Source organism: Kocuria himachalensis, assembly GCF_054784195.1.
Window position 1 is genome coordinate 63,378 of record NZ_BAAGPL010000006.1, and the last position, 49,540, is coordinate 112,917.

The 49,540-nt window shown below is 73.5% G+C and carries 46 protein-coding genes and 1 pseudogene (1 of these 47 running past the window's edge); 19 read left to right on the forward strand and 28 right to left on the reverse strand.

Annotated features, from left to right (window positions below; genetic code table 11):
• The 3 genes from ACYVM4_RS04730 to ACYVM4_RS04740 form a co-directional block, all read right to left on the reverse strand.
• Positions 1 to 1,909, reverse strand: the 5' portion of a protein-coding gene (locus ACYVM4_RS04730; protein WP_460667797.1) for a proline dehydrogenase family protein. Its footprint begins 1,652 nt before the window's first position; only the first 1,909 of its 3,561 coding nucleotides appear in the window; its start codon is at positions 1,907 to 1,909; its stop codon lies beyond the left edge, outside the window.
• Between the two features lie 131 nt (positions 1,910 to 2,040).
• On the reverse strand, positions 2,041 to 2,514 hold the full coding sequence (locus tag ACYVM4_RS04735) for a DUF2867 domain-containing protein (protein ID WP_368822408.1): 474 nt from the start codon (positions 2,512 to 2,514) through the stop codon (positions 2,041 to 2,043).
• A 155-nt stretch (positions 2,515 to 2,669) separates the two neighbouring features.
• A complete protein-coding gene (locus tag ACYVM4_RS04740) occupies positions 2,670 to 3,068 on the reverse strand; it encodes an NUDIX hydrolase (protein ID WP_368822407.1) in 399 nt (132 codons plus the stop codon).
• Positions 3,069 to 3,235: 167 nt separating this feature from the next.
• Between ACYVM4_RS04740 and ACYVM4_RS04745 the strand changes: the two genes are divergently transcribed.
• The gene (locus ACYVM4_RS04745) at positions 3,236 to 4,309 is read left to right on the forward strand and encodes a threonine aldolase family protein (protein WP_368822405.1); all 1,074 of its coding nucleotides are present in this window, start codon (positions 3,236 to 3,238) and stop codon (positions 4,307 to 4,309) included.
• A 79-nt stretch (positions 4,310 to 4,388) separates the two neighbouring features.
• On the opposite strand, the gene ACYVM4_RS04750 is transcribed toward ACYVM4_RS04745, so the two are convergent.
• Positions 4,389 to 5,012, reverse strand: a complete 624-nt coding sequence (locus ACYVM4_RS04750) for a TetR/AcrR family transcriptional regulator (RefSeq protein ID WP_460667798.1) — start codon at positions 5,010 to 5,012, stop codon at positions 4,389 to 4,391.
• 106 nt (positions 5,013 to 5,118) lie between these two features.
• Between ACYVM4_RS04750 and ACYVM4_RS04755 the strand changes: the two genes are divergently transcribed.
• Positions 5,119 to 5,691, forward strand: a complete 573-nt coding sequence (locus ACYVM4_RS04755) for a dihydrofolate reductase family protein (RefSeq protein ID WP_460667799.1) — start codon at positions 5,119 to 5,121, stop codon at positions 5,689 to 5,691.
• Complete coding sequence (locus tag ACYVM4_RS04760) at positions 5,688 to 6,374, forward strand: DUF899 domain-containing protein (RefSeq protein ID WP_460667800.1); 687 nt, start codon at positions 5,688 to 5,690, stop codon at positions 6,372 to 6,374. The genes ACYVM4_RS04755 and ACYVM4_RS04760 overlap by 4 nt, the downstream gene beginning before the upstream one ends.
• A gap of 49 nt (positions 6,375 to 6,423) precedes the next feature.
• Here ACYVM4_RS04760 and ACYVM4_RS04765 read toward each other — a convergent pair whose 3' ends face one another.
• The 5 genes and pseudogenes from ACYVM4_RS04765 to eat form a co-directional block, all read right to left on the reverse strand.
• Complete coding sequence (locus tag ACYVM4_RS04765; RefSeq protein WP_368822399.1) at positions 6,424 to 7,200, reverse strand: 3-oxoacyl-ACP reductase; 777 nt, start codon at positions 7,198 to 7,200, stop codon at positions 6,424 to 6,426.
• Between the two features lie 84 nt (positions 7,201 to 7,284).
• Positions 7,285 to 8,643 (reverse strand): aldehyde dehydrogenase family protein, encoded by a 1,359-nt coding sequence (locus ACYVM4_RS04770; protein WP_460667801.1) that lies wholly within the window; start codon positions 8,641 to 8,643, stop codon positions 7,285 to 7,287.
• Complete coding sequence (locus ACYVM4_RS04775; protein ID WP_460667802.1) at positions 8,640 to 9,449, reverse strand: gamma-glutamyl-gamma-aminobutyrate hydrolase family protein; 810 nt, start codon at positions 9,447 to 9,449, stop codon at positions 8,640 to 8,642. The genes ACYVM4_RS04770 and ACYVM4_RS04775 overlap by 4 nt, the downstream gene beginning before the upstream one ends.
• A pseudogene (locus ACYVM4_RS04780) lies at positions 9,430 to 10,811 on the reverse strand (glutamine synthetase family protein). The gene ACYVM4_RS04775 and the pseudogene ACYVM4_RS04780 overlap by 20 nt, the downstream one beginning before the upstream one ends.
• A gap of 65 nt (positions 10,812 to 10,876) precedes the next feature.
• The gene (gene eat, locus ACYVM4_RS04785; protein ID WP_460667803.1) at positions 10,877 to 12,307 is read right to left on the reverse strand and encodes an ethanolamine permease; all 1,431 of its coding nucleotides are present in this window, start codon (positions 12,305 to 12,307) and stop codon (positions 10,877 to 10,879) included.
• A 171-nt stretch (positions 12,308 to 12,478) separates the two neighbouring features.
• Between eat and ACYVM4_RS04790 the strand changes: the two genes are divergently transcribed.
• Both ACYVM4_RS04790 and ACYVM4_RS04795 read left to right on the forward strand, forming a co-directional pair.
• The gene (locus ACYVM4_RS04790) at positions 12,479 to 12,634 is read left to right on the forward strand and encodes a hypothetical protein (RefSeq protein ID WP_460667804.1); all 156 of its coding nucleotides are present in this window, start codon (positions 12,479 to 12,481) and stop codon (positions 12,632 to 12,634) included.
• A gap of 38 nt (positions 12,635 to 12,672) precedes the next feature.
• Entirely contained in the window at positions 12,673 to 13,431 is a 759-nt protein-coding gene (locus ACYVM4_RS04795) for a FadR/GntR family transcriptional regulator (RefSeq protein ID WP_368822392.1), read from the forward strand.
• A 494-nt stretch (positions 13,432 to 13,925) separates the two neighbouring features.
• Here ACYVM4_RS04795 and ACYVM4_RS04800 read toward each other — a convergent pair whose 3' ends face one another.
• The 3 genes from ACYVM4_RS04800 to ACYVM4_RS04810 all read right to left on the reverse strand — a co-directional run bounded on the left by ACYVM4_RS04800 (position 13,926) and on the right by ACYVM4_RS04810 (position 17,886).
• A complete protein-coding gene (locus tag ACYVM4_RS04800) occupies positions 13,926 to 14,027 on the reverse strand; it encodes an MFS transporter small subunit (RefSeq protein WP_438612837.1) in 102 nt (33 codons plus the stop codon).
• Between the two features lies 1 nt (position 14,028).
• Positions 14,029 to 15,429 carry an OFA family MFS transporter gene (locus ACYVM4_RS04805; RefSeq protein ID WP_368822391.1) on the reverse strand — a complete coding sequence of 467 codons (1,401 nt, stop codon included), beginning with the start codon at positions 15,427 to 15,429 and terminating at the stop codon, positions 14,029 to 14,031.
• Between the two features lie 150 nt (positions 15,430 to 15,579).
• Positions 15,580 to 17,886: a glycosyltransferase gene (locus ACYVM4_RS04810; protein WP_460667805.1), complete on the reverse strand. Its 2,307-nt coding sequence runs from the start codon at positions 17,884 to 17,886 to the stop codon at positions 15,580 to 15,582.
• 447 nt (positions 17,887 to 18,333) lie between these two features.
• On the opposite strand from ACYVM4_RS04810, the gene ACYVM4_RS04815 reads away from it, so the two are divergent.
• Both ACYVM4_RS04815 and ACYVM4_RS04820 read left to right on the forward strand, forming a co-directional pair.
• Positions 18,334 to 18,984 carry a helix-turn-helix transcriptional regulator gene (locus tag ACYVM4_RS04815; RefSeq protein ID WP_368822389.1) on the forward strand — a complete coding sequence of 217 codons (651 nt, stop codon included), beginning with the start codon at positions 18,334 to 18,336 and terminating at the stop codon, positions 18,982 to 18,984.
• Positions 18,985 to 19,292: 308 nt separating this feature from the next.
• Entirely contained in the window at positions 19,293 to 20,714 is a 1,422-nt protein-coding gene (locus ACYVM4_RS04820) for an FAD-binding oxidoreductase (protein ID WP_460667806.1), read from the forward strand.
• Between the two features lie 89 nt (positions 20,715 to 20,803).
• Here ACYVM4_RS04820 and ACYVM4_RS04825 read toward each other — a convergent pair whose 3' ends face one another.
• Genes ACYVM4_RS04825 through ACYVM4_RS04835 form a run of 3 tightly spaced genes read right to left on the reverse strand, consistent with a single transcriptional unit; the run spans position 20,804 to position 23,957 of the window.
• A complete protein-coding gene (locus ACYVM4_RS04825) occupies positions 20,804 to 21,115 on the reverse strand; it encodes an AzlD domain-containing protein (RefSeq protein WP_368822387.1) in 312 nt (103 codons plus the stop codon).
• Positions 21,112 to 21,876 (reverse strand): AzlC family ABC transporter permease, encoded by a 765-nt coding sequence (locus tag ACYVM4_RS04830; RefSeq protein WP_368822386.1) that lies wholly within the window; start codon positions 21,874 to 21,876, stop codon positions 21,112 to 21,114. Before ACYVM4_RS04830 ends, ACYVM4_RS04825 begins: the two co-directional genes overlap by 4 nt.
• Positions 21,873 to 23,957 (reverse strand): glycoside hydrolase family 15 protein, encoded by a 2,085-nt coding sequence (locus ACYVM4_RS04835; RefSeq protein WP_460667807.1) that lies wholly within the window; start codon positions 23,955 to 23,957, stop codon positions 21,873 to 21,875. Before ACYVM4_RS04835 ends, ACYVM4_RS04830 begins: the two co-directional genes overlap by 4 nt.
• A 98-nt stretch (positions 23,958 to 24,055) precedes the next feature.
• Between ACYVM4_RS04835 and ACYVM4_RS04840 the strand changes: the two genes are divergently transcribed.
• The 3 genes from ACYVM4_RS04840 (at position 24,056) to ACYVM4_RS04850 (ending at position 26,950) form a co-directional block, all read left to right on the forward strand.
• Positions 24,056 to 24,370 carry a metal-sensitive transcriptional regulator gene (locus tag ACYVM4_RS04840; RefSeq protein WP_156269099.1) on the forward strand — a complete coding sequence of 105 codons (315 nt, stop codon included), beginning with the start codon at positions 24,056 to 24,058 and terminating at the stop codon, positions 24,368 to 24,370.
• 80 nt (positions 24,371 to 24,450) lie between these two features.
• Positions 24,451 to 24,660, forward strand: a complete 210-nt coding sequence (locus ACYVM4_RS04845) for a heavy-metal-associated domain-containing protein (RefSeq protein WP_368822383.1) — start codon at positions 24,451 to 24,453, stop codon at positions 24,658 to 24,660.
• 67 nt (positions 24,661 to 24,727) lie between these two features.
• Entirely contained in the window at positions 24,728 to 26,950 is a 2,223-nt protein-coding gene (locus ACYVM4_RS04850; protein WP_368822457.1) for a heavy metal translocating P-type ATPase, read from the forward strand.
• A gap of 75 nt (positions 26,951 to 27,025) precedes the next feature.
• Here the strand turns inward: ACYVM4_RS04850 and ACYVM4_RS04855 are convergent, their stop codons facing one another.
• From ACYVM4_RS04855 to pdxR, 4 genes are all read right to left on the reverse strand, one after another.
• Complete coding sequence (locus ACYVM4_RS04855) at positions 27,026 to 27,223, reverse strand: hypothetical protein (RefSeq protein WP_368822382.1); 198 nt, start codon at positions 27,221 to 27,223, stop codon at positions 27,026 to 27,028.
• Positions 27,224 to 27,424: 201 nt separating this feature from the next.
• Positions 27,425 to 27,874: a hypothetical protein gene (locus ACYVM4_RS04860; RefSeq protein WP_368822381.1), complete on the reverse strand. Its 450-nt coding sequence runs from the start codon at positions 27,872 to 27,874 to the stop codon at positions 27,425 to 27,427.
• A gap of 60 nt (positions 27,875 to 27,934) precedes the next feature.
• On the reverse strand, positions 27,935 to 28,525 hold the full coding sequence (locus ACYVM4_RS04865) for a DUF308 domain-containing protein (RefSeq protein WP_368822380.1): 591 nt from the start codon (positions 28,523 to 28,525) through the stop codon (positions 27,935 to 27,937).
• 54 nt (positions 28,526 to 28,579) lie between these two features.
• Entirely contained in the window at positions 28,580 to 30,130 is a 1,551-nt protein-coding gene (gene pdxR, locus ACYVM4_RS04870; RefSeq protein WP_460667808.1) for a MocR-like pyridoxine biosynthesis transcription factor PdxR, read from the reverse strand.
• Between the two features lie 96 nt (positions 30,131 to 30,226).
• Between pdxR and pdxS the strand changes: the two genes are divergently transcribed.
• Both pdxS and pdxT read left to right on the forward strand, forming a co-directional pair.
• Entirely contained in the window at positions 30,227 to 31,180 is a 954-nt protein-coding gene (gene pdxS / locus ACYVM4_RS04875) for a pyridoxal 5'-phosphate synthase lyase subunit PdxS (RefSeq protein ID WP_368822377.1), read from the forward strand.
• Positions 31,177 to 31,779, forward strand: a complete 603-nt coding sequence (gene pdxT, locus ACYVM4_RS04880) for a pyridoxal 5'-phosphate synthase glutaminase subunit PdxT (RefSeq protein ID WP_460667809.1) — start codon at positions 31,177 to 31,179, stop codon at positions 31,777 to 31,779. Before pdxS ends, pdxT begins: the two co-directional genes overlap by 4 nt.
• 99 nt (positions 31,780 to 31,878) lie before the next feature.
• On the opposite strand, the gene ACYVM4_RS04885 is transcribed toward pdxT, so the two are convergent.
• From ACYVM4_RS04885 to ACYVM4_RS04910, 6 genes are all read right to left on the reverse strand, one after another.
• On the reverse strand, positions 31,879 to 32,751 hold the full coding sequence (locus tag ACYVM4_RS04885) for a TPM domain-containing protein (RefSeq protein WP_460667810.1): 873 nt from the start codon (positions 32,749 to 32,751) through the stop codon (positions 31,879 to 31,881).
• Between the two features lie 135 nt (positions 32,752 to 32,886).
• On the reverse strand, positions 32,887 to 33,780 hold the full coding sequence (locus tag ACYVM4_RS04890) for a universal stress protein (RefSeq protein WP_368822374.1): 894 nt from the start codon (positions 33,778 to 33,780) through the stop codon (positions 32,887 to 32,889).
• Between the two features lie 52 nt (positions 33,781 to 33,832).
• Entirely contained in the window at positions 33,833 to 34,813 is a 981-nt protein-coding gene (locus tag ACYVM4_RS04895) for a universal stress protein (RefSeq protein ID WP_368822373.1), read from the reverse strand.
• 50 nt (positions 34,814 to 34,863) lie between these two features.
• Complete coding sequence (locus ACYVM4_RS04900; RefSeq protein WP_460667811.1) at positions 34,864 to 36,216, reverse strand: MATE family efflux transporter; 1,353 nt, start codon at positions 36,214 to 36,216, stop codon at positions 34,864 to 34,866.
• Between the two features lie 74 nt (positions 36,217 to 36,290).
• On the reverse strand, positions 36,291 to 37,748 hold the full coding sequence (locus ACYVM4_RS04905) for a benzaldehyde dehydrogenase (RefSeq protein ID WP_368822370.1): 1,458 nt from the start codon (positions 37,746 to 37,748) through the stop codon (positions 36,291 to 36,293).
• A gap of 130 nt (positions 37,749 to 37,878) precedes the next feature.
• Positions 37,879 to 38,256: an RNA-binding S4 domain-containing protein gene (locus ACYVM4_RS04910; protein ID WP_460667812.1), complete on the reverse strand. Its 378-nt coding sequence runs from the start codon at positions 38,254 to 38,256 to the stop codon at positions 37,879 to 37,881.
• 380 nt (positions 38,257 to 38,636) lie between these two features.
• Between ACYVM4_RS04910 and ACYVM4_RS04915 the strand changes: the two genes are divergently transcribed.
• Entirely contained in the window at positions 38,637 to 39,485 is an 849-nt protein-coding gene (locus ACYVM4_RS04915; RefSeq protein ID WP_368822367.1) for an ABC transporter substrate-binding protein, read from the forward strand.
• Positions 39,486 to 39,638: 153 nt separating this feature from the next.
• A complete protein-coding gene (locus ACYVM4_RS04920; RefSeq protein WP_460667813.1) occupies positions 39,639 to 41,618 on the forward strand; it encodes a M13 family metallopeptidase in 1,980 nt (659 codons plus the stop codon).
• A 63-nt stretch (positions 41,619 to 41,681) separates the two neighbouring features.
• On the opposite strand, the gene ACYVM4_RS04925 is transcribed toward ACYVM4_RS04920, so the two are convergent.
• On the reverse strand, positions 41,682 to 42,629 hold the full coding sequence (locus ACYVM4_RS04925) for a TauD/TfdA dioxygenase family protein (protein ID WP_460667814.1): 948 nt from the start codon (positions 42,627 to 42,629) through the stop codon (positions 41,682 to 41,684).
• Positions 42,630 to 43,028: 399 nt separating this feature from the next.
• Here ACYVM4_RS04925 and ACYVM4_RS04930 point away from each other — a divergent pair, with 399 nt between their 5' ends.
• Genes ACYVM4_RS04930 through ACYVM4_RS04940 form a run of 3 tightly spaced genes read left to right on the forward strand, consistent with a single transcriptional unit; the run spans position 43,029 to position 45,900 of the window.
• Positions 43,029 to 44,003, forward strand: a complete 975-nt coding sequence (locus ACYVM4_RS04930; RefSeq protein WP_460667815.1) for a glycine betaine ABC transporter substrate-binding protein — start codon at positions 43,029 to 43,031, stop codon at positions 44,001 to 44,003.
• The gene (locus tag ACYVM4_RS04935; RefSeq protein WP_460667816.1) at positions 43,991 to 44,995 is read left to right on the forward strand and encodes a betaine/proline/choline family ABC transporter ATP-binding protein; all 1,005 of its coding nucleotides are present in this window, start codon (positions 43,991 to 43,993) and stop codon (positions 44,993 to 44,995) included. Before ACYVM4_RS04930 ends, ACYVM4_RS04935 begins: the two co-directional genes overlap by 13 nt.
• Positions 44,992 to 45,900: an ABC transporter permease gene (locus ACYVM4_RS04940; RefSeq protein ID WP_368823351.1), complete on the forward strand. Its 909-nt coding sequence runs from the start codon at positions 44,992 to 44,994 to the stop codon at positions 45,898 to 45,900. Before ACYVM4_RS04935 ends, ACYVM4_RS04940 begins: the two co-directional genes overlap by 4 nt.
• Before the next feature lie 62 nt (positions 45,901 to 45,962).
• Here ACYVM4_RS04940 and chrA read toward each other — a convergent pair whose 3' ends face one another.
• Positions 45,963 to 47,390, reverse strand: coding sequence for a chromate efflux transporter (gene chrA, locus ACYVM4_RS04945; RefSeq protein ID WP_460667817.1), 1,428 nt, complete (start codon positions 47,388 to 47,390; stop codon positions 45,963 to 45,965).
• Complete coding sequence (locus ACYVM4_RS04950; protein WP_460667818.1) at positions 47,387 to 47,518, reverse strand: hypothetical protein; 132 nt, start codon at positions 47,516 to 47,518, stop codon at positions 47,387 to 47,389. The genes chrA and ACYVM4_RS04950 overlap by 4 nt, the downstream gene beginning before the upstream one ends.
• A gap of 719 nt (positions 47,519 to 48,237) precedes the next feature.
• Here ACYVM4_RS04950 and ACYVM4_RS04955 point away from each other — a divergent pair.
• A complete protein-coding gene (locus ACYVM4_RS04955) occupies positions 48,238 to 48,762 on the forward strand; it encodes a sulfite exporter TauE/SafE family protein (RefSeq protein ID WP_460667832.1) in 525 nt (174 codons plus the stop codon).
• Positions 48,763 to 49,173: 411 nt separating this feature from the next.
• The coding region (locus ACYVM4_RS04960) for a hypothetical protein (protein WP_460667819.1) at positions 49,174 to 49,540 on the forward strand (367 nt) is incomplete at its 3' end.

Consider the following 49,540-nt stretch of genomic DNA (forward strand, 5'->3'; position numbering starts at 1 on the left):
CCGTGGAGCCGGTGGGGATCGCCAGCGGGAAGTTCCACGGCGGGGTGACCAGCACGAGCCGGTCCGGGACGAACCGGGCGCCGTCCACCGTCTCGAGCTCGAGGGCGCGGCGGGCGTACCAGCGGCAGAAGTCGATCGCCTCCGAGACCTCCGGGTCCGTCTGGCCCAGGGTCTTGCCCGCCTCCGCGCCGGCCACGGCCAGCAGGTGCCCCCGGCGGGCGGCCAGGACGTCGGCCGCCCGGTTGAGGATCTCCGCGCGCTCGCGGGCGCCGCGGGCGTGCCACCCCTCGGCGGCGTCCCGTCCCGTGCGCACGAGCCGCTCGACGTCCTCCGCGTCGACGGGATCGGGCACGGGCAGGGCCTCGTACCACTGCCGGTCCGTGATCCGGGCCGCGATCCGGTCGGCCCAGGCCTGGTTCGCGGGCACGGAGACGTCGGTGTCCGGCTCGTTGCGGAACGGCTCCTCCAGCGGCAGGTGCGCGGACCCGGCGTCGGGGGCGGTGCGGTCCTGGACCCGGGCGGGGGACGGGGCGGCGTCGGCCCGCGGCTCCAGCGCCTCGAGGGCGGCGCGGAAGCGCTGCTCCTCCCGCGCGAAGACGTCGTTGTCCGGGGCCAGTTCGAAGATCCCCGACATGAAGTTCTCGTGCGAGGCGTTCTCCTCGAGCCGGCGCACGAGGTAGGACACGGCCACGTCGAACTCGGCGGGTCGCACGGCGGGCACGTAGAGCAGCAGCTGCCCGACGTCGGCGCTCACGGCCCGCGCCTGCTCGACCGCCATGCCCTGGAGCATCTCGAACTCGATCCGGTCCGTCACGCCGCGGCGCTCGGCGAGCAGGTGGGCGAAGGCGATGTCGAAGAGGTTGTGCCCGGCGACCCCCAGCCGCAGCCCCGTCATCCGCCCGGGCACGAACAGCCAGTCGAGGACCCGCTTGTAGTTGGTGTCGGTCTCCTGCTTGCTGCTCCACGTGGCCAGGGGCCAGCCGTGCAGCTCGGCGTCCACGCGCTCCATGGGGAGGTTCGCGCCCTTCACGAGCCGCACCTTGATCCCCGCGCCGCCGGCCTCGACCCGCGCCGCGGACCACACCGAGAGGCGCCGGACCACCGCGAGCGCGTCCGGCAGATAGGCCTGGACCACGATCCCCGCCTCGAGGCCCCGCAGCTCCGGGTGCTCCAGGACGCGGGTGAACACCTCGGTGGTCAGGTGCAGGTCGGAGTAGACCTCCATGTCGAGGTTGATGAACTTGCTCCCGGCAGGGGCCTCGGCCGCGGCCCGGTAGACCGGCAGCAGCCGCTCGACGACCTTCGCCACGGTCCCCTCGAAGCCCCAGTGGGACAGCTGCGGGACCACGGAGGACACCTTGACGGACACGTAGTCGACGTCCTCCCGGTCCAGCAGCGCCGCGGCGTCGGCGAGGTGCTTGTCCGCCTCCTCCCGGCCGAGGACCTCCTCGCCCAGCAGGTTGATGTTGAGCCGGTGGCCCTGGGCCGTCAGCCGCTTCACGGCCTGCCCGAACGGCTTGGGGCGGGCGTCGACGATCATGTGGCCCACGAGCTGGCGGAGCCTGGTCCGGGCGGCGGGGACGACCACCTGGGGCGCCGAGGCGGAGAGGGCGGCCCCGAGCCGGATCTGGGCGCGGTCCGCCGCGGGCATGGTGCGGGGCACGATCTCGGCGAGCGCGTGGAGGGCCCGCCCGGCGGCCCGCACGTCCTCGGTGCGCACCACCCGGTCCACGAAGCCGACGGTGAACTCGAGCCCGTGGGGGTCCTGCAGGACGGTGGCGAGCCGGTCGGCGGCGCCGCCGCGGCGCCGGCGGCCCTCGGCGGCGCGCACGAGCCACTCGCGGACCAGGGCGACGGCCTCGTCGGCCAGGGCGCGGGAATCGGGGACGGACGGGGCGTCGGCGGTCATGGCGGCACTCTCCTGGAGGCTCCGCCCGGCAGCGGTGCCGAGGCACTCCCTCGGCCGCCGGCCGTGTCCACCGGGCGTCACGGTGGCCGGTGAGTCCACGCTACGGCGGGAGCGGCCGGGGCGGAAGAGCCCTATCCGCCCGCCTGCCGCAGGATGTCCGTGGCGAGCCGGCCGAGGACGGCCTTGTGCGGGGCGAGCATGGCGTACCAGTAGGCGCGGCCGGCCGCGCCCGCCGGGCGGAACACCGTGGTCTGGCGGTAGACGAGCGTGCCGCCCGGCCCCGGTTCCAGGCAGATGTCCAGCCAGGCGTCCCCCGGCATCCGCACGACGGACCGCAGCCTGAGCCGCCGCGGCGGCTCGATGGCCTCGACCGTCCACCAGTCCAGGCGTTCCCCGGCCGACAGGTGGTCCGGGTCCTCGCGGTGGCGCAGCCGCCCGGGCGGGAGGCCCAGGCGGTTGGCCGTGGCGCGGGCGGCCCAGACGCGGTCGGTGCTGTACCAGCCGCGCTCACCGCCGATGCCCTCGACGACCGCCCACACGGCGTGCTGGTCCGCCGTGGTCGTGCGCTCCACGGTGTCGACGTAGAAACCCCGCGTCTGTGCCATGCCCCTATCCAAGCACGCGCTCCGGGCCCGGACGGGGATCCGGGCGGGAAGGGTCCCCGGTCCGGCGCGGGCGGGGCAGGGCGCGGCCGGGCGCGGCGCAGGGCGATCCTGCCCGGACGGACTCGAGGGTCCGGCCCGGACGGGTCCGGGGGGGCTCAGGCCGGGTGGATCCCGAACCGTGCCAGGTGCTCCAGCAGGCCGTCGGTGGTCTCGAGCCCCGGCAGCTCCTCAGGGGTCACCCAGCGCACGGCGTCGGCGTCGTCGCCGGGGCGCAGCGTTCCGCCGAGGAAAGTGGCCGCGACGTCGTGCACCTCGTACTCGAGGTCCGGACCGGCGGGAACGCGCACCACCCCCAGCTCGCGCTCCGCGCGCACCCGGGCCCCGGTCTCCTCGAAGGCCTCCCGGACGGCGGCCTCGGCCACGGTCTCGCCGGGCTCCACCCGGCCGCCCGGCACGCTCCAGCGCCCGCGCTGGGGCTCCCTGCCCCGGCGGATCAGCAGCAGCCGGCCGTCCTCCCCGACGACCACCGCGGCGGCGGCCCGGACGATGCGCATGCCCCGACCCTACCGAGCGCCGCGTCGGCCCGGGGTGGAGCCCTGAACAGCTCGCCCTGGGGCGCCGTGGCCGCCCTGGTCCGCCGTGGCCCCGGCGAGGCGCACGGGGGCGCGAGTAGAGTGCGAGTGCCGCCCAGCACACCGTCGTCCCACCGGAAGGGCCCTCCGTGACCGACTCCGTCCTGTCCCGCCTGCACGACCCCGCCCGGAAGGGCTTCGCCAGCGACAACCACGCCGGCGTCCACCCCGAGGTGCTCCAGGCCCTCGCGACCGCCAACGGCGGCCACGTGGGCGCCTACGGCGCGGACCCCTACACCGAGGCGCTCCAGGACGTGGTCCGCCGGCACTTCGGGGAGCAGGCGGAGTGCTACCCCCTGTTCAACGGCACCGGGGCGAACGTCGTCGCGCTCGCGGCGATGACCGACCGCTGGGACGCGGCGATCTGCACGGCCACGGCCCACGCGCACGTGGACGAGTGCGGGGCCCCCGAGAAGGTCGCGGGCGTGAAGATGCTGGCCGTGCCCACGCCGGACGGAAAGCTGACCCCCGAGCTGATCGACCGGGAGGCGCACGGCTTCGGCTTTGAGCACCACGCCCAGCCGCGCGTCGTCACCGTCACCCAGTCCACGGAGCTCGGCACGGTCTACACGCCCGAGGAGCTGCGCGCGGTCTGCGAGCACGCGCACGGACTGGGCCTGACGGTCCACCTGGACGGCGCCCGGCTCGCCAACGCCGCCGCGGCCCTGGACGTCCCGCTGCGGGCCCTGACCACCGACGCGGGCGTGGACGTGGTCTCGTGGGGCGGGACGAAGAACGGGCTGATGGGCGCGGAGGCGGTCGTGGTGCTCACCCCGGACGCCGTGCGCCAGCCCCGGTTCGTGCGCAAGCTCTCGACCCAGCTGGCCTCGAAGATGCGCTTCGTGTCCGCGCAGCTGCTGGCCCTGCACACCGGTGACCTGTGGCTCGAGGCGGCCCGCCGGGCCAACGCCATGGCCCGGCGGCTGGCGGCCGGGATCGCGGAGGTCCCCGGCGCCCGCGTGACGCAGACCCCCGAGGCCAACGCGGTCTTCGCGGTGCTCCCGGCCGGGACCACGGCCCGGCTGCAGGAACGCTGGCCCTTCTACGTGTGGGACCCGGCCGTCGGCGAGGTCCGCCTGATGTGCTCGTGGGACACCACCGAGGAGGACGTGGACGGGTTCGTGGCGGCGCTGCGGCGGGACATGGTCGCTGCCGCCTCCTGATCCTGGGAGGCCCGAGGGAGCCTGCCTGACCTGGGGATCGCACCGGGGTGGTGCAGTCCCCGGGGAACCGGTCGACGGCTCAGACGATCCCGGAGATGATGTCGTCCACGACGCGCTCCGCCCACCCGTCGATCCGGTCCGGGCGCTGCTCGCGCAGCGGGCCGTGGACGACGAGCTCGGCGAAGCCGTGCACGGTGCTCCAGCAGGCCCACTCCGCGCCCTCCCGCCGCTCGGGGGAGAGCTCGCCCGCCACGACCATGCCGTCGAGGGCCTCCACGAGCAGCGCGAACGGAGGCGGCCGGCGGCCGGGGGCGTCGTCGAGCACGCCGTCGGGCGCTCCGCGGGCTCCGAAGAAGGCCGTCTCGAACCACCCGGGCTCGGTCACGGCGAAGGCGATGTAGCCGAGTCCCACCCCGCGGAGCCGGAGCCGTGCCCGGTCCCGGGGGTCGGCCTCCCCCGCGGCCGCCATCCGCGCGCGCATCTGCTCGGCCATCCTGTCCTGGATCTCCTGCGCCACCGCGGTCAGGAGCGCCTGCCGATCGGCGAAGTGCCGGTACGCGGCGTTCGGCGAGACGCCCACCTGCCGCGTGACCTCGCGCAGCCCCAGAGCCGTCGCCCCCCGCACCCGCGTCGCGACGAGACCGGCGTCGACCAAGGCCCTGCGCAGATCGCCGTGGTGATAGGAATCCCGGGTCCGTGGCACCCTTGACCCTCCTCCCGACCGGTGTGTACGGTGTGCACACTCTAGTTGTTCACGGTGTCCACTTGAAGACGGCGCACCGGCTGAGCACGGACGGAGGAGACCCGGCATGCGGGCTCTGGTCATCACCCAGAACATCACCCTCGACGGCTCGGTCGAGATGCTCGACGACTGGTTCGACCCCTCGGGGGATCCGGACCACCTGGCCCTGACCCGCCGCCAGGGTCAGGACACCGATGCCTGCCTCCTGGGCCGGCGGACCTTCGAGGACTTCCGCGGCTACTGGCCGCTGCAGACCCACGACACGACGGGGATCACCGACTATCTCGACCAGGTGCAGAAGTACGTCGTGTCCTCGACCATGACGGACCCGCAGTGGCAGCACTCGACGGTCCTGACCGGCGACCCCGTCGAGCAGGTGCGGCTCCTGAAGGACAGACCCGGCAAGGACATCGTCTGCACCGGCAGCATCACCCTGACCCACGCCCTCATCACCGCCGGGCTCGTCGACGAGTACCGGCTGTTCACCCACCCCGCCGTCCAGGGCCGCGGCCGGCGGCTGTTCCCCGACGGGCACGTCATTCCCCGGCTCCGGCTGCTCGACGCGCGATCGTTCGGGTCCGGAGTCACCTACACCGCCTACCAGCCGGTCCGAGGCCGGACACAGGAGGACACGTCATGACCAGTGCAGGACGGCCCCGCGTCGTCGATCAGGACACCTGGCAGCGGGAGCTCGACGCGCTGCGCGTCCGGGAGAAGGCCGCCACCCGCGAGCTGGACGCCATCGCGGCGCAGCGCCGCCGGCTGCCCATGGTCGAGCTGCCGGACTACACGCTCGAGGGCGAGGACGGGCCGGTGCGGCTCGTCGACGTCTTCGCCGGCAGACGGCAGCTCATCACCTACCACCACATGTGGTTCCCCGGCGAGACCTGGCAGTGCGGCGGCTGCACGGGCTTCACCTCCCAGTTCACCCGCCTGGACTTCCTCGACAACTACGACGCTCGGTTCGTGGTGGTCACCCAGGGCCCGATCGACGAGGCCCTCGCCTACCGCCGCCGTGTCGGCAACCGCATGACCTGGTACTCGACCGCCGGCAGCCCGTTCGGCGCCGACGTCGGTGCGCCTCCGGGAGGCGGCTTCGCCCTGAACGTGTTCTTCCGGGACGGCGACACCGTGTACCGCACCTGGCACAGCAGCGGGCGCGGCGTCGAACAGGTCAGCCACACCTTCCCGCTCATCGATCTCCTGCCCTGGGGACGCCAGGAGGAGTGGCAGGACTCCCCCAGCGGCTGGCCGCAGTCGCCCACCTACAGCGGGTGGCTCGGGTCCGAGGACGTCGCCGCCCTCTACGGCGAGGAGTCCTGACGAGACCGGGCGGCCACGTCACGGCGTGGCCGCCCGGTCTCCGGCAGGATCACACCGGGGTGACGTAGGCCCCGGAGATCCCCCCGTCCACCAGGAACGTGGCGGCGTTGACGAACGAGGCGTCGTCGCTGGCCAGGAACGCGACCGCCGCGGCGATCTCCTCCGGCTCCGCGAACCGCCCGGCGGGCACGTGCACGAGCCGGCGCTGGGCCTGCTCCGGGTCCGCGGCGAACAGGTCCTGGAGCAGGGGGGTGTTGACCGGACCGGGGCACAGCGCGTTGACCCGGATCCCCTCCCGGGCGAACTGCACGCCCAGCTCCCGGCTCATCGACAGCACCCCGCCCTTGGAGGCGCTGTAGGAGATCTGGGAGGTCGCCGCGCCCATGACGGCCACGAAGGACGCGGTGTTGACGATCGAGCCCTTCCCCTGCTCGCGCATGTACGGGATGGCGTGCTTGCAGCAGTGGAAGACGCTGGTGAGGTTGACCTCCTGCACCCGCCGCCACGCGTCGAGGCCGGTGTCCAGGATCGAGCCGTCGTCGGTGGGGTTGATCCCGGCGTTGTTGAAGGCGATGTCCACCGATCCGTAGGCCTCGTACGTCGCCGCGTAGAGCGCGATCACGTCCGCCTCGTCCGCCACGTCGGTGCGCACGAACAGCCCCCCGACCTCCTCGGCGGCCGCCTCCCCGGCCGCGGGGTTCAGGTCCGCGACGACGACGTGCGCGCCCTCGGCGGCGAGGCGGCGGGCCGCGGCGAGGCCGATGCCGCTGGCCCCTCCCGTGATGACGGCGCTGCGGCCGACCAGGCGGCGGGCGTTGACCTCCATGGGTTCTCCTTCGATGCTGGGGGTTCGGTGGTGGGGGTTTCCCCGGGACGGGACGAGTGGTGGTGCAGGGGGCGGCCGGTGGCGTCAGTCGGTGGCGAGGAACACGTTCTTCGTCTCGGTGAACGCCTGCGGGGCGTCGGGGCCGAGCTCCCGGCCGAAGCCGGACTGCTTGAAGCCGCCGAAAGGCGTCCAGTAGCGCACCGAGGCGTGCGAGTTGACGGAGAGGTTCCCGACCTCGACGGCGCGGGACACCCGCAGTGCCCGCCCGACGTCCCGGGTCCAGATCGACCCGGAGAGCCCGTACTCGGTGTCGTTGGCGATCCGGACGGCGTCCGCCTCGTCCTCGAAGGGCACCACGGCGAGCACGGGGCCGAAGATCTCCTCCCGGAACACCCGGGAGTCCGGGGACGGGGTGAGCACCGTCGGCGGGAACCACCAGCCGGGGCCCTCGGGGGCGGTGCCGCGGAAGGCGACCGGGGCGTCGTCGTCGAGGAAACCGGCCACGGAGTCCCGGTGCGCGGCGGAGACCAGGGGTCCCATCTGCGTGCCCTCGTCCCACGGGTCCCCGCAGGCGAAGTCCCGCACGGCGGGCTCGAGCAGCTCCAGGAACTTCTCCAGCACGGAGCGCTGGACGAGCACCCGCGACCGGGCGCAGCAGTCCTGGCCCGCGTTGTCGAGAGCCCCGGCGGGGGCGGACGCGGCGGCCTGCTCCAGGTCCGAGTCCGCGAAGACGATGTTGGAGTTCTTCCCGCCGAGCTCCAGGGTGACGCGCTTGACCTGCTCCGCGCACCCGGCCATGATCCGCCGGCCCACCGCCGTGGAGCCGGTGAACACGACCTTGCGCACGGCGGGGTGGGTCACGAAGCGCTCCCCCACCACCGAGCCCTTGCCCGGCAGCACCGTGAGCACGCCCTCGGGCAGCCCCGCCTCCAGCGCGAGCTCCCCGAGCCGGATGGCGGTGAGGGGGGTGAGCTCGGCCGGTTTGAGCACCACCGTGTTGCCGGCGGCGAGCGCCGGGGCGAAGCCCCACGCGGCGATCGGCATGGGGAAGTTCCAGGGCACGATCACGCCCACCACGCCCAGCGGCTCGTGGAAGGTGAGGTTGACCCCGCCCGGGACCGGGATCTGCTGCCCCGAGAGCCGCTCGGGCGCCCCGGAGTAGTAGGTCAGCACGTCCCGGACGTTGCCCGCCTCCCAGCGGGCGTTGCCGATGGTGTGCCCCGCGTTGCGGACCTCCAGGCGGGCGAGGTGCTCGAGATCGGCGTCCACCGCGTCGGCGAAGCGGCGCAGCAGCCGGGCGCGGTCCGCGGGGGCGACGGTCCGCCAGGTCTCGAAGGCCCGCCGGGCGCGCTCGATGGCCGCGTCCGTCTGCTCCCGGGACGTCAGCTCGACGGTGCCGACGACCTCCTCCGTGGCGGGGTCGATGATCTGCGTGGTGGTCATGGGATGCGGGTGTCCTCTCGCTGTAGAGCGTGGTCTGCCCGGCGGGTCTCCCCGGGCCGGTCCCGCTGGGCGCGGGCGTAGCCGTGCGCCACGCGGACGAACCCCTCGAAGAGGCGGGAGTCCTTCCGGTTCTCCTCCGGGTGGAACTGCACGCCGAGCGTCCAGCCGCCCTCCGTGGTCTCGACGGCCTCGACCGTCCCGTCCGCGGCGCGGGCGGTCACCACCAGCCCCTCGGCCACCGTCTCCAGGGCCTGGTGGTGGTAGCACGGGGACCACGCCGTCTCGCCCAGCAGCTCGCGGCAGCGGCTGCCCGGCTCGGTGGCGAACTCGACCTCCCCGTACCGGCCCGGTCCGGGCTGGTAGCGCGCGGCGTTCTCGTTGACGTCCGGCAGGTGCTGGATCAGCGTGCCGCCGAGCGCCACGTTGAGGATCTGGGCGCCGCGGCAGATCGCGAACAGGGGCACCCCGCGCTCCAGCGCCGCCCGGGTCAGGGCGAGGTCGTGCTCGTCCCGGGAGGGCTGGGACGCGGTCAGCTCGTGCCGTTCGGCGCCGTAGAACCGCGGGTCCACGTCCACGCCGCCGATGACGACCAGCCCGTCCACGAGCTCCAGCACCCCCGGGTCCGTGCCCACCGGGGGGAGCAGCAGGGGCGTGCCCCCGGCGGCGGCGACCGCCTCCACGTAGGCGCCCGGGACGATCGCCGCCACGGAGCTCCAGACCCCCCAGGACCCCTCCTGGTAGTAGGTGGTCAGGGCGATCCGCGGCCGGTACCCGGTGCCGCCCGGCTCAGAGGCGCTCGAAGCCACGGCGCAGCTCCCAGTCGGTGACGGCGGCCTCGAAGGCCGCCAGCTCCACGTCGGCGTAGTGCACGTAGTGCTCCACGACGTCCTCGCCGAACAGCTCCCCCGCGAGCTCCGAGCCGGCCAGCAGGTCCCGGGCCTCGCGCATGGTCGAGGGCACCACGGGGGCGTCGGACTCGTAGGCGTTGCCCTCGGTCATCGGCTCCAGCTCGAGCTCCTGCTCGATGCCGTGCAGCCCGGAGGCCAGCATCGCGGCCAGCGCCAGGTACGGGTTCACGTCGCCGCCGGGGAGCCGGTTCTCCATCCGGGCGGACTGCCCGCTGCCCACCAGCCGCACGGCGCACGACCGGTTGTCCACGCCCCAGGCCACCGAGGTGGGGGCGAAGCTGCCCTCCACGAAGCGCTTGTACGAGTTGATGGTGGGGGCGTAGAACAGCGTGAACTCGCGCATGGTGCGCAGCACCCCGGCGATGAAGAGCTCGTAGGTGCGGGACCGGGCGTCCCGCTCGCGGTCCCAGAAGACCAGTTCGCCTCGGGCCCGCGCAGGGACATGTGGATGTGGCAGGAGCTGCCCTCGCGCTCGTTGGGCTTGGCCATGAAGGTGATGGACTTCCCCTGCTGGTGGGCGATCTGCTTCGAGGCCAGCTTGTAGACCACGTGGTTGTCCGCGGTGACCATGCCCTCGTCGTAGCGGAACGCGATCTCGTGCTGGCCCAGGTTGCACTCGCCCTTCGCCGACTCCACGGTCAGTCCGGCCGCGTACATGGCGTTGCGGATCTCCCGCAGCAGCGGCTCGACCCGCTGGGAGCCCAGCACGGAGTAGTCCACGTTGTACTGGTTGGCCGGGACCAGGTTCCGGTAGTCGGCGTTCCAGGCGTCCTCGTAGCTGGTGTTGTACACGCAGAACTCCAGCTCGGTGCCGGTGACCATGGTGAAGCCCATGTCCCGGGCGCGGTCGAGCTGGCGGCGCAGCATCGACCGCGGCGACATCGGGATGGGCTGCCCGCCGTGGCCGGTGAGGTCGCACTGGATCATGACCTGGCCGGGGTTGTGCGGCATCAGCCGGATCGTGTCGAGGTCCATGGCGAACTCCATGTCCCCGTAGCCCGAGGACCAGCTGCTGATCGAGTACCCGCCCACGGTGTTCATCTCCGTGTCCACGGCCAGCAGGTAGTTGCAGCCCTCGGCACCCTCGTCGAGCACCGAGTCCAGGAAGAACTGCGCGTGGTTGAGCTTGCCCTGGAGCCGGCCCTGCATGTCGGTGAAGGCCAGGACCACGGTGTCCACGAGCCCGTCGGCGACGTGCTGCCGCAGCTGCTCGACGGTGAGCATCCGGTCGTTGCGCGGGTGCTGGGGAGTCTCGGTCATGGGTCCGGTCCTTCGTCGCTGGGATCGCTGAGGTGGCTGGGGTGGGAGGCGGGCGGGGCGGGGAGTCAGTGCAGGTCCGCCTCGGCGGAGCGGATCTGCGCGAACTCCTCCTCGGGGGCGTGGCCCACGAGGCGGTGCCGGCTGTAGAACCAGTAGTAGGCGAGGAACACCACGAACACGAGGGCGGTGATGGACGCGGCGAGCACGTCGACCAGGAACGTCGCGACCACGGCCACGAGCGCCAGCACCAGGGCGATGCCGGTGGTGACCACGCCGCCCGGGGTGCGGTAGCCGCGCGGGAGGTCCGGCTCGCGCAGCCGGAGCACGATGTGGGAGAGGTTCAGCAGCACGTAGGAGACGGTGGCGCCGAAGACCGCGATGTTGATGAGCAGTCCGCCGTCGCCGGTCACGGCCGCGAGCACGAAGCCGATGGTGCCCGGCACGATGAGCGCCACCCACGGGGTCTTGCGCTTGCCGGTCAGCGAGAGGAAGCGGGGCAGGTACCCGGCCCGGGAGAGGGCGAACAGCTGCCGGGAGTACGCGAACATGATGGAGAAGAAGCTCGCGACCAGCCCGGCCAGCCCGGCGTAGTTCACGATGGTCGCCGTCACGCTGTCCGCCCCGGCCGCGGTGCGGATGGCCTCCGGCAGCGGGTTGTCCGAGGTGCTCATCGCCTCGGAGCCGGCCGCCCCGGGCACCAGCACCAGCATGAGCGCGCCGGAGACCAGCAGGAAGGCCATGGCCACGATGATCCCGCGCGGCATGTCCCGGCGGGGGTCGGCGGTCTCCTCGGCGGCCAGCGGCACGCCCTCGATCGCCAGGAAGAACCAGATGCCGTAGACCAGGGCCGCCATCGCCCCGGCGTAGCCCATGGGCAGGAACGCGCTCGCCCCCGCGGCGTCGTTCGGGACGATGTCGAAGAGGTTGGCGGCGTCGAAGTGCGGCACGAGCGCGACGACGGTCACCCCCAGCGCGAGGACCGCAATCACGGTGATCCCGAACATCAGCTTGAGCGCCTCGCCCACGCCGTACATGTGGATGCCCATGAACACCAGGTAGGTCACGAGGTACACGGGCCAGGAGTTGGTGATGCCGAACAGGCCCAGCGCCTCGATGTAGCCGCCGATGAACGTGGCGATCGCCGCCGGGGCCACGGCGTACTCGATGAGCACGGCCATCCCGGTGGCGAAGCCCCCGAGCGGGCCGAGGGCGCGGCGGGCGAACCCGTAGCCGGCGCCCGCCGTGGGGAGGGTGGAGGAGAGCTCGGCGAGGCCGAAGACCATGCAGGTGTACATGAGGCCCATGAGCACGAAGGCGATGAGCAGCCCGCCCCATCCGCCCTCGGAGAGCCCGATGTTCCAGCCGGAGAAGTCCCCGGAGATGACGTAGGCGATGCCCAGGCCGGCGAGCAGGACCCAGCCGGCGGCGCCGGACCGGAGCTGGCGGTGCTGGAAGTACTCGTCGGTGCGGGCGGGCTGTGCTGGGGATTCGGGCATGGGACGATCCCTCCGGAGTTCCTCAAAGGTCTGAAAACAGACGTTTGGCGCGAGTGGTCACAGTCTGTGGGCTGCCCCGCGCCCCGTCAAGACCCCGTGGCGGGACGCCGGGCTGTGCACGGGGCCGCGTCGCGGTGTCGCCGGTCGCACGGATGCCGCAGAATGGTGGGCATGAACCAGACCAGCCCCTCAGCCCCCGACCGCCCCCGCTCGCAGCACTCCGGCCCCCTTCGCTCCTGGGCCCTCATCGCCATCACGGCGGGCTTCCTCGTCTCCGCGGCCCTGATCATCGCGGTGGGCGTGGTCGCCATCGATCTCACCCACTAGCACCTCGGCCGGTCGTCCCGGCCGGGAGGAGCGCCACCGTGAGCGATCCCGTCCAGCACCCCCGCATCCGGCCCGTGCGCCAGGGCAACGCCTTCGAGGAGGCCGTGGAGCGGATCCTCGACTCGATCCGGCTCGGTCTGTTCCGCAGGGGCGAGCGGCTCCCGCCCGAGAGGGAGACCGCGGCGATGCTGGGGATCTCCCGCGCCACGCTGCGGGAGGCCCTGCACGAGCTCCAGTCCGCCGGGGTCCTGGAGGTGGTGCGCGGCCGGTACGGCGGGACCTTCGTGACCGGTCGCACCGCCCTGCCGGACGAGACGGTCCCCCCGGCGGACCCCGCGGACGTCGAGGACGTGCTCGTGTTCCGCGCCGTCGTCGAGCCCGCCGCGGCGGAGCTGGCCGCGGCGGCGTCCCTCAGCGCGGCCGCCCGGGAGCACCTGCTCGCGTGCCTCCGGCAGGTCGAGGAGAGCCTCCCGGAGGACTACCGTCCCGCCGACGCGCGCTTCCACATCGCCGTGGCCGAGCTGAGCGGCTGCCCCAGCCTGGTCCGCGCCGTCGCGGAGGTGCGATCGCGGGCCAGCGACCTGCTGGACCGGATCCCCGTGCTGGCGGTCAACCTCGAGCACTCCGACCGCCAGCACCGCGAGCTCACGGACGCCGTGCTGGCGGGCGACGCCCCCGCCGCCCGGGCCGCCTCCCTCGCACACCTGGAGGGCACGGCCGCGCTGCTGCGCGGCTTCCTCGGGCACGGGAGGCGGTCCGACGACGACGCCCCCGGGGACGACCGCGGCCCGGCGTGACCCGTCGCCGCGGGAGGAACGGGCCGACCCGCGCGACCGCTGCCTGTCCTCGTCCGCAGTGGCACGGGGGCGGCGCCGCACAAGGAGCCGGCTGAGATGACACCCGTCGGAGCCGATCCCGTCGGGACCGGCGAAGGGGTGTCCTGCCGGGGGCGCACGCCGGCGGGCGCGGCCCTGCTGCGCGGCGCGGCGGCGGGGCTGGAGCGGATCCCGGACACGAGTTCACAGCGGAAGGCCGTGTCGTTCGACTGCGCGACCCTGACCGCGGCACGCCGCCCGGATCAACTTCTTCCGGGACGTCATCTGCTCCATGGAGCTGCTGTGGCCCGAGCTGCTCGAGGTGAACCTGCAGGAGACGGTCCCGGAGCTGCGGATCCCGGTGTTCTTCGTGGAGGGACGCCACGACGACCGGTGACCTGCGGCTCCTCCGGCGGGACGCCGCCGGGGTCGGACACGGGCGGACCGTTCCGGCCCGCCCGTGTCCCGTCCGCCGGTCAGACGAACAGCGCGGTCACCCGCATGAGGGTCATCGTCACTCCGTAGGCGAGCGGGACCCCGACGAGGACCCAGCCCAGTGCCAGTCGTGCACGGCTCATGTCATGCCTCCTTCGCGGCGAGCTCGGTGTCGGACGGTGCGGTGCGGTGCTCGGGCTCGTGGTACTTGGCGTCCACCGGCCTCACCAGGAGATTGGCGACGAAGCCGATGACCAGCAGTCCGACCATGGTCAGCAGCGCCGGCTGGTACGCCTGCGCCGTGAGCTCCCCGGGGGTGCCCTGGGCGTCGAGGAACGCGTTCACGATGAGGGGCCCCGCGACGCCCGCGGCGGCCCAGGCCGTCAGCAGGCGGCCGTGGATGGCACCCACCTGGAAGGTCCCGAAGAGGTCCCGCAGATAGGCCGGCACCGTGGCGAAGCCGCCGCCGTAGAACGAGATGATGACGAAGGCCAGCAGCACGAACAGCAGCGTGGAGGACGAGCCGAACAGCGCCAGCACGGTGTAGAGGAGCGCCCCGACGCCGAGGTAGACCATGTAGATGCGCTTGCGGCCCAGCACGTCCGAGGTGGTGGACCACACGAAGCGCCCGCCCATGTTGCCGATGGACAGCAGGCCCACGAAACCGCCGGCCACGGCCGCCGTCACGAGGGAGGCGCCGTCCGCCTGGCGGAAGAAGTCCTGGATCATGGGGGCGGCCTGCTCGAGGATGCCGATGCCGGCCGTCACGTTGCAGAACAGCACGATCCACACCAGCCAGAACTGGCGGGTGCGGATCGCGTTGCGGGCCGAGACGTGGTTCTTGGTGACGAGGGCCTTCGACTCGACCTTCGAGGGGTCGAACCCCTCGGGCTTCCAGTCCGCGGGGGGGACCTTGATCGTGAACGCCCCGAAGAGCATGTAGGCGAGGTAGACGACCGCGAGGGTCAGGAACAGCTTGCCGACGGCGTCCCCGCTCGCCACCCAGCCCTCGGTGCCGGAGTTCGGGTCGTAGAAGTTGAGCAGGGCCGCGGAGAGGGGGCTGGCGATCAGCGCGCCGCCGCCGAAGCCCATGATCGCCATGCCCGTGGCGAGGCCGGGGCGGTCCGGGAACCACTTGATCAGCGTGGAGACGGGTGAGATGTAGCCGATGCCCAGGCCGATGCCGCCGATGAACCCGTAGCCCAGGTAGACGAGCCAGAGCTGCTCGGTGAAGATGCCGAGGGCACCCACCAGAAATCCGCCGGACCACAGCAGTGCCGCGGTGAACATCGCCTTGCGCGGCCCGCCGGTGTCCACCCACGTGCCGAAGACGGCGGCGGACAGCCCCAGCATGACGATCGCGATGGAGAAGATGATGCCGATCTGGGTGAGGCTCGCGTCGAAGTGCGTCACCAGGGCGTTCTTGTACACGCTGGTGGCGTAGGCCTGACCGATGCACAGGTGCACCGCGAGGGCCGCCGGCGGTATGAGCCAGCGGTTGAATCCCGGTGGTGCCACCGAGTGCTGCCGATCAAGCCATCCCATGCCCCGACTCCTCATCTGCTGCGGACACTGCGCGAAAGGCACGTTCCGGACGGACCTCGTCCGTCCGGCCCGGCGCCCAAGGGTGAAGCATGTCACATCAACGAGAAAAATGGGAAGCAACCTGCCGACCGGCCCTGCGGACCGGGTTGCTCAGCTGCCGCGGAGGGACCGCCACGCACGCCGCCAGAAGGCGACGAACCCCTTTCCCGCCACGACCTGCTCGAGCCGTTCGATCTGCCGGGTCTGGGCGTGGACCACGTCCAGGAGCTCGTGCGCCAGCTCCTCGGCGGCGTCCAGCCGCCGGTGCAGGGCGCCGGCCTCCTCTGCGGCCGCGCGACGCAGGTAGAGCGGCAGGCCGATCCCGTGCTCCGCGCTCCACTGCCTGAGGTGGCGGTCGCGGACCGCCGGCTCGCCCCGCGCTGCGGAGGATCCGCCCGTCCGGCCCCGCTGCGCGGGCGGGCGGGCGGGGAGCAGGCCCACGGTGAACGTCTCGAGGAAGCGGAGCGTGAACTCCCAGACCTCCGCCGCGTCGAGGGTCTCGTCGTAGTCGCCCAGCACCCCGTGCACCGCCCGCCGGTACAGGAACGGCGAGTCGACCGCGGTGCGGTCGCCGTCCAGCACGTCGGTGAGGGTGAGCACCTCCCGGTCGGGCGGCACGAGATCCCGACCCGGCCGACCGGGCGGGACGTCCTGGCCGGCCCCGGATCGCTCCCTGGTCGAGACCACGACCCCGTCGTCGGTGACGAGCGGGTCCTCGAGATGGGCCACGGCGCGCTGCAGGAGGGCGGGCGGCCAGGGCTCGGCCCCGTGGTGCAGGAGGACGAGCTCCGACTCCCCGGCCCGCAACCCGCGGTTGGCGGCCGCCGCGGGGCCGAGGGCTCTGCGGTGGCGGAGGACCGTGACGCGCCCCGCGAGCTCGTCCCGCCGTGACGCCAGGGCCTCGTCCACCTCGGCGGCGTCCCCGCCGTCGTTCACGACGACCAGCCGCCAGTCGGTGAACGTCTGCGCCAGGAGGTCGTCGACGGCGCGGCCGAGGCGCGCCGGGCCGTCGCGGTGCCGCAGCACGACGGCGACGGTGGGCCGCTCGGGCGGCACCTCCGGAACGGTGTAACGGCGGCGGAGAGCACGCACCACCGGAGCACCGACCCCGCGCGGCGCGGCCGCCGTTCCCCGCGCGGCCTCCGGCTCCCGTCCGCGGAGCGCCCCGGCCACGTCGTCCCACCACCGGGCCGCGGCCTCCCGGACGGCCGGCTCGGCGTCCGCCAGCGCGGCGCGCACGGCCCCCCGGTGCTCCACGGCCTCGGTCGCCCACTGCTGGACGGCGGCACGGGTGTCCCACGCCACGTCCCCCGGGGTGAGCAGTGCTGCCAGAGGGACGACGCCGTCCTCCAGCCCCCACCGGCTCAGCACGCCGTTCATGCTGTCCAGGGAATACTTGTCCGGGGCCACGGGCAGCACGACGGCGTGCACCGCCAGGCCGAAGGCCGCGCCGCGGGCGCACGTGGTCAGGACCCAGTCCGCCCGCAGCGCGGCGGGGTCCGCCTCCCCGGGGTCCGTGATGACCCGGCGGACGTCCTCCCGCAGCAGCGCGGCCACGTCCGCCGCGAACTCCTCGTCGGCCGAGGCGCCGCCGCAGGCCAGGAGCGTGACCGCCCCTCCCGTTCGGTGCACCAGAGCATCCAGCAGAGCGGCGAGCACCGGGGCGACCTGCTCCGGCGGAAAGGGACCGGCCGGCCGCCCCACCACGGCGACGACCCGCGGCGGCGCCGCCGGTTCCTCCGGCTCCCGCCGCTGCCGGGTCGCCCCGTCCGGCGCCCGATGCTCCTCGGCCGGTCTCTCCGGCTCCCGCCGCTGCCGGGTCGCCCCGTCCGGCGCCCGATGCTCCTCGGCCGGTCTCTCCGGCTCCCGCCGCTGATCTGTCACCCCGCCCTGCGCGGGCGGGCGTGCCGGGGCAGGGGGACCCGGGAGAAGGAGTGCGTCCTCCCAGCCGAGGCGCAGGCCGGGGTGCTCGGGGCACAGTCGGCGGGCCACCGCCAGGGACGCCTCGTTCCGCACCCCCACGAGGGAGGCGACCGAGAGCAGTCGGCGCACGGCCTCCTCGGGGAAGGGGCCGGTGTCGAGACCAAGCCCGACGACGACGACGGGCCGGCCGGCCTCGGCGGCGGTCCGCGCCTGGTCGAGCCAGGGACGGAGCTGGGAGTCGTCCACGAGGGCGTCCGACCCCAGGCCGGCCAGCAGCAGCGCCTCCGCCTCGGGCCGCCGTGCGGGAGCACCGTTCCCGGGCCCGGCCTCCGGGAGGTCGCCCCCGAGCTCCGGGAGCACCGGATCGGTCTCCGGGTCGACGAGCCGGGCGTCGAGTCCGCGCAGGGCGAGTTCCCCGAGGAGTCCGTGGAGCTCGCTCGCCGCTCCCGCGCGGAGTCCTGGCCCGGCCGGTCCCGGGAGAACGTCGATGTGCATGACGGAACGAACCTCTCCTCGACTGATGCGTGCTCCCCCATTCTCCCAGCCGCGGCCTCCCCGGTTCGCCCGGGGCACGGGCGAGCCGGCGCCCGCCGCCGGCCGGGCACCCCGGCACGACAGGTCCGGCGGCGCGCGGTGGGCGGGGTGCGGTGGGCGGTGGGCGGTGTGCGAAGTTGCAGGTCCGCACGGAATCGCCTTGCCCGCGCGCGGGTGGGTCCGCCACTGTGGAGGAACACACTGCACCATCTCCGCCGGCGACGCCCGCCCGGAGGATCCCCCGCCCTGACGCGTCAGCTGCCCCGCCAAATATTCCGATCAACGAATATACCGATGGCCGCCGGCCCCGTCCCGGGACGCGGACCTCTCGTTGCCGGAACGGGCCGGCGATCCCCGGCCGCGGAGATCCCGCCCACCTCACGGCGGGAGACCTCGAGGAGCCCCACCATGTTGAACGCCGCCGTGATCAGCCCCCAGCCCATGACGCGCATCGCGATGCAGCGCGAGGCCGTCGAGCACCCCGAGCACGGCGTGCGGGTGAGCACGGTGGCCGGGACCGTCCCCGACTTCATGGCCGAGCCCCCGGCCGAGGAGATGGTGGTCCTGCTGAGCCTGAACACCCTGGACGGTCGCAGCCTCGTGCAGAACATCACGGACCTCACCGCGCAGGAGCACACCGTGGTGATGCTCGTGCCGCCGGCCGACCTCGTCCGGGTCCGGTCCGCGTTCGCCTGCGGGGCGGCCGGAGCCGTGGGCAAGTGGGAGCCCATCAGGACCGTCTTCCGGACCATGCGCCTCTCCCGGCAGCTGGGCCACTTCGTGAGCGACGTGCTCCAGTCGGCCCTGGCCGAGCTGCCCAGCAGGGCTCCGGCAAAGCTCTCCGCCCGGGAGCGCCAGGTGCTCACGCTCTACGTGGAGGGCCTCCAGGAGCAGGAGGTGGCCGGTCTGCTGCAGATCGCGGAGTCCACGGTGGAGGAGCACCTCAAGCGCATCCGCCGCAAGTACGCCGTGGTGGACCGGCCGGCCCGCACCAAGCTCGAGCTCTACAAGCGGGCCATCGAGGACGGCATCATTCCCCCGGTGCTGCCACTCGCCTGAGCACGGTCCGGCCGCCCCGTCCGGCCACGGACCGTCCTGTCCGGCCTCCGCCCGGCGGAACAGTGTCCGGACCGTTGCGCCGGGACCGTTGTCCCGTGTCGAGGTCGCTCCTACCCTGGTGACAGCACCATTGCGCGCCGTTCCGCATCCCCCCGCACCGGAACTCCAGCCCCGGCGGGGTCGAGCGCCCGGACCGCTCCGAGTCCGCCCGAGACCCGTCCGGCACCGCCGAGGACGGTCTGCGCACCGTCGTCGAGCACGAGCAGCAGCCCGGGGGCGCGTGCCCCCGCCCACAGGAAGCCAGTCCCATGAATGCCGTGGACCGCGGGGAGCATGAGCACCAGACCGCCCGAGAGCTCGAGAAGCTGCGGACCCGTCTGACGGGGACGCTGGTCGAGCCCGACGACCCCCTCTACGACGAGGCGAGACGGGTCTGGAACGGCATGGTCGACGTGCGACCCCGGGCCGTCGTGCGGGCGGGCGCCGTGTCCGACATCGATCCGGTGCTGGCCGCCGCGCAGCACACGGAGCTGCCGCTGGCCGTCCGCGGCGGCGGGCACAGCGTGGCCGGCCACGGGACCGTGGAGGGCGGACTCGTCCTGGACCTCGGCGCCCTGCGGCAGGTCGAGGTGGACCCCCGGACCCGGCGCGTGACCGTCGAGCCGGGCGCGACCCTCGCCGACGTCGACCGCGCGACGGTCCCGCACGGGCTGGCGGTGCCCCTCGGCGTGGTGAGCGCCACCGGGGTCGCAGGGCTGACCCAGGGCGGGGGCGTCGGCTGGCTGACGCGCAGCAACGGCCTGAGCCTCGACAACCTCGTGGACGCCGAGGTGATCACGGGGACCCGGGAGCACCTGCACGCCAACGCGGAGCACAACCCGGACCTGTTCTGGGGCATCCGCGGCGGCGGGGGGAACTTCGGCGTCGTGACCTCCTTCACGTTCCGGGCCCGGGAGCTGCCCCCGTCCGTGCTGGGCGGGAACCTGTTCTACGGGCGCGAGAAGTGGCGCGCGGCCCTGCAGGCGTTCGCCCGCTGGACGGCCGACCTGCCGGACGAGATGAACGGCATCCTCTCGATCCTCCGGCTGCCGCCCAGCTTCGGGATGGGCGACGAGCCCTGGCTGATCATCGCTTTCGCCTGGATGTCGCCCGACCACGCCGAGGGCCTGCGCCTGGTCGATCGGCTGCGGTCCGACGCCCCGCCGGACGAGGAGGAGGTCGGCCCCGTGCAGTGGGGCGAGTGGCAGTCGGCCATGGACGAGCTCTTCCCCAAGGGGGCGCGCGGCTACTGGAAGAACGCCTCGTTCTCCCGCCTGGATGACGAGGTGGTCGACGCCCTGCTCGGCGTGGCCTCCGAGATCACCTGGTTCGGCACGGGCATCGACGTCCACCACATGGAGGGGTTCTTCGGGCGGGTGCCCGCCGGCGCCACCGCCTTCCCCAACCGGTCCGCACGGTACTGGCTCAACGTCTACGGCTTCTGGCCGGACGCCGCCGAGGACGTCCGCCTCACGGCGTTCGCGCGGAAGGCCCACGCCGCCGTGGAACCGTTCGCCGACGCGGGCCTGTACGTGAACTTCCTCGGCGCCGAGCAGGGCCCGGTCACCACCGAGGCGGCACGCCAGGCCTACGGGGAGCGGACGCACAGGCGTCTCGTCGAGCTGAAGAACCGCTACGACCCGGGCAACCTGTTCCGCCTCAACCACAACATCCTGCCGAGCGGCGCCTGACGGCGCCCGTTGCCGGAAGGGGCCCGGTCGGCGCCTCCTGCCAGGAGGTCGGGGCCCAGGACGCCACGGATCGCGCCTGAGGGCTGGGGTCAGGGCGCGCCGAGCAGCCGCAGCACGGCCGCCGCGACCGCCCCCAGGACCACGACCAGCAGGAACGGGGCCCGCAGCATCAGGGCCGCTCCCGCCACGAGCAGCGCGCCCAGCCGGGCGTCGAGCACCAGCGCCTGGCCGGAGCCGAACGCGTTCATGACCACGAGCGCGGCGAGCAGGCCCACGGTGACGGTGCCCGCCATGCGCCCGACGCGCGGGTCGTCCAGCACCCGGTCCGGCAGGAGGTAGCCGACGAGCTTCAGGGCGTAGGCGAGCGCGCACGCCCCGAGCACCCAGACCCACATGCTCACGCCCCCGCCTCCTTCGCACCGGGAGCGGACGGCGCACCGGGGCCGGACGCCGCGCCGGCGCCGGACGCCGTCCCGGCCGAGCCGGCCGCGCGGGAGCGGCCCAGGAACGCCGCGACCACGGCGGCCACGAGGATCGGCAGCCCCGCCGGCAGCACCGGGATCGTCAGGGCTGTGACGAGGCCGCAGACCACCGCGACCGCCACGGGCTCCCGGGCGCTCAGCCGCGGCCACAGCAGGCCCAGGAACGCGGCCACGGCGGCGCCGTCCAGGCCCCACCGGGCGGGATCGCCCAGGGCGTTGCCCAGCAGGGCGCCCAGCACGGTGAACAGGTTCCAGAGCACGAACACGCCCAGGCCCGCGGTCCAGAAGCCGCGCCGCTCCTCGACGGGGTGGACCTGGGAGGACGCGGCCGCGTTGGACTCGTCGATGGTGACGTGCGCGGCGAGGAGCCGGCGCCAGCCGCGCGGGCGGACGAGGGCGTTCATGCTCATCCCGTAGACGGCGTTGCGGATCCCCAGCAGCGTGGCGGCGCCCAGCGCCGAGGCGCCGGCTCCCCCGCCCGAGACCACGCCGATGAAGGCGAACTGGGAGCCGCCCGTGAACATGAGCGCGGACAGGGCGACGGTCTGCCAGAAGGTCAGTCCCGCCGCCACGGACAGGGCGCCGAAGGAGATGCCGTACAGCCCGGTGGCCACGGACACGGACAGCCCGATCCGGACCGCCGGCGAGGACCGCCAGTCGGCCGGAGCCGCGTGGCTCACGAGGCGCCTCCGGCGGCGACGACGGACGACCCGCCCGTGCCCGGCACGGGCTCCCCCACAGCTTCGGCCACGGCCGCCCCCACGGTCTCGGCCTCGGTCTCGTGCGGCGCGTCCGCGGCGCGGCGTCCCTGGGCGGCGTCGAGCGCGTCCAGGGCCTGGACGAGGGCGAGGTGGGTGAAGGTCTGCGGGAAGTTGCCGGTCATTCGCCGGTGCTCGGGCGACCACTCGGTGGAGAGCAGTCCGAGGTCGTTGGCGCGCGACAGCACGGAGTCCACGAGCTTCCGGGCGCTGTCCGAGCGGCCCGACCGCGCGTACTGGGCGGCGAGCCACAGGGACGCGCCGAGGTGCGGGTTGTCCTGGCCGGGGAAGCCGTCCACCCCGATGACCCCCGCGTACGCGTCGGGGTCGTCGGGGTCCACCGGGCCCAGGACGTTGCGGTAGCGGTGGATGAGCCCGCTGGGATGGCGCAGCTCCTCCTCGATCCGGCGCACGGTCCCGAGCATCCGCTCGTCGTCGTAGGCCACGAAGCCCACCTGCGGCAGCTGGAGCAGGGAGGCGTCCACGGTCTTCGCCCCGTAGTACTGGACGAAGGAGCCGACCTCGGGGTCGTAGCCGCTCGTCCAGATCTCCTCGGCGAGCGCGTCCCGCAGCTGCTCCCACAGCGGCGCGTCGCCGGGCAGGCCGTGCACGCGCACGGCGTCCACGCCGCACTGGAGGGCCGCCCACATCAGCACGCGCGAGTGCGTGTAATACTGCCGTTCGCCGCGCATCTCCCAGATGCCCTGGTCCGTGACCTCGTAGTTCTCCACGACCGAGCGCAGCATCGCCTGCTGCAGGGGCCAGGAGAGGTGGTCCTCCACGGCGCCGCGCCGGCGGAGCCTCTCGAACACCACCATGACGTGCCCCACGGCGTCCGACTGGTGCTGGCCCGCGGCGCCGTTGCCCTCGCGGACCGGCCGGGAGCGCTCGTAGCCGGGCAGGTCGAGCTGGTGCTCGCGCCCACGGCGCTCCCCGGCGACCCCGTAGATGTTCTGCAGGTCGTGCGGGTCGCCCGCCACGGCGCGCAGCAGCCAGTTGCGCAGCTGCGCGGCCTCCCGGTCGTGGCCGTGGTCGAGCATGACCTCGAGGGCCATCGCGGCGTCCCGCAGCCAGGCGAAGCGGTGGTCCCAGTTGCGCTCCCCGCCGACGACGTCCGGCAGGGACGTGGTGGGGGCGGCCACGAGCCCGCCCGTCTCCTGGTGCATCAGCGCCCGCACCACGAGCAGCGAGCGCCGGACCACGTCCGAGCGCCGGGCCACGGCGTGGCCGCGGACGGGGACGATGTGCACGGGCTCGTCCTCCCCGGCGGCCGGCGGGGAGTACAGCCCGGACCAGTCCTGCCACAGCTCCACGGTGCGGGTGAGCTGCTCGTTGACGTCGACGGGGGCCGGGGGCGTGCGGTGGGACGGGAAGTGGGTGAGGACGAAGTCCCGTGCCTGGCCGGCGGAGACGGTGAAGGTCCCGCGGTGGCGGCGCTCGTCGTCGTCGTCAGTGGACTCGGGGAGGGGCTCCCCGCGCAGCACGAGGGCGTCCGGGCCGGCCATGGCCACGAGCATGGGCGGTGCGGGGTCGCCGCCGGCGGGGTCCTCCTCCCCCTCGAAGCGACTGATCCAGGGGACCACGGCGCCGTAGCCGAAGCGCACCCGCAGCTCGTGGTACATCTCGACCTCGCCCGTGAGGCCCTCGACGCGGCGGACCACGTCCGTGCGGGAGGTCAGCGGGAGGAAGTCGGTCACGCGCACGGACCCGGAGTCCGTGACCCACACGGTCTGCAGCACGAACGTGTTCTCCACGTAGAACCGCTCGGCGACCTGGGCGCCGCTCTCCTCCTCGTCGAGGACCTCGCCGTTGGGCCCCTCCGCGACCGTGCACGCGGGGGCGAGCAGCCACCGCCCGTGGTCGGGCTCCCCGAGCAGGGCGCCGAAGACCGAGGGGGAGTCGAACCGGGGCGCGCACAGCCAGTCGATGGACCCGGTGCGGGAGACGAGCGGACCCGTGCGCATGTTCGAGAGCAGGGCGTAGTCCTCGATCAGTGAAGCCATGCCTCAAGATTGGCACATTGCCGGGCCGCACCGGGCCGGACGCTTGAAGGATACCCCCGAGGGGTATACAGTGACGGCAGGACGACCGAGGAGGACCCATGACCCAGACCCTGCCGCCGCACGGGTACACCCAGGACAAGGACGCGTACCTCAAGCGCCTGCGGCGCATCGAGGGCCAGGTCCGCGGCATCCACCGGATGGTCGAGGAGGACAAGTACTGCATCGACATCCTCACCCAGATCTCCGCGATCCAGTCGGCGCTCAAGGCCGTGAGCCTCGGCCTGCTGGACGAGCACCTGAACCACTGCGTCGTGGGCGCCGTCGAGGCCGCCCAGGAGTCCGGGGACGTCGCCAGCGTCGACGACAAGCTCCAGGAGGCGTCCGCGGCCATCGCACGCCTGCTCAAGAGCTGACCCCGCCCCACCGGACGGACGCACCGCCCCCACCGGACCACCCCGCTGAACGAACCCACCGAACCCCCGAGGAGACCATCGTGCAGACCACCGTCAACGTTTCCGGCATGACCTGCGGCCACTGCGTCATGTCCGTCACCGAGGAGCTCACCGAACTCGAGGGCGTCGAGTCCGTCGACGTCGACCTCGTGGCCGGCGGGGTCTCCCCCGTGGTCGTGACCTCCACCCGCGAGCTGTCGGAGGACGAGATCGAGAAGGCCGTCGAGGAAGCGGGGTACAGCGTTGCCTGAGACCCGCACGGCCGTCCCCACCGAGGTCGCCGGGCCGCTGCGCACCCTCGAGCTCGAGATCACGGGCATGACGTGCTCCTCGTGCGTCAGCCGGGTCGAGAAGAAGCTGGGCAGGCTCGAGGGCGTCGACGCCTCCGTCAACCTCGCCCTCGAGACCGCCACCGTCCACGTGCCCGAGGGCGTGAGCGACGAGCAGATCGTCGAGACGGTCGAGAAGGCCGGGTACGGGGCCGTCGTCACGAACGCGCCCGGGGACGACGACGCCGGTCCCGCGGAGCGCTCCGACGCCATGACGAGGGTCGCCGGGCGCGAGGCGTCCTCGCTGCGCTCGCCCGAGTCCCTGCGCCGGCGCCTCCTCGTGGCGGCCGCGCTCTCCGTCCCGGTGTTCGTGATTTCGATGTTGCCCGGCTTCCAGTTCCCGCACTGGGGCTGGGTGGTCGCGGTCCTGAGCCTGCCGGTCGTGACGTGGGCGGCGTGGCCGTTCCACCGCTCGGCGGCCATCAACGCCCGGCACCTGACCTCCACCATGGACACCCTCGTGTCCCTGGGCGTGTCCGCCGCGTACCTGTTCTCGCTGTGGAACCTGCTGCGCGAGCCCGGCATGACGGCCGGCGCGATGCTCGGCCACACGATGGACATGAGCGGGCACCAGCTCTACTTCGAGACCGGCGCCCTCGTCACCGCGTTCCTGCTGCTGGGCCGCTGCCTGGAGGCCCGGGCGAAGGCCCGCTCCGGCGAGGCGCTGCGCGCGCTGCTGGAGCTGGGCGCGAAGGACGCGGTGGTCCTGCGGGACGGCGTCGAGACGAGCCTGCCCGCGGAGCAGCTGCGCCCGGGGGACCTGGTGGTCGTGCGCCCCGGCGAGAAGATCGCCGCCGACGGCGTGGTCGTGGACGGCCGCTCGGCCGTGGACACCTCCCTGCTGACCGGCGAGTCCCTCCCGGTGGAGGTGGAGGTCGGGGACACCGTCACCGGGGCCACGATCAACACCAACGGCCGCCTGCTGGTCGAGGCCACCCGCGTGGGCGCCGACACCACCCTGGCCCAGATGGGCCGGATGGTGTCCCGGGCGCAGGCGAGCAAGGCCCCCGTGGCCCGGCTGGCCGACCGGATCTCCGGGGTCTTCGTCCCGGTCGTCCTGGTGATCGCCCTGGCCACGCTGGTCGGCTGGCTCCTGCTGACCGGGGACGTGCACGCGTCCTTCGTGGCCGCGGTCTCCGTGCTCGTGATCGCCTGCCCCTGCGCCCTCGGCCTGGCCACCCCCACGGCCCTGCTCACCGGCACGGGGCGCGGCGCGCAGCTGGGCATCCTGATCAAGGGCGCCGAGGTGCTCGAGGACACCCGCACCGTGGACACCGTGGTGCTGGACAAGACGGGCACCGTCACGAGCGGTCAGCTCTCCGTGGCGGCTGTGACGCCCGTGTCCGGGTACTCCCGGGACCAGGTGCTGGACCTCGCGGCCACCGTGGAGCAGCACTCCGAGCACCCCATCGCGCGGGCCTTGGTCGCGGCCACCCCGCATCGGTTCCCGGTCTCCGGGTTCGTCTCGGCCCCCGGCGGCGGCGTCCGCGCGCACGTGGCGGACGGGATGCACTCCCGCTCGGTGGTGGTCGGGCGCACCACCTGGCTGTCCGAGAACGGCGTGCGCCTGGACGGCACCCAGCTCGACGCGCTGCGCCGCGCCCAGGAGGGCGGGTTCACCACGATCCTCGTGGCCGTCGACGGGGCCCTCGTCGGCTTCGTCGACCTGCGCGACACCGTCAAGGACGACGCCCGCGAGGCCGTCCGGCGGCTCAAGGGGCTGGGCCTGCGGCCCATGCTGCTGACCGGCGACAACGAGCCCGTGGCACGGGCCGTCGCCGCGGAGGCCGGCATCGCCGCCGAGGACGTCGTCGCGGACGTCAGCCCGGAGGGCAAGGTCGCGGTCGTCCGTGACCTCCAGGACGACGGCCGCGTGGTCGCCATGGTGGGCGACGGCGTCAACGACGCCGCGGCCCTGGCGCAGGCCGACCTCGGGATCGCGATGGGCGCCGGCACGGACGCGGCGATCGAGGCCGCGGACATCACGGTGGTGCGCAGCGACGTCGGCTCGGTGCCCACGGCCATCGCCCTGTCCCGCCGGACCCTGTCGATCATCAAGTCGAACCTGTTCTGGGCCTTCGCCTACAACACGGTGGCCATCCCCGTGGCGGCCGCGGGCCTGCTCAACCCCGTGATCGCGGGCGCCGCCATGGCCTTCAGCTCCGTGTTCGTGGTGCTGAACTCCCTGCGGCTGCGGCGCTTCGGCCGCTGAGCCCGCCGGGCACGACGACGCCCCGGGGAGGACCACGGTCCTCCCCGGGGCGTCGTGCGTTCCGTGCGGTGCTGCTCAGGCGCCGGCCTGGCCGGGGTCGACCGGGCTGTCCTCGTTCTCCTCGAGCTCGGGCAGCTCGGACTTGTAGTCCTCCTGCGCCACGTCCGTGGGATCGCGGTCGGCGTCGGCCTCCCGCTTGTCGGCCATCCGCTGCTGGACCTTCCGCTCGAACTCGTCGTCGCCCTCGGTGGGCGGTTCCGGCTGCTGGCTCATGCTGGTTCCCGTCGTCCGGTCTCGAGCAGGGCGCGGGGTCCGGCCCTGCTGCTCAGGTGCCGTCCCAATCTACCGAGGAGACGGACGGCCGCGACAGGGCTGTCCACGGGACAGGATCCTCCGGGGCGGGGGTCCGGAACGAGCGGGGACCTGCGGCGAGCGGGGACGTGCGGCGAGCAGGGGCCGCGAGCGGGCGGGGCCTCAGGCGCGCGGGGCGGGGCCGTCGTCGTCCGTGCCGTCCACCGGGCCGGTGCCGTCGGCGGAGCGGCGGCCCAGGAGGTCCTCGCCCTCGGTGTCGGGCCGGACGCGCTGGCCGAACTCGGCCTCGCCGGGGGGCCGGGCGGCCGCCTGCCGGCGGGCCCGGGCCTCGGCGTAGAGCTTGGCCGAGGAGCGGTTGACGCCGGTGCCCGTGCCGAGGTGGGGGTCGTTGGGCTTCTCGACGATCATCAGCGTGGCGCTGATCACGAGCGTCGCGATGAACGCGATGCCGGCGGCGATGAAGGCGAGGTCCAGGCGCGGGCCGTTGTCCGTGCCGCCGCTGGCGAAGATCCCCACGGCGACGAACGCGACCGCCGCGAGCGCGGCGGACAGGATCAGGGGGCCCTTGACGTCGGCCCGGGAGCCGCCTCTCGAGCCCTTGCGCTGTGCCACTGGTCCTCCTCGTGAGCTGATGTCCTCGGCCGGCCGGGGCCTGCCGTGCGGTAGCCCAGTCTACGCGGTCCCGGCGGGGGCCCGTCCCCGCCGGTCCTCGTGCCGGAGGGTGAGGGCGGCCAGCAGGTGGGTGACGCCGATGACCACCGCGGCGGCCCCCACCACCCCGAAGAGCGCCTTGGCGCCGAGGTCCACCACGAGCACGAGACCCGTGGCCGCGAGGACCGTGACGAGTCCGGCGATGGTCCAGTCGCGGCCCAGCGGGAAGGTCGTGCGGAACTTCAGCCCGAGGGCCAGCTCGGTGAGCCCGGCCAGGCCCATGATGGACGCCGCGTAGACCACCAGCCACGCGGGGGTGTCGGCGCCCAGGATCGTGAAGACCCCGCCCAGGAGGTACAGCACGCCGTAGGACTGCGGGATCTGCCGGGTGGGGCCCATGTCCACGTGGTCGTTGCCGTTGAGGCGCAGCTGCAGGAGCACGCTCGCCGCGCCCGTGAGCACGAGGTACAGCCCCACGCCCCAGGCCACCACGGGCAGGGTGGGCTCCTGCCAGAACACGGTCACGCCGCCGAGGACCAGGGCCACGAGCGCGCGCAGCAGCGTGGGCGCGAACAGGTCGCGGTGGATGCCGGTGCTCGGATCGGGGTTCACGGTGCGCCTTTCGGGGGACGTGCCGGCCGGGAGGCCTGCGGGGCACCGGTCAGTCTAGCGAGCGCAGCCGTGCCCGGTCGCCGAGAGCACCCGGGCCAGGATCGCCAGGGCGTCCGGCAGGGCGTCGCCCTCCGGGGCGGCCCCGGTGGCGCCGAAGCCGACGACGACGCCGCGGCGGCCGCCCCGCGCGCCGTGCGCCCAGTACGAGCCCAGCGCCGCCACCCGCACGCCCGCGGCGGCGGCACGGTCCACGACGTCCTGCTCCTCCAGCGGCACCTCCCCGGTGAACTCCAGGACGGCGTGCAGCCCCCCGTCCATGGGCACGGCCCGCACCCCGCGGACCCCGGCGAGGGCCGCGGTGAGCAGGTCCCGCCGGCGCCGGTACTCCCGCCGCATCCGGGCGGTGTGCCGGCGCAGCCCGCCGTCGGCCAGGAAACGGGCCATGGCGTCCTGGGCGACCGCGGAGGCGGGGTTGCCCAGGTCCGTGCGCAGCCGCAGCAGGTCCTTCCGGAGAGCTGGCGGGGCCAGCAGGTAGCCGACCCCCAGCCCGGGCGCGAGGACCTTGGTGAAGGAGCCCAGCGTGGCCACGTGGCCGCCGGCGCCGAGCAGCCGTCCCGGGGCGGGAGGCTCCGGGACGGCGCCCCCGGCGTGGTCGAGGGAGGACAGCGCGGGGAGCGGCTCGCCCACGTAGCGCAGCTCGGAGTCGTAGTCGTCCTCCACGATCAGCGCGTCGTGGGCGCGCGCCCAGCCGAGCAGCTCGAGCCGGCGGGCGGCGGGCATCGACGCCCCGAGGGGGTACTGGTGGCTGGGGGTCACGATCACGGCGTCCGGGGGCCGCTCGATCTCCCATTCCACCGGGCCGGCCCACGCGCCGGAGGGCAGGCGGGCGGGGTCCAGCCCCTGCTCGTCGATCGGCACCGGCAGCACCTCGTGGCCGAGCCGCTCCGGCACCCGGCGCAGCGAGGGGTAGCCGGGGTCCTCGACGGCGACGCGCAGCCCGCGGCCCGCGTGGCCGCCGAGCACCGCGAGCAGGAGCTGGAGCCCGTCCCGCGCGCCCGCCGTGACGAAGAGGTCCTCCGGGTCCCGGACCACGCCGCGCATCAGCCGCAGGTGCTCGGCGATCTGCCCGCGCAGCGGCTCCGAGCCCTGGGGTGGGGGCGCCCCCGTCCCGGCGGCGGCCGCGGCGTCCCGCCACGCGGCGCGCCACTGCGGGGTGGCCAGCCGGCCGGTGTCGGGCCGCCCGGGCGTGAGGTCGATCATGGGCCGCTCCCGGGTCCGGCGCGGCGGCGCCGCGGGCGGGCGGGGGCCGGGCCGGGCCGCCGGGGGCTCCGCGCGGGAGCGGGCGAGGTCGGGGTGGACCACCGTGGCCCCGTTGGTCGCGTGCAGGTAGCCCTCGCCGTGGAGCTGGTCGTAGGCGGTGACCACGGAGCCGCGCGAGATCCCCAGCCGGGCGGCGAGCCCGCGCGTCGAGGGCAGCGCGTCCCCGGGGCGCAGGGCCCCGGAGACCACCAGCTCCCGTAGCTGCTGGACGAGCTGGGCGGGCAGCGGCGCGGGACCGGACCGGTCCACGCGCACGGGCAGCTCGACGTCGTGGGGATGCCGCACGGGACGCTCCTCCTCCTCCGACCGTTCCTGTGGTCCAACAGATTCTATCGATGGTGGACCTGTCGGTGGACCACTTCCGGCCGGAGGATGGAGCCCATGACCGATCTGCAGACCACCCCTGCCCAGAACTCCGCCCCCACCACCGCCTCGGACGCGACCCCGCTCACCGGCTCCCCGCTGGTCAAGCGCGGTCTCGCCGACATGCTCAAGGGCGGCGTCATCATGGACGTCGTCACCGCCGAGCAGGCCCGCATCGCCGAGGACGCCGGCGCCGTGGCCGTCATGGCCCTCGAGCGCGTGCCCGCCGACATCCGCGCGCAGGGCGGTGTGGCCCGCATGTCCGACCCCGACCTGATCGAGGGCATCCAGGCCACCGTCTCGATCCCCGTCATGGCCAAGGTCCGCATCGGCCACTTCGTGGAGGCCCAGGTCCTGGAGCACCTGGAGGTCGACTACATCGACGAGTCCGAGGTGCTCTCCCCCGCCGACTACGTCAACCACATCGACAAGCAGCGCTTCACCGTCCCGTTCGTGTGCGGGGCCACCAACCTGGGCGAGGCCCTGCGCCGGCTCGCCGAGGGCGCCGCGATGATCCGCTCGAAGGGCGAGGCCGGCACGGGCGACGTCTCCGAGGCCACCAAGCACATCCGTACCATCCGCGGTCAGATCGCCGAGCTGCAGGCCCTCCACCAGGTCTCCCCCGACGCCCTCTACGTGAAGGCGAAGGAGCTCGCGGCCCCCTACGACATCGTCCTCGAGGTCGCCCGCACCGGGAAGCTGCCGGTGGTGCTGTTCACCGCCGGCGGCGTGGCCACCCCCGCGGACGCCGCCATGATGATGCAGCTCGGCGCCGACGGCGTGTTCGTGGGCTCCGGCATCTTCAAGTCCGGCAACCCCGCGGCCCGGGCGCAGGCCATCGTCAAGGCCACCGCCTACTTCGACGACCCGGAGAAGATCGCCGAGGCCTCCCGCGGGCTCGGCGAGGCGATGGTCGGCATCAACGTGGGCGACCTCCCCGCCCCGCACCGGCTCGCGGAGCGCGGCTGGTGACCTCCCCGCCCCGCGTCGGCGTCCTCGCCCTGCAGGGCGGGGTCGCCGAGCACGCCGCGATGCTGCGGGAGCTCGGCGCCGAGCCCGTGCTCGTGAAGACGGCCGAACAGCTCACCGGGCTGGACGCGATCGTCCTGCCCGGCGGGGAGTCCTCCACCGTGGACCGGCTGCTGCGCCTGTTCGGGCTGCGGGAACCCCTGCGGGAGTCCGTCCTCGGCGGCCTGCCCACGCTGGGCACGTGCGCCGGGCTCATCCTGCTCGCGTCCGGCATCGAGGACCCCGCTCCCGGTCAGCAGTCCCTCGAGGTCCTGGACGTCACGGTGGCCCGCAACGCGTTCGGCCCCCAGACGGCCTCCGAGGAGGTCGTGCTCGCCTGGGGCGGCGGCGGGGACGTGGTGCGCGCCGCCTTCATCCGGGCCCCCGCGGTGACCCGCGTCGGCGAGGGCGTCGAGGTCCTCGCCCGGCACCGGGGCGCGGTGGTCGCGGTGGCGAGCGGGGCCGTCGTCGGCATCTCGTTCCACCCCGAGCTGACCGGGGAGACCACGGTGCACCGGCACCTGCTCTCCCTCGTGGCCGCCCGGCGCGGGCTCCCCGCCTGAGCGGTTCCGCGTCACCCCATCTGCTCCGCGCCACCCATCAGCTCCGCGGTGGCCCGGCGGTCCCGCGCGCCCGGCGGTCTCCCGCTCCGTGCGGGACGGTCAGTAGCTGCCGGACGCCCCGCCGCCGGTGAAGCCGCCACCGCCGCCGAACGAGGAGCCGCCCTGTCCGTCCCCGCTCGGGCCGCCGTTCGAGCCGGCGGAGTACAGCGCCGGGTTGGCGAGGTAGAGCGGCAGCCACACCGCGGGGTCGGTGAGCGCGTCCGGCTTGCGGTGGTGGTACCGGTACGTGCGGTACGCCGCGCGCTGCTCCTCGGTGAGCCGCAGCTCCGGGTCGCGCTGCCGGGCCGCCCGCAGCTCCTCGTCGGCGATCCGGCGCCGGCGGCGCAGGTCCGCGGCGATCCACCACGCCACCAGCACGCCGACCAGGCCGAAGCCGCCCGCGACCCAGCCGAGCAGGGCCCAGTCGAAGGGCTCCTGCGGCGGCTCCCCGCCCTGCGCGTAGACGTGGATCTGCTCGACGGCCTCGCCCAGGCCCTGCGCGTAGCGCCCGTCCGCGAAGGCCGGTGCCAGCACGTCCTCCACCACGCGTTGCGCCTCGTCGTCGGAGAACCGCTCGCGCACCCCGTCCGCCGACTCGATCCGCAGCTCCCGGTCCTGCGTGGCGGCGACCACGAGCACGCCGTTGTCCGCCCCGGCGTCGCCCACCTCCCACGCGGTCGCCACCTCGCGGGCGTAGTCCTCGATCGACCCGTCCGTCTCGGCCACCGTGAGCACGGCGACGCGTGCGGCGTCCGTGCCGGCGCCGCGGTCCTCGATCAGGGCGTCGAGCCGGCGCTCCTGCTCCTCCGTCAGGACGTCGGCGGAGTCCAGGACGTTGGACCCGGCCGGCGGGTCGGGGATCTGCACCGGGCCCGAGCACCCGGTGAGCGCGGTGACGGCCAGGGCGGTCACGGCGAGTGCTCTGCGGTCCACGGTGCGCTCCCGTCCGTCCGCGGCCGGTCCGCGGGCTCGTCCCCAGGATGGCCTGCCGGCGCCGGTCGGCGGATCCGCCCGCAGGAGGAGCCCCCGGCCGCCCGTGGCCGGGGGCTCCTCCTGCCGGCGGACGGGTCAGTCCTTCTTCCGGGTCGGGACCACCATCACGGGGCCCTCGCCCTCGTTGAGCACGGCCTGGGACACGGAACCCATGAGCAGCCCCCGGAACCCGCCGTAGCCGCGGCTGCCGACCACCACGAGCTCCGCCGACCGTCCGGCCTCCACGAGCTGGTCCGCGGGCCGACCGGAGAAGACGTACGTCTGGACGTCCAGGTCCGGGTGGTCCTCCCGGACCGACGCCGCCACCTGGTCCACGAGGGACCGGGCGGGCTCGGTGAGCTGCTCGCGCACGGCCCGGTCGAGGTCGGCGGAGCCCGTCGGCATGCTCAGCGCCTCCGGGACCACGGTGATCAGCGCCAGGCCCGCACCGTGCCGGGCGGCGTACCGGCCGGCCGCCAGGACGGCCGGGTTGTCCCGGCCGAGCCGGTCCACGCCGACCGCCACGCGAGCGGCGAAGGGGCCGGCCGTGGCACGGGCGGCGCGCGCCTGCGGGTCCCAGCGGTCCGGGAGGACGATCACGGGACACTTCGCGTGCGCCGCCGCCGCAGCCGTGACCGACCCGAGGCGTCCGCGCACTCCCCGCCGGCCGCGGCGGCCGAGCACCAGGGACGCGGCCTGCTCCGACTCGTGGACCAGCACCCCGGCCGCGTCACCGCGCTCGACCACCGCGACCGCCGGAACACCGGCGTCCCGGGCCCGGGTGACGGCGGCGGCCGCGACCTTGTCCGCCTCCTCCTCGATCGCCTCCAGGAACGGCCCGTAGAGACTGGGGTCCACGGCCACGGGACGTCCCGTGGAGACCACCACCTTGAGCTCGCCGGCGAGGGCGCCGGCCTCCTGGATCGCCCAGTCGAGGGCTCGTTCGCTGTTCTCGGAGCCGTCGTAGCCGACGACGATCTGCTCGGTCATGTGCCGCTGCCTCCTGGTCGCGCCGTGGGGATGGGTGCCGGGAAGGAGCCGCTCAGGAGCGGTGCGCGGGCACCACCATGACCGCGCCGGCGGCGTTCTCCAGCACCGCCTGGGACACCGAGCCGAGCAGCAGCCCCCGGAAGCCGCCGATGCCGCGGGAGCCCACCACGACCAGGTCGGCGGTGTGCGTGGCGTTCATCAGGATGCGGGCCGGGCGGCCCACGAAGATGTGGTGCTCGACCGTCAGCTCGGGGTGCTGCGCGGCGATCTCGTCGGAGATCTGGGTGAGCTTCTGGTCCGCCTCGTGGAAGTACCGGGCCTGGTTGAACTCGTCCTGGAACCAGGAGGGCGTGCCGGACAACGCGCCGTTCACGGAGACCAGCGCCAGGGCCTTGCCGTGCTCCTGGGCGTACGCCACCGCCTTGCCCAGCGCCGGGCTGCGCGAGCCGAGGGCGTCCAGGCCCACGACCACCCGGCCGGTGAAGTCGATCTGGTCCGCCTTGACCGGCCCGTCGGCCTCGAGCGCGAAGTCGCCCGCGCTGCCGCCGCGCCGTTCGGAGTGCCGGATCTCCGCGGCCTCGGGGACGATGATGACCGGGCACTTGGCGTGCGCCGCGACCGCCGCGGACACCGAGCCCAGCCGGCCGCGCAGCGCGCCGCCGCGACCGCGCTTGCCCATGACCACGAGCGCGGCGTCGCCCGACTGCTCCACGACGGCCTTGGCGGCGTCCCCGCCCGCCTCCACGACCTCGACGCGCAGCCCCGCCTGCTCCACGGTCTGCCGGGCCTCGGCCAGGTGCTCGGCGTTCTCCTTCATCACGGCCTCGGTGAAGCGCATCTCGAGGCCGGGGTCCCCGACCCCGATGATCGGGTAGGCGCCGAGCAGGCGCACGGTCAGGTCCTGGGCCCGGGCCTCGTCGACGGCGCGCTCGAGCGCGTGCCGGGCCTGGTCGGAGCCGTCGATGCCGACGAGCACGACGTTGTGCACGGAGTCGGCGGAGGACTGCTTCTCTGCGCGGGAATCACTGTTCATGTCTGCATCGTAGGTGATCTGCCGCACAACGCCGGGTGCGCTCCGGCTTGTTACCGAGCGTTCCGGAGCAACCAGGAGTCGCCGCGGGCGCGCAGCCCCAGGGTCAGGGCCCGGGCCCCCAGGTAGCCCCCGGCGTATGCGGTCCACAGCCACACGAACCCCCCGGTCCCCGCCCCGGCGGAGTGCGCGACGAGGAGCAGCAGCGGGGCGTACACCACCAGGTTGAGCACCCCGGCGACCGCCAGGTAGCGGGCGTCCCCGGCACCGATGAGCACCCCGTCCAGGACGAAGACGTAGGCGGCCAGCGGCTGGCCGACCGCCACCACGAGCAGGGCCGCCGCGAACAGTGCCTGCACCGCGGGATCGGGGCTCAGCAGGAAGCCCAGCCGCGTCCCGACCAGGGCCACGAGGAGGCCCGTCAGCACGCCGAAGCCGAGCCCCCACAGGACCAGCCGGTTCATCAGGGCCCGGATCGCCCGGCGCTCGGCGGGGTCCTCGACGTCCCGCGCCCCCATGTCCCGGCCCAGCAGCGCCTGCGCCGCGATGGCGAGGGCGTCGAGGGCGAAGGCCAGGAAGCTGAAGACCGTCAGCACGAGCTGGTGCGCGGCGAGGTTCTGGGCGCCCTGTCCCGTGACCACCAGGACGGTCGCGAGGATGGCCACCCGCAGGGAGACGGTGCGCAGCATGAGCCAGGAGCCCACGGTGAGGTGCGAGCGGAGCCGGGGCCACGTGGTCGCGGGCCCCACGCCGTGCTCGCGGGCGAGCCGGCGGAGGATCCGCAGGTACGCCAGCGCCATGGCCCACTGCACGGCGCTCGTGCCCATCGCCGCGCCGGCCACCCCCAGGCCCGCGCCGTGCACGAGCAGGAGGTTGAGCCCCGCGTTGGCCGCGGCCCCGATCCCCGCGATGAGCAGCGGGGTCCTGGTGTCCTGGAGCCCGCGCAGCACACCGGTGGCCGCGAGCACCAGGAGCATGGCGGTCAGCCCGGGCAGGGACCAGTGCAGGTAGACGACGGCGTGCTCCAGGACCTCGCCGCGCGCGCCCATCAGCGCCAGCAGCGGGCGGCCCAGCACCCAGCCCGCCGCGGACAGGAGCAGGCCGAACCCCGCGGCCACCCACAGCCCGTCCCGGCCCACCGCCACGGCCTCCTGGAGCCGGCCCGCGCCGAGGTGCCGGGCGACCGCCGGGGTGGTGCTGTAGGCCAGGAAGACCATGAGCCCCACGACCGTCTGCAGCACGGCCGCGGCCACGCCCACGCCGGCGAGCTGGGGGGTGCCGAGGTGGCCGACGATCGCGGAGTCCGCCAGCAGGAACAGCGGCTCGGCCACGAGCGCCCCGAAGGCGGGGACGGCCAGGGCCAGGATCTGCCTGTTGAGGCCGCGGGGGCGGGAGGTCGTCGTCACCGGTCCAGGCTACCGACGACTCCCCGCCCCCGCGGCGCACGCCCGGACGGGCCGGCGCCCCGGCGGAGCGGTGCTCAGAAGGGGTAGTGCGGGACGTCCGGGCTGATCGTGATCCACTGCGTCTCGGTGAACGCGTCGATGTTCGCGGTCGGCCCGCCGAACCGGGAGCCGGTGCCGGAGGCGCCCGTGCCGCCGAAGGGGGCGTTGGCCTCGTCGGCGACCGTCATCTCGTTGATGTGGATCTTGCCGGAGCGGATCCTGTCGGCGATCTTCATGGCCTCCCCGACGTCCCCGATGATGGACACCGAGAGCCCGTACTCGGAGGCGTTGGCGAACTCCACCGCCTCCTCGGCGCTGCTCACCTTCATCACGGGCGCCACCGGCCCGAAGATCTCGTCCTTCCAGGCCGTCATCTCGTGGGTCAGCTCGGAGAGCACCGTGGGACGGTAGAACAGTCCGTCGTGGGAGCCCCCGGCCACCACCCGGGCGCCGGCGATGGCGGTCTCCTGCACGATCGCGTCGATGGCCTTGAGCTGGCGCTCGTCGATGATCGGGCCGAGGTGCACGGGTCCGCCGGAGGGGTCCCCGACCACCAGGGCCTCCGCCTTCGCCGCGAGCTTGTCCACGTACTCGTCGTGCAGGTCCTCGTGCACCAGGTGGCGCCCGGTGGTCATGCAGATCTGGCCCTGGTGGAAGAAGGAGCCCATCGCCCCCACCCCGGCGGCCAGGTCCACGTCCGCGCCGGGCAGGACGATGACCACGTTGTTGCCGCCCAGCTCCAGGTGGGCGCGCTTGAGGTGCTGCGCCGCCGCCGCGCCCACGTGCCGGCCGGCGGCCGTGGACCCGGTGAACGACACGACGTCGACCTGCGGGGCCTCGACCGTGGCGGCCCCGACGTCACCGCCGCCGGGCAGCAGCTGCAGGACGCCGGGCGGCAGCCCGGCCTCCTCGAAGACGCGCATGATGAGCGCGCCGCCGGTGACCGAGGTGCGGGGGTCCGGCTTGAGCAGCACCGCGTTGCCCAGGGCCAGGGCCGGGGCCACCGAGCGGATCGAGAGGATCAGCGGGAAGTTGAACGGCGAGATCACCGAGACCACCCCGACCGGCACCCGGCGGGACAGCGACCAGTGCGGGGCGTCGGAGGGCAGGTACTCCCCGTGCGGGTGGGTCGGCAGCGCGGAGGCCTCGTAGCACTCCGCGGCCGCGACCGAGGCCTCCAGCCCGGCCTTGGGCTGGATCGCCCCGGTCTCCCGGACCACCCAGTCCATGACCTCCTCGGCGTGCTCCTCGAACAGCAGGCCGGCGCGGCGCAGCACCCCGGCGCGCTCGGAGGGCTTCAGCGCCGCCCACTCCTTCTGCGCCGCCGCGGCCTTCTCGGCCGCCTCGTACACGTCCTCGGGGGAGGCGAAGCCGATGCGCCCGAGCGTCTCGTCGGTCGACGGGTTCGTGACGTCCTCGGTGCCGCCGCGGCCCTCACGCCATCCGTTGACGTAGATCTTTCCGGTCCACACCGATGTGTCCAGCAGTGCCATGAGTCGAACTCCTCCGGTTCCGGCCGCGCGTCGGACCGCCGGACGGCGGGGTGACCCACGGCACACGTGCAGTGGGGATTATTCTGCGTCTTCCTGGGAGAGTGCACGGAACGCCGCGCGCCGTGGCGGCTCACTGCCCCCGGAGGCGGTCCATCTCCCGGCGGTCCTTCTTGGTCGGCCGGCCGGTGCCCCGGTCCCGCCGCGGCACCGCCGCGTGCAGCGCCGGGGGCGGGGGTGGGCTGTGGTCGACGTAGGCCTTCGCGGCGACCGGCGCTCCGACGCGCTTGGTCAGCAGCTGCACCACCTCCAGGACCTGCTCGTGGCCGGGACGGCGCACGGCCACCCGCTGGCCGGGCCGCACCGGCTGGGCGGCCTTGACCGACGTGCCGTCGATCTTCACGTGGCCGGCGCGGCACGCGGCCGTGGCGGCGGAGCGGGTCTTGAACACGCGCACCGCCCACAGCCACACGTCCACGCGCACGCTCGCGGGGGCCTGCGGCGCGGTCATCGCCCCTCCTGGGTACTGCGGCGCGGGTGCTCGGTGCGGGTCATGGGCCCATTGTGCCGAATCCGCCGGACGCGGCCGGCGCCGGTCGGTGCGCCGCCGCCGGGTGCGCCGCCGTGGTCCGTGCTGCGCGCCGCGCCCGCCGGGCCGCCCGATCGGGACGGACCATCCGGACGGGCGGCCCCTCGGGGATCGCCCGGGCGGGTCGTCCCCGAGTCGTCGCCCGGAGTGGGGACAATGAATTGACTACTGACCAGTGGTGTGCAACATCCCGGCAACGCCTGAAGACCTACACTGAGGCACATTCACCGGCGGGCCGCGCACCGGGCACGACGCCGTGCAGCCGGCGGCGGCCCGCCACCTCCCGAGGGAAGGACAGATCCATGAAGAGCAGGTTCCACGGGGCAGCGACCCTGTCCGTGCTGGCCGTCTCCGCGCTGGCCCTGAGCGCGTGCACGAGCACCGACGAGGGCGGGGAGGCCTCCGGCGGCGACACGGGCGCGAACGGCGGGGAGATCAGCCTGATCACCCCCGGCACGCTCACGGTGTGCTCGGACATCCCCTACCGACCCTTCGAGTTCACGGAGGGCGGGGAGACCGTCGGCTTCGACATCGACCTGGTGAACAACATCGCCGAGGACATGGGGGTCGAGACGGAGTTCCTCCGCACGTCCTTCGAGGGCATCCAGTCGGGTGTGGCCCTGGACTCGAACCAGTGCGACCTCGCCGCCTCCGGGATGACCATCAACGAGGAGCGCGAGTCCGTCATGGACTTCTCCGACCCCTACCTCGACGACAACCTCGCGCTGCTGGTCGCCCCGGACGCCGACATCGACTCGGTGGCCGACGTCCAGGGCAAGCGCGTGGGCGTGCAGCAGGCCACCACGGGCGAGACCCAGGCCCAGGAGAACAACGCCGAGGTCGTGCAGTACGAGGACTCGGCCCTGATGATCCAGGGGCTCAACACCGGTGACGTCGAGGCCGTCATCGGCAACATCTCCGTGATGGGCCCTGCCATCACGGACAACCCGGACTTGCGCCTGGTCGAGGAGATCGAGACCGGTGAGCAGCTGGGCCTGGCTGTGAGGACCGGCAACACGGCCCTGCTCGAGCAGGTCAACGAGTCGCTGGCGACCATGCGGGAGGACGGCACCCTCGAGGAGCTCGAGGGCAAGTGGCTGGGGACCGGCGAGGCCGCCGGAGCCCAGAGCCCGGAGCCGGCCGCGAGCTGACCCGTCGCCGCACCCGCCGGCCGGGTGTGACGAGCACCACGGACGCCGTGGCCCGCGCGAGACGGGCCACGGCGCCGTCGTCCGTAGGCTGGAGCCGGGCGGACGCCGCCGCCCCGCGCCTTCCGCCCCGCCACGACGACAGGGGACGCTCCCGTGACCACCGACTCCGGCCTCGAGCTGCAGCACGTCCATCCCGGCGTCCGCCCCCAGGACGACCTGTACCGCCACGTGAACGGCGGCTGGATCGAGGCGCACGAGCTGCCGGAGGACCGCGCGTTCGACGGCGCCTCCGTGATCCTCACCGACCGCAACACGCAACGGGTGCACGAGATCGTGCAGGAGGCCCCCGCCGGGTCCCGGATGGCCGCGCTGTACCGCTCCTTCCTGGACGAGGAGGAGATCGAGCGCCGCGGCCGCGCCGCTCTGGACCCGGACCTCGCGGTGCTCGACGCCGCCCGGGGCAAGGAGGGCCTCGCCCGCGCCTCGGCCGCCCTGCACCGCACCGGCGTGGACGGGCCGCTGTCCTTCTTCGTGGAGAACGACTCCCGGGACTCCTCCCGCTACTCGTTCTTCCTGCGCCAGGACGGGCTGTCCCTGCCCACGGACAGCTACTACACGGACCCGCTGCACGAGCGGCTGCGCGCGGCGTTCACCGCCCACGTCGCGGCGATGCTCGAGCTGGCGGGCCTGCCGGCGCGCTGGGGCGTGCCCGCCGGGGAGGCCGCGGCGACCGTGCTCGCCATGGAGACGCGGCTCGCCGCCGCCCACTGGGACACCGTCTCCGCGCGGGACGTCGAGGAGATGTACAACCCCGTGGACGTGCCCGGCCTGGAGGCCATGGCGCCGGGCTTCCCGTGGACGGCGTGGCTCGAGGGCACCGCCCCGGAGCGCGGGGCGGGGACCTTCGACCGGGTCATCGTGCGCCAGCCCTCCTTCGCGGCACAGCTGGGCCGGCTGTGGCAGGAGTGGTCCGAGCAGCAGATCCGGATCTGGCAGTCGTGGCGGATCGTGTCCAAGCGCGCCCCGTTCCTGCCCCGGCCGTTCGTCGAGGAGAACTTCCGCTTCTACAGCACCGCCCTGTCCGGGATCAGCCGTCCCCGCGAGCGCTGGAAGCGGGCCGAGTTCCTGGTCACCCGGGTCCTGGGCGACGACGTGGCGCGCGAGTACGTGGCCCGCTGGTTCCCGCCGGCGCACAAGGCCCGCGTGGAGCAGCTCGTGGCGCACCTGCTGGCCGCCTACCGGGAGCGGATCTCCCGGCTGGAGTGGATGTCGGAGGCCACCCGGGCACGCGCCCTGGAGAAGCTGTCCACGTTCACGGTCAAGGTCGGCCACCCCGAGGCCTGGCGGGACTACTCCTCCCTGGCGCTGGACCCCGGGGACCTGCTCGGCAACGTCCGGGCGGGGCTGGCGCTGGAGCACGACCGCACGGTCGGGAAGATGGGCACCCCCGTGGACCGCGGGGAGTGGTTCCTCTATCCCCACTGGGTCAACGCCTACTTCCACCCCGTGCTCAACGAGGTGGTCTTCCCCGCGGGGATCCTGCAGCCGCCGTTCTTCGACATCGACGCCGACGACGCCGTGTGCTACGGCGCGATCGGCTCCGTGATCGGCCACGAGATCGGCCACGGCTTCGACGACCAGGGCGCCAAGTACGACTCCCGGGGCCACCTGGAGAACTGGTGGACCGACGAGGACCGCGCGGAGTTCGCCAGGCGCACCGCCGCGCTCATCGCCCAGTACGACGGCTGCACGCCGCGCGGGCTGGACCCGGCCCGGCACCGGGTCAGCGGGGCCTTCACCGTGGGCGAGAACATCGGGGACCTGGGTGGGCTGGAGATCGCCCTGGTGGCCTACCGGATGTCCCTGGCCGAGCGGGGCCTGGACCAGGACAGCGCCCCGGTGCTCGACGGGCTGACCGGCGCGGAGCGCTTCTTCTACGCCTACGCGGCGCTGTGGCGCTCGACCGCCCGGGAGCAGGAGCTGGTCAACCGGCTGGCCACCGACCCGCACGCCCCGGACGAGTTCCGCTGCAACCGGGTGGTGCAGAACATGCTCGCGTTCCACGACACCTTCGGCACCCGACCCGGCGACGACCTGTGGCTGGCCCCCGAGGAGCGCGTGAACATCTGGTGACCCGCCGGCCCCTCCTCGGGAGCGTGAACGGGGCCGGCCCCTCCGCCGCCGGTCCACGGCGGCTCAGGCGAGCTCGACGACCTGCGAGTAGTGGGAGGAGTCCCCTTCGAGGGCGTGGCTGCGCCGCCCGTCCACCCCGGCCGGGACGTCCCCGGCCACGGTGATGCGGTTGAGCTTGCGCGGGGCACGGTCGTAGTTGTCGATCGCGTAGTGCTGGGTGATGCGGTTGTCGAAGACCACCACCTGGCCCGGCTCCCACCCCACCCGCACGACGTGCTCGGGGCGGGTGACGTGGGCCTGGAACAGCCGCAGCAGATCGGCGGACTCGTAGGCGGAGACCCCCAGGATCCTCAGCCGCTGGGCGAAGGCCCCGATGAACAGCCCCTTCTCCCCGGTCAGCGGGTGGACCCGGACCACGGGGTGGACCGTGCGGAACGTCCGGGAGACGAAAGCCTCCTGGTAGTGCTGCTCTTTCTCGCCCTGCACCGACCGGGGCCGGATGTAGTCCGAGGCGTTGGTGTGCTCGGCCCACAGGGTCTCCGCGAACCGCTGCAGCTCCTCCGGCAGGGACCCATAGGCTGCGGCGGTGTTGGCGATCAGGGTCTCCCCGCCGTACGGGGGCAGCACGACCGCGCGCAGGGTGGAGACCTGCGGGGGGTTGACCACGAAGGTGACGTCGGTGTGCCACTGGTTGGCCACCGACTCCTCGCTGTCCACGGGCAGCACCGTCTTCGGCATGCCCTCGTGGAAGGTCACGGTGGGGTGGGCGGTGGTCAGCGGCCCGAAGTGGGCGGCGAAGGCCTCCTGCTGGTCGTCGGTGGTGATCCCGGCGTCATGGAAAACCAGGGCCTTGTGCTCGTTGAGCGCGGCCCGGATCGCGGTGACCGTGTCCGGGTCCAGGGGCCCCGACAGGTCGAGGCCCTCGATGCGGGCGCCGATGTGCTGACCCAGCTTCGTGAGGCGAAAACGGGTCGCAGTGGTCGTCGCGGGGACTGTGGCAGTGGTGGTCATGGGGTCTTCCTCGCAAGGTTCGGGCTCGTGGATGGAGAACGGTGTCGCGGAGTGGGCGCGCCCCGGGTCGGCGGGGTGGTCGAGGGCTGTGAGGAGGGCCTCGGCGGAGAGCAGCGACGCTCCGGGGCCGGCTCGTCAGGGCATTCGCGAGGAGCGACAACAGCGCTGCGGATCGACAAACATGGCTTGACCCTAGGAGCGTCGGCACCGTCAGCCCAGGGGTTCGTAACAATTTGACAAGTGTGTCCTCCGGTGTCCCGGGAATGGACTCCGGGTGCGGGAAGCGGGTGGACTCAGGTGACGCCCATGGCCTCCGGCGACACGGAGTCCCCCACCACGGGTCGGTCGTGGCGCAGCATGAGCGGCGCGGCCCACCAGGTATCGATCGAAGGAACTCCCATGACTGCTCGCCCTCTCCGCCTCCGCGGCGCCGGGGCCCTCGCGGCCGCCGCTGCCCTGCTCGTTTCCGGCTGCTCCGCCACCGGAGCTCCCGCCGACCCGGAGTCCTCCGGGGACTCCGGGCCGGCCCCGACCGGAGTGGAGCTCACGGCGGGACAGTTCTCCTGGACCGCGGCGGCGGTGGAGACCGAGATCCTGGCCGCGGTCGTGGAGGACCACCCGGAACTCGGGGTGTCCTCGATCGAGACCGTCAACGTCGACCCCGCGACCGGCTGGGTGGGTCTGGGCCGGGGTGACATCGACCTGCTCACCGAGGTCAACCTGCCCAACCAGCAGAAGTTCGCCGACGAGACCGACCAGAGCACCGAGCTGGTGAGCCGGACCTACGGGGATGCCGCCCAGGGCTGGTTCGTTCCGCGCTACCTCGTCGAACCCGGTGGGGCGGCGGAAGGCCTGAAGAGCGTGGATCAGCTCGACGAGTACGCCGAGGAGGTCGGCGGCGCACTCTACGACGGTGACCCCGGGTGGGTCACCACGGATCAGAACGCCCAGCGCCTCGAGGGCTTCGGGCTCGACATCGAGCACCGGCCCTCGAGCGAGGCCGCATCGATCGCCCAGCTCAAGCGTGCCTACCACCGCCAGGAACCCGTCCTGGTCTTCGCCTACCGCCCGCACTGGCTGTTCGAGCAGTACGACCTCGTCCAGCTGGAGGAACCCAACCCCTACGAGGAGGACTGCTTCACCGGGGAGAAGAAGGCGTGCGCGATCCCGGCCCAGGACGTGTGGACGGCCGCGCACCAGGACGTGGCGGAACAGGCTCCGGCGTTCCACGAGGCGCTGGGGAGGTTCCAGATCCCGCTGGAGGAGATCGAGGCGATCCTGAAGGAGTCCGAGGACACCGGCGCCGAGCCGGCCGACCTGGCCAGGCAGTGGGTCGACGGGCATCAGGACGAGGTCGAGTCGTGGCTGGGCTGACCGGCACGGACCACTCGCGACAGGTGCTGGTCTCAGCGCGCGGACTGTCCAAGGTGTACGGCTCCGGGACGCAGCGCACCACCGCCGTCGAAGGGGTGGACCTGACCGTCCACCGCGGAGACCTCTACGTCCTGATGGGACTGTCCGGCTCCGGCAAGTCGACCGTGCTGCGGATGCTGAACCGGCTCGTCGAGCCCACGACCGGCACCATCGAGCTGGACGGACGCGACCTGTCGAGGCTCTCCGTCCGAGAACTTCGCGAGGTGCGCAACCGGCGGATCAGCATGGTCTTCCAGCAGTTCGCCCTGTTTCCCCACCGCACCGTGCGCGAGAACGCCGCCTACGGGTTGTTGCTGCGCGGAACGGCGCGGCCGCAGGCGCTGGCCCGCGCCGACGAGTCATTGCGCGTCGTCGGGCTGGGTGACTGGGGCGACGCCCGCCCGGCGGAACTCTCCGGCGGGATGAAGCAGCGGGTCGGGCTGGCCCGGGCGCTGAGCACCGATGCGGACGTCCTGCTGATGGATGAGCCGTTCTCCGCGCTCGATCCGCTGATCCGCCGCGAGATGCAGGACCTGCTGCTGCGGCTGCGCGACGAGCTCGGCCAGACCGTCGTCTTCGTCACCCACGACCTGAACGAGGCGATGCGTCTGGGCGACCGCATCACGATCCTGAACCGGGGGCGGGTCGCCCAGACCGGAGCCGCCGCCGAGATCCTCGGCCGACCGGCCGATGACTACGTGCGCCGGTTCATCGGAGAGGTCGACCGCACGAAGATCCTCACCGCCCGCGACGTCATGCGCCCGGCCCCGCCCGGTGCGGACGTGCACGCTCGTGCGGGGGTCGGGCCGGCAGAGACCCTCGCCGAGATCGCAGGACGGCTGCCGGCTGATGACGGAGGGGTTCCTGTGATAGAAGCCGGCCAGGTACTGGGCTACGTCTCGAGCCGTTCGGTCCTGGTGGCCGTCGACCGGGCGACAGAGGTGGCCGCGTGATTCCGGACATCGATCTGGCCGACCCGGCCGCCGACACCGTGGACTGGTTGCTGCTTCACCTCGGCGGCGTCTTCGACGGCATCGGCGCGGCGCTCGAGACCGTCGTCGGGGCGATCACCTCGGCGCTCAGCCTGCCCGGTCCCCTCGCGCTGATCCTGGTGCTGGCAGCCGTCCCGGTCCTCCTGAGGCGGTGGGGAATCGGGGTGTTCACGGTTCTGGCCTTCGGCCTGGTCGCCGCGATGGGCTTGTGGGAACAGACCATGCAGTCGCTGGCCGTCGTCCTGGTGGCGACCGTGGTGGCGGTGGCCACCGGGGTGCCGCTGGGCATCCTGGCGGCCCGGCGTCGCGGATTCAGTGCAGCCGTCCGGCCGGTGCTGGACCTCATGCAGACCACGCCTCCCTTCGTGTACCTCATTCCTGCCGTGTTCTTCTTCGGCATCGGAGTGGTTCCCGGAGTGGTCGCCACCGCCGTGTTCGCGCTGGCCCCCGCCGTGCGCCTGACCGAGCTCGGCATCCGCCAGGTGGACGCCGAGGTCGTCGAAGCGGCGCTGTCCTTCGGTGCACGCCCCGGCCAGCTGCTGCGTGACGTCCAGCTGCCGCTGGCCCTGCCCACCATCATGGCCGGCGTCAACCAGGTCATCATGCTGGCCCTGTCGATGGTGGTCGTCGCCGGCCTGGCCGGTGCAGGAGGTCTGGGAGCTGTCGTGACCAGTGCTGTGACCCAGCTGGACATCGGAGCCGGGATCGAGGGCGGTCTCGCCGTCGTGATCCTGGCGGTCTACCTCGACCGCGTCACCAGCACCTTCTCCGGGCCCCGACGGCGCTGGTCGGTCCGATCCCAGCCCGCCGCTTCGCCTGCCGTCGACGAGACGGCCCCGACGCCTGCCCCGGCACCGATGGGTTGACGCCGATGAATCCCTGGGGCAAGCAGGGCGCATGACGCCGGCCGGGGAAAGCCTGTTGGCCCTCAGCCGAGGATCCCGAACAGCCCGATGACAAGACCGGCGGCTGCGCACACCCCGAGGGTGCGCAGCACGCTCCACTTGAGCTTGAAGACCATGACCATCGCGGCGGCGGCGATCAGCACGGCCTCCGGTTGCAGGCTGGTCAGTACGGGGGCGTCCAGGTGGATCGGGCCCCGGTCCAGGGACGTGGTCGTGGCGAAGAGGGTGTGGGCGGCGAAGTAGACGGCCAGGTTGGCGATCACCCCCACCACGGCGGCGGTGATCCCGGTCAGGGCCGCTGAGAGGGACGTGTTGCCGCGCAGGCTCTCGACGTAGGGGGCGCCGAGGAGGATGAACAGGAAGCAGGGCACGAACGTGACCCAGGTGGTCAGCAGGGAGGCGACCACGGCCGCGACCCAGGGGTCCAGGGTCCCGGGGTCGCGGAAGGCCCCGAGGAAGGCGACGAACTGCACGACCATGATCAACGGGCCCGGGGTGGTCTCGGCCAGGGCCAGCCCTCGGGCCATCTCCCCCGGGGCGAGCCACCCGTAGGTGGTCACGGCCTGCTGGGCGACGTAGGCCAGCACCGCGTAGGCCCCGCCGAAGGTCACCAGGGCGGTGCCGGAGAAGAACAGACCCTGCTGGGTGAACACGCTGTCCGATCCGGTCAGCAGGGCCGCTGCTGCGACCGGTCCCAGCCACAGCGGGATGCCGGTCCCCAGGATCACAGCGGCACGTCTCCAGGAGGGGGTGGCGTGCTGGAGGGCGTCGTCGGAGATCACCGGCTCCGGGCCGTCGACGGTGGTCTTCTTGGCCGGGGCGGCCATGACGGCCGGACGCACCCGGCCGATGACCCAGCCGGTGGCCGCCGCGGCGGCGACCACCGCCGGGAAGGGCACTGCGAACACGGCCAGCGCCAGGAAGGAGGCCACCGCGATGGCCACCAGCGCCCGGTGGTGCAGGGCCCGTCCGGCGACCTTGAGCAGAGCCTGGGCGACGACGGCCAGCACCGCCGGGGCGAGGCCCGCGAACAGCGCGACGACGACGGCCGTCTCCCCGAAGGCGACGTAGATGCCCGACAGGACCAGGAGTGCCACCACCCCGGGAAGGACGAACAGGGTGCCGGCGATGAGGCCTCCGCGGGTGCCGTTGAGCAGCCAGCCGATGTAGATCGCCAGCTGCTGGGCCTCGGGGCCGGGCAGCAGGGTGCAGTAGGACAGGGCGTGGAGGAAACGGCGTTCCCCGATCCAGCGGTGCTCGTCGACCATGGACCGCTGCATGACCGCGATCTGCCCGGCCGGGCCGCCGAAGGTCTGCAGGGAGATCTTGAACCACGCTTTGGTGGCCTCGCCCAACGGGATCAGGTCGTGCGCCCGGCCCGCAGCGGTCGTGGCGGCGGGAGCGCCCTGGGCGGTGGCGGGGCGGTCGTGAGGTGGTGGGGTCGAGGTCATGGGGTGGTCCTTCCGGTGAGGACGGGACGGTGGAGGCGGTCGTGGACGGCGTCGAGGATCGAGGCGTTCATCGCCTCCTCGCTGTCCACGGGCAGGGCCGTCCTCCTGGCCTGCCCCTCTTGGGTCACGGTGGAAGTGTTTTCGGGTACGCCGAAGGGACCCGGGTCAGCACGGTGCGGCCAGGGAGCGGCGGAGCCGGGACGGGGAGGAAGAAGAGGGAGCTGCGGTGGCGATGCCCTGCGGCGGGGCCGTCAGGACATCCGCGACGAGCTGAGACAACGCATCGAGTGGACGAACATGGCTTGACCGTACGGCCCAGGAACAGCGCCTCCAAGGTCTTCGTAACAGTCGACATCTGCGTCGCCGGAAGTCCGGGGCGTGTCCCCGCATGTCGGGGGCTTCTCGGGGCCGGATTCGACGCCACCGCGTGAGCGGTGGTCCGCCGACCCCACCGGGGACGACCGGCCGGACGGCCCTTCATCATGCCCGTACCTCCCGTACCGGCTCCAGCCCGGAGCGCCCCGTTCTCGGTGGTCGCCGCCACCGGGAGCACTGTCACGGCGGGGCGGTGACGGGCCGGACGCCCAGGGCCACCGCACCTCCTGCCCCCCCCCTGTCGGCCGGTGACCGGCCGGCCGGGCCCCGGATGCCGGCGCACCGCGCCGGTGCCTCCTCGCTCCCCGGGCGCCGCGTCCGGGGGACGGGTGCCGCCACGGACGCCCCAGCAGTCCGCATCGCGCTCACGCTCCCGCGGTGCCGACTGACCGCCCCCGCCCGATGAGCCCCGTCGTCGCACCCCCGGTCCCCGCCCGGCATCGGACCCGTCGCCAGGGACCCCCTGGCCGGCATCGCCCCGGCCTCGGCCTCCGCCATCGTGCACCTGTCGGAGGTCGGCACCACTCTCGTCTCGGGGGCCGCGCACTGGAAGTTCGGCAACGTCGACTGGCGGGTGGTCGGGATCATGGCGGTCCCCGGCGGGATCGCCGCGTTCCTCGGCGCCCACGTCCTGGTGAACCTCGACGGGGCCGCCGCCAAGCCGGTCGTCTCCACCATCCTGCTGGGACTGGGCGTCTACGTCCTGTACCGGTTCCTGCGCCTGCCCACGTCCCAGCCGGTCTTCCAGGGCACCCTGCGCAAGCGCCTGCTCGTGCCGCTGGCCGTGGCCGCCAGCGGGCTGATCATCTGGACCAACTCCCGCACCCTCATCAACACCGACACCGGACAGGACCTCGTCGGGTCGGGCGCAACGGCGCTCCTGGGCACGCTCTTCGTCCTCTGGATCGCCCTGGTCGTGTGGGCTGTCCGCCGCGAGCTGCAGGTCCGGGCCGCCGAGCAGAACCGGCAGCAGGAGATCCAGCCCGTCGACGCCTGACCGGCGAGCGCCCCACGACACGAACCACCCGCGGAGCCGGTGCGCCCCCAGGGGCGCGCCGGGTCCGTGCTGCTTGAGGTGTCGCGGTGTCGGGTCGAGCACGAAACGACGGCAGTAGGACGTCCACGACACCAACACCAGGGGTGCCGTCACAGTTTGACAAGTGTGTCGCCCGGTGTCGGCGAAGTCAGTGCGGCCTCGAAAAAGTCCTAGCGTGGCAGGGTCCACGTCTGTTGCAAGAGGCGACAAGCCACGCTCGAAGGATCGTTCCATGCGCTGTCCGAGGTTCGTCTGATTCCGCGTTCCCGCGGAGCAGTCCACCGCGCCGGAGCATGTCACCGGACGGGAGTGCTCCGACCCGGTCCACGCCGAGCCGCATGGCATCCGGCGGCATGAGCAGGAGTAATCCGCATGGCACCCTCGACCAGCCCATTCCTCTGGGCCTTCCTGCAGCTGTTGTCACAGCGCGGTCCCCTGTCCGCCCAAGACATCGCCGCGCACCATTTCCCGGCCAGCACACCGGAACTGCGCGCTGACCTCGCCTCTGACATCGCGGAACAGCTGTGGGAGGCGTTCGCGCTCGGGCTGGTCGCCGTGTATCAGGCCGAGCGCGGCGCCCCGGACTGCTTCGTCCTCACCAAGGCGGGCGTCGAGGCGCTGCATGCTGTTCACACGCCGGCGGAGGAGCAGGGGGAGGATTTCACGACCGACGCCGGCTCCGGCGAGGACATCGTGGAGGGGGCTGTGGCCCGCCACCCCGGGCAGGGAGACGACCTCA

What these genes read in the sequence shown, in the direction of transcription:
- ACYVM4_RS04735 (WP_368822408.1), bottom strand. Translation starts at nt 2,514, where the DNA reads ATGGCACAGACGCGGGGTTTCTACGTCGACACCGTGGAGCGCACGACC.
- ACYVM4_RS04740 (WP_368822407.1), bottom strand. Translation starts at nt 3,068, where the DNA reads ATGCGCATCGTCCGGGCCGCCGCCGCGGTGGTCGTCGGGGAGGACGGC.
- ACYVM4_RS04755 (WP_460667799.1), top strand. Translation starts at nt 5,119, where the DNA reads ATGCGGGCTCTGGTCATCACCCAGAACATCACCCTCGACGGCTCGGTC.
- ACYVM4_RS04760 (WP_460667800.1), top strand. Translation starts at nt 5,688, where the DNA reads ATGACCAGTGCAGGACGGCCCCGCGTCGTCGATCAGGACACCTGGCAG.
- ACYVM4_RS04765 (WP_368822399.1), bottom strand. Translation starts at nt 7,200, where the DNA reads ATGGAGGTCAACGCCCGCCGCCTGGTCGGCCGCAGCGCCGTCATCACG.
- ACYVM4_RS04770 (WP_460667801.1), bottom strand. Translation starts at nt 8,643, where the DNA reads ATGACCACCACGCAGATCATCGACCCCGCCACGGAGGAGGTCGTCGGC.
- eat (WP_460667803.1), bottom strand. Translation starts at nt 12,307, where the DNA reads ATGCCCGAATCCCCAGCACAGCCCGCCCGCACCGACGAGTACTTCCAG.
- ACYVM4_RS04790 (WP_460667804.1), top strand. Translation starts at nt 12,479, where the DNA reads ATGAACCAGACCAGCCCCTCAGCCCCCGACCGCCCCCGCTCGCAGCAC.
- ACYVM4_RS04800 (WP_438612837.1), bottom strand. Translation starts at nt 14,027, where the DNA reads ATGAGCCGTGCACGACTGGCACTGGGCTGGGTCCTCGTCGGGGTCCCG.
- ACYVM4_RS04805 (WP_368822391.1), bottom strand. Translation starts at nt 15,429, where the DNA reads ATGGGATGGCTTGATCGGCAGCACTCGGTGGCACCACCGGGATTCAAC.
- ACYVM4_RS04810 (WP_460667805.1), bottom strand. Translation starts at nt 17,886, where the DNA reads ATGCACATCGACGTTCTCCCGGGACCGGCCGGGCCAGGACTCCGCGCG.
- ACYVM4_RS04815 (WP_368822389.1), top strand. Translation starts at nt 18,334, where the DNA reads ATGTTGAACGCCGCCGTGATCAGCCCCCAGCCCATGACGCGCATCGCG.
- ACYVM4_RS04820 (WP_460667806.1), top strand. Translation starts at nt 19,293, where the DNA reads ATGAATGCCGTGGACCGCGGGGAGCATGAGCACCAGACCGCCCGAGAG.
- ACYVM4_RS04835 (WP_460667807.1), bottom strand. Translation starts at nt 23,957, where the DNA reads ATGGCTTCACTGATCGAGGACTACGCCCTGCTCTCGAACATGCGCACG.
- ACYVM4_RS04840 (WP_156269099.1), top strand. Translation starts at nt 24,056, where the DNA reads ATGACCCAGACCCTGCCGCCGCACGGGTACACCCAGGACAAGGACGCG.
- ACYVM4_RS04850 (WP_368822457.1), top strand. Translation starts at nt 24,728, where the DNA reads ATGACGTGCTCCTCGTGCGTCAGCCGGGTCGAGAAGAAGCTGGGCAGG.
- ACYVM4_RS04855 (WP_368822382.1), bottom strand. Translation starts at nt 27,223, where the DNA reads ATGAGCCAGCAGCCGGAACCGCCCACCGAGGGCGACGACGAGTTCGAG.
- pdxS (WP_368822377.1), top strand. Translation starts at nt 30,227, where the DNA reads ATGACCGATCTGCAGACCACCCCTGCCCAGAACTCCGCCCCCACCACC.
- ACYVM4_RS04890 (WP_368822374.1), bottom strand. Translation starts at nt 33,780, where the DNA reads ATGACCGAGCAGATCGTCGTCGGCTACGACGGCTCCGAGAACAGCGAA.
- ACYVM4_RS04895 (WP_368822373.1), bottom strand. Translation starts at nt 34,813, where the DNA reads ATGAACAGTGATTCCCGCGCAGAGAAGCAGTCCTCCGCCGACTCCGTG.
- ACYVM4_RS04905 (WP_368822370.1), bottom strand. Translation starts at nt 37,748, where the DNA reads ATGGCACTGCTGGACACATCGGTGTGGACCGGAAAGATCTACGTCAAC.
- ACYVM4_RS04910 (WP_460667812.1), bottom strand. Translation starts at nt 38,256, where the DNA reads ATGACCGCGCCGCAGGCCCCCGCGAGCGTGCGCGTGGACGTGTGGCTG.
- ACYVM4_RS04915 (WP_368822367.1), top strand. Translation starts at nt 38,637, where the DNA reads ATGAAGAGCAGGTTCCACGGGGCAGCGACCCTGTCCGTGCTGGCCGTC.
- ACYVM4_RS04925 (WP_460667814.1), bottom strand. Translation starts at nt 42,629, where the DNA reads ATGACCACCACTGCCACAGTCCCCGCGACGACCACTGCGACCCGTTTT.
- ACYVM4_RS04930 (WP_460667815.1), top strand. Translation starts at nt 43,029, where the DNA reads ATGACTGCTCGCCCTCTCCGCCTCCGCGGCGCCGGGGCCCTCGCGGCC.
- chrA (WP_460667817.1), bottom strand. Translation starts at nt 47,390, where the DNA reads ATGACCTCGACCCCACCACCTCACGACCGCCCCGCCACCGCCCAGGGC.